54 protein-coding genes and 1 rRNA gene (1 of these 55 only partly in view) are annotated in these 56592 nt (G+C 68.8%); 35 read left to right on the top strand and 20 right to left on the bottom strand.

The features are described 5' to 3' along the window. Positions 1-2780, top strand: partial view of an excinuclease ABC subunit UvrA gene (gene uvrA, locus DMC64_RS20840; RefSeq protein ID WP_125682340.1) — the 3' portion only. It extends 76 nt beyond the left edge of the window; only the last 2780 of its 2856 coding nucleotides appear in the window; the start codon falls outside the window, past its left edge; its stop codon occupies positions 2778-2780. A gap of 24 nt (positions 2781-2804) precedes the next feature. Here the strand turns inward: uvrA and DMC64_RS20835 are convergent, their stop codons facing one another. Then, a complete protein-coding gene (locus DMC64_RS20835; protein ID WP_125734887.1) occupies positions 2805-3443 on the bottom strand; it encodes a fibronectin type III domain-containing protein in 639 nt (212 codons plus the stop codon). 260 nt (positions 3444-3703) lie between these two features. Here DMC64_RS20835 and DMC64_RS20830 point away from each other — a divergent pair, with 260 nt between their 5' ends. Genes DMC64_RS20830 through DMC64_RS20815 form a run of 4 tightly spaced genes read left to right on the top strand, consistent with a single transcriptional unit; the run spans position 3704 to position 6137 of the window. Beyond that, the gene (locus tag DMC64_RS20830) at positions 3704-4255 is read left to right on the top strand and encodes a sigma-70 family RNA polymerase sigma factor (protein ID WP_161791131.1); all 552 of its coding nucleotides are present in this window, start codon (positions 3704-3706) and stop codon (positions 4253-4255) included. Beyond that, positions 4252-4962, top strand: a complete 711-nt coding sequence (locus DMC64_RS20825) for an anti-sigma factor (RefSeq protein ID WP_037345579.1) — start codon at positions 4252-4254, stop codon at positions 4960-4962. The genes DMC64_RS20830 and DMC64_RS20825 overlap by 4 nt, the downstream gene beginning before the upstream one ends. Next, the gene (locus DMC64_RS20820; protein WP_037345581.1) at positions 4959-5423 is read left to right on the top strand and encodes an SRPBCC family protein; all 465 of its coding nucleotides are present in this window, start codon (positions 4959-4961) and stop codon (positions 5421-5423) included. The genes DMC64_RS20825 and DMC64_RS20820 overlap by 4 nt, the downstream gene beginning before the upstream one ends. A 9-nt stretch (positions 5424-5432) precedes the next feature. Next, entirely contained in the window at positions 5433-6137 is a 705-nt protein-coding gene (locus tag DMC64_RS20815) for a carbon-nitrogen hydrolase family protein (RefSeq protein WP_233629745.1), read from the top strand. Here DMC64_RS20815 and DMC64_RS20810 read toward each other — a convergent pair. Next, on the bottom strand, positions 6116-7525 hold the full coding sequence (locus DMC64_RS20810; RefSeq protein ID WP_125734886.1) for an MFS transporter: 1410 nt from the start codon (positions 7523-7525) through the stop codon (positions 6116-6118). The genes DMC64_RS20815 and DMC64_RS20810 overlap by 22 nt on opposite strands. Positions 7526-7620: 95 nt before the next feature. Between DMC64_RS20810 and DMC64_RS20805 the strand changes: the two genes are divergently transcribed. After that, positions 7621-8022: a helix-turn-helix domain-containing protein gene (locus DMC64_RS20805; RefSeq protein WP_125734885.1), complete on the top strand. Its 402-nt coding sequence runs from the start codon at positions 7621-7623 to the stop codon at positions 8020-8022. On the opposite strand, the gene DMC64_RS20800 is transcribed toward DMC64_RS20805, so the two are convergent. Next, on the bottom strand, positions 8012-8593 hold the full coding sequence (locus tag DMC64_RS20800; protein WP_125734884.1) for a DUF6000 family protein: 582 nt from the start codon (positions 8591-8593) through the stop codon (positions 8012-8014). The genes DMC64_RS20805 and DMC64_RS20800 overlap by 11 nt on opposite strands. A gap of 82 nt (positions 8594-8675) precedes the next feature. Then, on the bottom strand, positions 8676-9995 hold the full coding sequence (locus tag DMC64_RS20795; RefSeq protein WP_125735106.1) for a cation:dicarboxylate symporter family transporter: 1320 nt from the start codon (positions 9993-9995) through the stop codon (positions 8676-8678). 204 nt (positions 9996-10199) lie between these two features. On the opposite strand from DMC64_RS20795, the gene DMC64_RS20790 reads away from it, so the two are divergent. From DMC64_RS20790 to DMC64_RS20770, 5 genes are all read left to right on the top strand, one after another. Further along, a complete protein-coding gene (locus DMC64_RS20790; protein ID WP_125735105.1) occupies positions 10200-11804 on the top strand; it encodes a sensor histidine kinase in 1605 nt (534 codons plus the stop codon). Continuing rightward, positions 11801-12469 carry a response regulator gene (locus DMC64_RS20785; RefSeq protein ID WP_037345590.1) on the top strand — a complete coding sequence of 223 codons (669 nt, stop codon included), beginning with the start codon at positions 11801-11803 and terminating at the stop codon, positions 12467-12469. Before DMC64_RS20790 ends, DMC64_RS20785 begins: the two co-directional genes overlap by 4 nt. Positions 12470-12505: 36 nt before the next feature. Beyond that, positions 12506-12871 (top strand): MerR family transcriptional regulator, encoded by a 366-nt coding sequence (locus DMC64_RS20780; protein WP_125734883.1) that lies wholly within the window; start codon positions 12506-12508, stop codon positions 12869-12871. Between the two features lie 18 nt (positions 12872-12889). Then, a complete protein-coding gene (locus DMC64_RS20775) occupies positions 12890-13840 on the top strand; it encodes a zinc-binding dehydrogenase (RefSeq protein ID WP_125734882.1) in 951 nt (316 codons plus the stop codon). A gap of 153 nt (positions 13841-13993) precedes the next feature. Further along, positions 13994-14542 carry a snapalysin family zinc-dependent metalloprotease gene (locus tag DMC64_RS20770; protein ID WP_016335415.1) on the top strand — a complete coding sequence of 183 codons (549 nt, stop codon included), beginning with the start codon at positions 13994-13996 and terminating at the stop codon, positions 14540-14542. Between the two features lie 66 nt (positions 14543-14608). On the opposite strand, the gene DMC64_RS20765 is transcribed toward DMC64_RS20770, so the two are convergent. Continuing rightward, positions 14609-15841: a choice-of-anchor Q domain-containing protein gene (locus DMC64_RS20765; RefSeq protein WP_233629744.1), complete on the bottom strand. Its 1233-nt coding sequence runs from the start codon at positions 15839-15841 to the stop codon at positions 14609-14611. An 87-nt stretch (positions 15842-15928) separates the two neighbouring features. Between DMC64_RS20765 and DMC64_RS20760 the strand changes: the two genes are divergently transcribed. Beyond that, entirely contained in the window at positions 15929-17026 is a 1098-nt protein-coding gene (locus tag DMC64_RS20760) for a DUF5005 domain-containing protein (protein WP_125734881.1), read from the top strand. Here DMC64_RS20760 and DMC64_RS20755 read toward each other — a convergent pair. Genes DMC64_RS20755 through DMC64_RS20715 form a run of 9 tightly spaced genes read right to left on the bottom strand, consistent with a single transcriptional unit; the run spans position 17023 to position 27610 of the window. After that, on the bottom strand, positions 17023-17583 hold the full coding sequence (locus DMC64_RS20755; protein WP_125734880.1) for a hypothetical protein: 561 nt from the start codon (positions 17581-17583) through the stop codon (positions 17023-17025). The two genes, DMC64_RS20760 and DMC64_RS20755, sit on opposite strands and share 4 nt — an antisense overlap. Before the next feature lie 21 nt (positions 17584-17604). Next, positions 17605-19011 carry a beta-N-acetylhexosaminidase gene (locus DMC64_RS20750; protein ID WP_125734879.1) on the bottom strand — a complete coding sequence of 469 codons (1407 nt, stop codon included), beginning with the start codon at positions 19009-19011 and terminating at the stop codon, positions 17605-17607. A 1-nt stretch (position 19012) separates the two neighbouring features. Further along, positions 19013-19888 carry a carbohydrate ABC transporter permease gene (locus DMC64_RS20745; protein WP_038511456.1) on the bottom strand — a complete coding sequence of 292 codons (876 nt, stop codon included), beginning with the start codon at positions 19886-19888 and terminating at the stop codon, positions 19013-19015. Next, positions 19879-20838 carry a carbohydrate ABC transporter permease gene (locus DMC64_RS20740; protein WP_073849265.1) on the bottom strand — a complete coding sequence of 320 codons (960 nt, stop codon included), beginning with the start codon at positions 20836-20838 and terminating at the stop codon, positions 19879-19881. The genes DMC64_RS20745 and DMC64_RS20740 overlap by 10 nt, the downstream gene beginning before the upstream one ends. Beyond that, positions 20839-22122 (bottom strand): extracellular solute-binding protein, encoded by a 1284-nt coding sequence (locus DMC64_RS20735; RefSeq protein ID WP_125734878.1) that lies wholly within the window; start codon positions 22120-22122, stop codon positions 20839-20841. Between the two features lie 11 nt (positions 22123-22133). Continuing rightward, complete coding sequence (locus DMC64_RS20730) at positions 22134-23264, bottom strand: lactonase family protein (RefSeq protein WP_125734877.1); 1131 nt, start codon at positions 23262-23264, stop codon at positions 22134-22136. A 27-nt stretch (positions 23265-23291) separates the two neighbouring features. Next, the gene (locus tag DMC64_RS20725) at positions 23292-24680 is read right to left on the bottom strand and encodes a GntP family permease (protein WP_038511464.1); all 1389 of its coding nucleotides are present in this window, start codon (positions 24678-24680) and stop codon (positions 23292-23294) included. After that, a complete protein-coding gene (locus tag DMC64_RS20720; RefSeq protein WP_125734876.1) occupies positions 24677-26272 on the bottom strand; it encodes an amidohydrolase family protein in 1596 nt (531 codons plus the stop codon). Before DMC64_RS20720 ends, DMC64_RS20725 begins: the two co-directional genes overlap by 4 nt. A 33-nt stretch (positions 26273-26305) precedes the next feature. Then, positions 26306-27610, bottom strand: coding sequence for an amino acid deaminase (locus DMC64_RS20715; RefSeq protein ID WP_125734875.1), 1305 nt, complete (start codon positions 27608-27610; stop codon positions 26306-26308). A 150-nt stretch (positions 27611-27760) separates the two neighbouring features. Here DMC64_RS20715 and DMC64_RS20710 point away from each other — a divergent pair, with 150 nt between their 5' ends. From DMC64_RS20710 to DMC64_RS20700, 3 genes are read left to right on the top strand one after another with little or no spacing between them, the layout of a single operon-like run. Next, a complete protein-coding gene (locus DMC64_RS20710; protein ID WP_233629767.1) occupies positions 27761-28702 on the top strand; it encodes a sugar kinase in 942 nt (313 codons plus the stop codon). Beyond that, positions 28699-29463 carry an IclR family transcriptional regulator gene (locus tag DMC64_RS20705; protein ID WP_037345627.1) on the top strand — a complete coding sequence of 255 codons (765 nt, stop codon included), beginning with the start codon at positions 28699-28701 and terminating at the stop codon, positions 29461-29463. Before DMC64_RS20710 ends, DMC64_RS20705 begins: the two co-directional genes overlap by 4 nt. Next, positions 29460-29843, top strand: coding sequence for a RidA family protein (locus DMC64_RS20700; RefSeq protein ID WP_007028047.1), 384 nt, complete (start codon positions 29460-29462; stop codon positions 29841-29843). The genes DMC64_RS20705 and DMC64_RS20700 overlap by 4 nt, the downstream gene beginning before the upstream one ends. A 76-nt stretch (positions 29844-29919) precedes the next feature. On the opposite strand, the gene DMC64_RS20695 is transcribed toward DMC64_RS20700, so the two are convergent. From DMC64_RS20695 to DMC64_RS20685, 3 genes are all read right to left on the bottom strand, one after another. Then, on the bottom strand, positions 29920-30915 hold the full coding sequence (locus DMC64_RS20695) for a 1-aminocyclopropane-1-carboxylate deaminase (protein WP_125734873.1): 996 nt from the start codon (positions 30913-30915) through the stop codon (positions 29920-29922). Further along, positions 30912-31541, bottom strand: coding sequence for a GntR family transcriptional regulator (locus DMC64_RS20690; RefSeq protein WP_199755043.1), 630 nt, complete (start codon positions 31539-31541; stop codon positions 30912-30914). The genes DMC64_RS20695 and DMC64_RS20690 overlap by 4 nt, the downstream gene beginning before the upstream one ends. A gap of 134 nt (positions 31542-31675) precedes the next feature. Next, a complete protein-coding gene (locus DMC64_RS20685) occupies positions 31676-32035 on the bottom strand; it encodes a DUF1844 domain-containing protein (protein ID WP_005163289.1) in 360 nt (119 codons plus the stop codon). A 270-nt stretch (positions 32036-32305) separates the two neighbouring features. Here DMC64_RS20685 and infC point away from each other — a divergent pair, with 270 nt between their 5' ends. The 7 genes from infC to DMC64_RS20650 all read left to right on the top strand — a co-directional run bounded on the left by infC (position 32306) and on the right by DMC64_RS20650 (position 41759). Beyond that, the gene (gene infC, locus DMC64_RS20680; RefSeq protein ID WP_051071860.1) at positions 32306-32881 is read left to right on the top strand and encodes a translation initiation factor IF-3; all 576 of its coding nucleotides are present in this window, start codon (positions 32306-32308) and stop codon (positions 32879-32881) included. 70 nt (positions 32882-32951) lie between these two features. Continuing rightward, positions 32952-33146: a 50S ribosomal protein L35 gene (gene rpmI / locus DMC64_RS20675; protein WP_007028043.1), complete on the top strand. Its 195-nt coding sequence runs from the start codon at positions 32952-32954 to the stop codon at positions 33144-33146. A gap of 62 nt (positions 33147-33208) precedes the next feature. Beyond that, the gene (rplT, locus tag DMC64_RS20670; protein ID WP_005163284.1) at positions 33209-33586 is read left to right on the top strand and encodes a 50S ribosomal protein L20; all 378 of its coding nucleotides are present in this window, start codon (positions 33209-33211) and stop codon (positions 33584-33586) included. After that, positions 33583-34416, top strand: a complete 834-nt coding sequence (locus DMC64_RS20665; protein ID WP_125735103.1) for an RNA methyltransferase — start codon at positions 33583-33585, stop codon at positions 34414-34416. The genes rplT and DMC64_RS20665 overlap by 4 nt, the downstream gene beginning before the upstream one ends. A gap of 235 nt (positions 34417-34651) precedes the next feature. Beyond that, on the top strand, positions 34652-35716 hold the full coding sequence (pheS, locus tag DMC64_RS20660) for a phenylalanine--tRNA ligase subunit alpha (protein ID WP_037345633.1): 1065 nt from the start codon (positions 34652-34654) through the stop codon (positions 35714-35716). Further along, on the top strand, positions 35717-38284 hold the full coding sequence (gene pheT / locus DMC64_RS20655) for a phenylalanine--tRNA ligase subunit beta (protein ID WP_125734871.1): 2568 nt from the start codon (positions 35717-35719) through the stop codon (positions 38282-38284). A gap of 88 nt (positions 38285-38372) precedes the next feature. Further along, positions 38373-41759: a tetratricopeptide repeat protein gene (locus DMC64_RS20650; protein WP_125734870.1), complete on the top strand. Its 3387-nt coding sequence runs from the start codon at positions 38373-38375 to the stop codon at positions 41757-41759. On the opposite strand, the gene DMC64_RS20645 is transcribed toward DMC64_RS20650, so the two are convergent. Then, a complete protein-coding gene (locus tag DMC64_RS20645; RefSeq protein WP_125734869.1) occupies positions 41740-42432 on the bottom strand; it encodes a DNA alkylation repair protein in 693 nt (230 codons plus the stop codon). The genes DMC64_RS20650 and DMC64_RS20645 overlap by 20 nt on opposite strands. A gap of 185 nt (positions 42433-42617) precedes the next feature. Between DMC64_RS20645 and DMC64_RS20640 the strand changes: the two genes are divergently transcribed. Beyond that, complete coding sequence (locus DMC64_RS20640; protein ID WP_125734868.1) at positions 42618-44204, top strand: alpha/beta hydrolase; 1587 nt, start codon at positions 42618-42620, stop codon at positions 44202-44204. 69 nt (positions 44205-44273) lie between these two features. Here the strand turns inward: DMC64_RS20640 and DMC64_RS20635 are convergent, their stop codons facing one another. After that, complete coding sequence (locus DMC64_RS20635; RefSeq protein WP_037345641.1) at positions 44274-44723, bottom strand: DUF6294 family protein; 450 nt, start codon at positions 44721-44723, stop codon at positions 44274-44276. 206 nt (positions 44724-44929) lie between these two features. On the opposite strand from DMC64_RS20635, the gene DMC64_RS20630 reads away from it, so the two are divergent. Next, positions 44930-45424: a helix-turn-helix domain containing protein gene (locus DMC64_RS20630; RefSeq protein WP_125734867.1), complete on the top strand. Its 495-nt coding sequence runs from the start codon at positions 44930-44932 to the stop codon at positions 45422-45424. Between the two features lie 42 nt (positions 45425-45466). Here the strand turns inward: DMC64_RS20630 and DMC64_RS20625 are convergent, their stop codons facing one another. Next, on the bottom strand, positions 45467-46432 hold the full coding sequence (locus tag DMC64_RS20625; protein WP_125734866.1) for a YafY family protein: 966 nt from the start codon (positions 46430-46432) through the stop codon (positions 45467-45469). Positions 46433-46523: 91 nt separating this feature from the next. On the opposite strand from DMC64_RS20625, the gene argC reads away from it, so the two are divergent. From argC to DMC64_RS20570, 11 genes are all read left to right on the top strand, one after another. Further along, positions 46524-47552 carry an N-acetyl-gamma-glutamyl-phosphate reductase gene (gene argC, locus DMC64_RS20620; RefSeq protein ID WP_125734865.1) on the top strand — a complete coding sequence of 343 codons (1029 nt, stop codon included), beginning with the start codon at positions 46524-46526 and terminating at the stop codon, positions 47550-47552. Next, positions 47549-48709 (top strand): bifunctional glutamate N-acetyltransferase/amino-acid acetyltransferase ArgJ, encoded by a 1161-nt coding sequence (gene argJ / locus DMC64_RS20615; RefSeq protein WP_125734864.1) that lies wholly within the window; start codon positions 47549-47551, stop codon positions 48707-48709. Before argC ends, argJ begins: the two co-directional genes overlap by 4 nt. Beyond that, on the top strand, positions 48706-49626 hold the full coding sequence (gene argB, locus DMC64_RS20610) for an acetylglutamate kinase (protein WP_037345648.1): 921 nt from the start codon (positions 48706-48708) through the stop codon (positions 49624-49626). Before argJ ends, argB begins: the two co-directional genes overlap by 4 nt. Continuing rightward, positions 49623-50816 carry an acetylornithine transaminase gene (locus tag DMC64_RS20605; protein WP_038511509.1) on the top strand — a complete coding sequence of 398 codons (1194 nt, stop codon included), beginning with the start codon at positions 49623-49625 and terminating at the stop codon, positions 50814-50816. Before argB ends, DMC64_RS20605 begins: the two co-directional genes overlap by 4 nt. A gap of 16 nt (positions 50817-50832) precedes the next feature. Next, on the top strand, positions 50833-51759 hold the full coding sequence (gene argF / locus DMC64_RS20600) for an ornithine carbamoyltransferase (RefSeq protein WP_016335385.1): 927 nt from the start codon (positions 50833-50835) through the stop codon (positions 51757-51759). Then, positions 51756-52277 (top strand): arginine repressor, encoded by a 522-nt coding sequence (locus DMC64_RS20595; protein ID WP_016335384.1) that lies wholly within the window; start codon positions 51756-51758, stop codon positions 52275-52277. Before argF ends, DMC64_RS20595 begins: the two co-directional genes overlap by 4 nt. Further along, positions 52267-52620, top strand: a complete 354-nt coding sequence (locus DMC64_RS20590) for an argininosuccinate synthase domain-containing protein (protein WP_125734863.1) — start codon at positions 52267-52269, stop codon at positions 52618-52620. The genes DMC64_RS20595 and DMC64_RS20590 overlap by 11 nt, the downstream gene beginning before the upstream one ends. Positions 52621-52647: 27 nt before the next feature. Continuing rightward, entirely contained in the window at positions 52648-54063 is a 1416-nt protein-coding gene (argH, locus tag DMC64_RS20585; RefSeq protein ID WP_016335382.1) for an argininosuccinate lyase, read from the top strand. 168 nt (positions 54064-54231) lie between these two features. Beyond that, on the top strand, positions 54232-54867 hold the full coding sequence (locus DMC64_RS20580; protein WP_199755042.1) for a DNA-3-methyladenine glycosylase: 636 nt from the start codon (positions 54232-54234) through the stop codon (positions 54865-54867). Between the two features lie 32 nt (positions 54868-54899). Next, positions 54900-56174 carry a tyrosine--tRNA ligase gene (gene tyrS / locus DMC64_RS20575; RefSeq protein WP_037345658.1) on the top strand — a complete coding sequence of 425 codons (1275 nt, stop codon included), beginning with the start codon at positions 54900-54902 and terminating at the stop codon, positions 56172-56174. 352 nt (positions 56175-56526) lie between these two features. Then, positions 56527-56592 (top strand): 16S ribosomal RNA (locus tag DMC64_RS20570); the annotation flags it as partial.

The following is a 56592-nucleotide window of genomic DNA, read 5'->3' as shown; positions in this document are numbered from 1 at the left end:
GCCTGATCGTGTTCACCGGTCTGTCCGGGTCCGGGAAGTCGAGCCTCGCCTTCGACACCATCTTCGCCGAAGGCCAGCGCCGCTACGTCGAGTCGCTGTCGGCGTACGCGCGCCAGTTCCTCGGCCAGATGGACAAGCCGGACGTCGACTTCATCGAGGGCCTTTCGCCCGCGGTGTCGATCGACCAGAAGTCCACCTCGCGCAACCCGCGTTCGACCGTCGGCACCATCACCGAGGTCTACGACTACCTGCGCCTGCTCTACGCCCGCGCCGGCAAGGCGCACTGCCCGCAGTGCGGCGAGGCGATCAGCAAGCAGACCCCGCAGCAGATCGTCGACCAGGTGCTCGCGATGGAGGAGGGCACCCGCTTCCAGGTGCTCGCGCCGGTCGTGCGCGGGCGCAAGGGGGAGTACCTCGACCTCTTCGAGAACCTGCAGCAGCAGGGCTACGCGCGTGTCGTGGTGGACGGGACGATCCACCCGCTCACCGACCCGCCGAAGCTGAAGAAGCAGGAAAAGCACCAGATCGCCGTCATCATCGACAGGCTTTCGGTGAAGACGAGCTCACGGCAGCGCCTCACCGACTCGGTCGAGACGGCGCTCCGGCTGGCCGACGGCCTGATCGAGCTGGAGTTCGTGGACCTGCCGGAGAACGATCCGCATCGCGTACGCGGTTTCTCCGAGAACCTGGCCTGTCCCAACGGCCACCCGCTGGCGATCGAAGACCTCGAGCCGCGGTCGTTCTCGTTCAACGCCCCGTACGGCGCCTGCCCCGACTGCACCGGTATCGGCGTCCGCAAGGAGGTCGACCCGGAGCTCGTGGTCCCGGACGACGAGCTGTCCCTCGGCGAGGGCGCCATCGCGCCGTGGGCGGGCGGCCAGAGCGCGGACTACTTCATCCGCCTGCTCGAATCGCTGTCCGAGACCATCGGCTTCCGGATGGACACGCCGTGGCGCAAACTGCCGGCGAAGGTGCAGAAGGCCGTCCTGCACGGCGTCGACGAGCAGGTCCACGTCCGCTACAAGAACCGCTACGGCCGCCAGCGTTCGTACTACGCGAGCTTCGAGGGTGTCATCCCGTTCCTCGAGCGGCGCCAGGAGCAGACCGAGTCCGAGTACATGCGCGAGCGGTACGAGGGCTACATGCGCGAAGTGCCGTGCCCGGCCTGTCAGGGCACGCGGCTCAAGCCGGAGATCCTCGCCGTCACCCTGGAGCACAAGACCCAGGGCGACCGGTCGATCGCCGAGGTCTGCGCCCTCTCGATCGCCGAGGCGTCGCAGTTCCTGGACGAGCTGGAGCTCGGCAAACGCGAGCAGGTCATCGCCGGCGCGGTGCTCAAGGAGATCCAGGCGCGGCTGCGCTTCCTCCTCGACGTCGGCCTCAACTACCTCTCGCTCGACCGCGCCTCCGGGACGCTGTCCGGCGGCGAGGCGCAGCGCATCCGGCTCGCCACGCAGATCGGTTCCGGTCTGGTCGGCGTGCTGTACGTGCTGGACGAGCCGTCGATCGGGCTGCACCAGCGGGACAACCACCGCTTGATCGAGACGCTGGTCCGCCTGCGCGACCTGGGCAACACGCTGATCGTCGTCGAGCACGACGAGGACACCATCCGCTCCAGCGACTGGGTGGTCGACATCGGCCCGGGCGCCGGCGAGCACGGTGGCCACATCGTCCACAGTGGACCGTACAAGAAGATCCTGCGGAACAAGGAATCGATCACCGGCGCGTACCTTTCGGGCCGCACCAAGATCGAGGTCCCGGCCATCCGGCGCCCGATCGACAAGAAGCGTCAGCTGACCGTCGTCGGCGCGCGCGAGCACAACCTGCGCGGGCTCGACGTGTCGTTCCCGCTCGGCTGCCTCGTGTCGGTCACCGGTGTCTCGGGTTCCGGGAAGTCCACGCTGGTCAACGACATCCTCGCGACCGTGCTGGCGAACAAGCTCAACGGCGCGCGTCAGGTCCCCGGCCGGCACACCCGCGTGAACGGGCTGGCCAACGTGGACAAGCTGGTCCGCGTCGACCAGTCGCCGATCGGTCGCACCCCGCGGTCCAACCCGGCGACGTACACCGGCGTCTGGGACCACGTGCGCAAGCTGTTCGCCGCGACCACCGAGGCGAAGGTGCGCGGCTACCAGCAGGGCCGGTTCTCGTTCAACGTCAAGGGCGGCCGGTGCGAGGCCTGCGCCGGTGACGGCACGATCAAGATCGAGATGAACTTCCTGCCGGACGTCTACGTCCCGTGCGAGGTCTGCAAGGGCGACCGGTACAACCGCGAGACCCTCGAGGTGCACTACAAGGGCAAGACCGTCTCCGACGTGCTGAACATGCCGATCGAGGAAGCGGCCGAGTTCTTCGAGCCGATCAAGGCGATCCACCGGCACCTGGCCACCCTCGTCGACGTCGGTCTCGGCTACGTCCGGCTCGGGCAGCCCGCGCCGACCCTGTCCGGCGGTGAGGCGCAGCGCGTCAAGCTGGCCAGCGAGTTGCAGAAGCGGTCCACCGGCAAGACGGTCTACATCCTCGACGAGCCGACGACCGGTCTGCACTTCGAGGACATCAGCAAGCTGATCGGCGTGATCAACGGGCTGGTGGACAAGGGCAACACGGTGATCGTCATCGAGCACAACCTCGACGTCATCAAGACCTCGGACTGGATCATCGACATGGGTCCGGAGGGCGGTTCCGGCGGTGGCACCGTGATCGCGGAGGGCACTCCGGAGCACGTCGCCTCGGTTGAGGAGAGCTACACCGGTCAGTTCCTGAAGACCGTTCTCGCGTAGGGCTCGTGAGTGGCAAGGACGGTTCTAACCGTCCTTGCCACTCACGAGGTCCAGCACGGGCGAAGCGGGCCCGTAGTAGAAGGCGCGCAGCCGATACGAGGCGCCCTCTTCGCCCGGCATGGTGGCGAGCCCGGCCGACGTCGTCCCCGGATCGGACACCTCGATCGGCACGAACCCGTCCGCACCGGGTTTCTTGATCTCCACCAGGAAACCGTCCTCGTCACTGGAGCGATCGGCCCAGCTGAACCGCACCATCTCCTCCGGTGCGGGCTCGGCCTTGAACGACGCCGGGGCGGCCGATCGATCGCCGGCCCGCAGCGGCACGGCGGGGCCGGAAGCGGCGGGGGTCGCGGGCCCGGAAACCGTCACGGCGTCCGAAACGGCACCGTAGAACGGCCGGATCCGGTAGTAGAACCGCGTTTCCGGCATCAGGTCCGGATGCCGGAAGGTCGTCTGCCGCGGCGGCACGAACTGCAGGATCGTGTATTCGCCGCGCGGATCGGTCGTGTACTCGACGATCCGCCCCGCAGCGGCCGGGTCGTCGTCGGGCCAGCTCAGGTCGACGTTCACCGGATTCGTCAGCGTCGCGGTGAAACCGGGCTCCTCGCCACATCCCGACACGAAAGCGACCGCCAGCAGAACGGCCGCGAGTTTCCCTGGCACGCCGAGACCCTCCCGGGAATCAGGCGGCGGCGGAATCCGGAGGCGCCAGCATACGAGCGCCTCCGGTGATCGACAAGACCTCGGTTGAACCACTTCCGCCGGTCATCCGTGTGGGAGGCAAGAGGAGGCGGCCATGGAGAACCGAGGAGAGGCCGGTGCCGATGCACAGTTCGATCGCGGCGCGCGCCGAACGATCCACTCTGCCCCTGCGGGTTGCAGTACTGTCCTCGCCGACCCAGAAGACCGTCGGGAGGACGCGAGTGGCGATCGGAGGCTGGCGGCCCAAAAAGGCCAAAGGCGAGGACTTGGTCAGGCACTTGTACGCCGAACACGGGCGAAGCCTGCTGGCGTACGCGACAAGGCTGACCGGGGACCGCGCGGCCGCGGAGGACGTCGTGCAGGAGACCTTGGTCCGGGCCTGGAAACATGCCGAAGACCTGGAGAACGACGCGAAGGGATCGGTGCGGGGCTGGCTGCTCACGGTCGCCCGGAACATCATCACCGACCGCGCGCGGGCCAGGGCGGCCCGGCCACCGGAAGTGGCGGAGCCGGCGGAAGGCGTGCCCACCCCGGCGGTGGAGCGGGACCACGCGCAAGGCGTCGTGGACTCGATGGCCGTGCTCGGAGCCATGGACGGCCTGTCCACGGAACATCGTGAGGTACTGGTGGAGATCTATTACCGGGGCCGGACGGTGGCCGAAGCGGCGAAATCCCTGGGCGTGGCGCCGGGTACCGTTAAGTCGAGATCTTATTACGCGTTACGGGCGCTCAGAGCCGTGATGTCCGGACCCGGGAAGGAGGTAGCGCGATGAGTGCGGTGGGACACGACCAGGGCCAGCTCGCCGCCTACGTCCTCGGCGGCCTGACTCAGGCGGAAGCGGCCACGTTCGAAACACATTTGGCGAACTGCCCGACGTGCCGTCGTGAGGTGCGCGAGCTGTCGGAGCTGCGCCACCACCTCGACGAGGTGCCGCCGGAGGCGTTCCTCGACGGACCGCCCGACGGGGGAGATCTGCTGCTGCAGCGCACGCTGCGTCAAGTGCGCGAAGAAGAGGGCACTCAGGAGCGCAAACCGCGGCGGCTTCTCGCCGTCGCCGGTGCGGCCGTGCTGGTCGTGGTGGCGCTCGGCGCGGGTGTGCTGGTCGGACGGCAGACGTCGCCCGAACCGTCGACGGTGGCCTTGCCGGTGCCGACGGCGACCGCTCCGGTGCCCGGCACCCGCGACCTCGCGGCGACCAACCGGGACACGGGTGTGCAACTGGCGGTCCGGGTGGTTCCGGCCGCGGGCTGGGTGCGGCTGCACGCCAAGGCGACAGGTGTCCGCGAAGGCGAGAAGTGCGCGCTCATCGTGGTGACGAAGAGCGGAGAGCGGGTCAACGCCGGCAGCTGGCTCGTTTCGGAGAAGGGACAGCGTGAGGGCACCGGTGTCGACGGTTCCGCGTTGGTCGCCCCCGGCGACGTGGCCTCGGTCGACGTCGTGACGATGGACGGCCGGAACCTGGTGTCGGCGCAGGTATGACGGGTTCGCACACGGGTCGCGGAGGCGGTTGGTACCGCTTCCGCGACACGTGGGTGCTGCCCGCCTCGCCCAAGGCGGTCTTCGACGCGGTCGTCGACTTGGCCGCGTACCCGCTGTGGTGGCGCGACGTGCGTTCGGTCAGCCGGGTCGACGAGGACACCGCCGAACTCGTCTGCCGCTCCAGGCTGCCGTACGCGCTGACCGTGCGGATGCACCGAGACCGCCAGGACGAGCGCGAGGGACGGCTGCGGGTGCTGCTCAGCGGTGACCTCGAAGGGACGCTGGCCGGTGCCCTGATCGCGGTGGGAAGCGGTACGAGACTGGAGATCACGCAGGAGGTCGAGGCGCGGAAACCGTTGCTGCGCAAGCTCGATCGGGTCGCCAGGCCGGTCTTCCGGATCAACCACGCGCTCATGATGCGGCGGGGGCAACACGGTTTGCGGGGATATCTGGGGCGCTAGGCTCACGCCATGCGTGTCGCCACCGTGCAGCCGTTCACCGTCCCCGCCGACCTCGCCGCGAACATCACCGAACACGCCAGGCTCCTCCGGAGCGCGGACGCCGATCTCTGCGTGTTCCCCGAACTCTCCCTGACCGGTCTGGAATTCGAGGCGCTCGCCGCCGACCCGGGGCTCTGGCTGACTCCGGACGACCCACGCCTCGAACCGCTCCGGGAGGCTTGCCGGGCGAGCGCCGTCCACGCCGTCATCGGCCTGCCCCTGGTGGAGGACGGCCGCCGGCACATCGGTTCGCTCGTCCTCGGCCCCGGCGGGGAAACCGTTGCCACCTATGCGAAACGGAACCTGCACGACAGTGAGGACGAGCTCTTCGAACCGGGCACGCGGCAGGTGATCGTCGAGGTCGGCGGCAGGCGCCTCGGTCTGGCGATCTGCCTCGACGCCGCGAACCCGGACCACTCGCGGGAACTCGCCGAGGCGGGCGCCGACGTCTACGTCCTCAGCGCGCTCTTCAGCGAGGGCCAGGAAGACCGGTTGCTCGATCAGGTCGGCGTCGCGGCCGGATACGGGATGTGGGTGGTGCTTTCCCAGTACTCCGGCAAGACCGGCGGGATGGCCGCGTTCGGCGGCAGCGGGGTCTGGAGACCCGGAGGCGCCGCCGAGGTGCGTCTCGGCGGCGAGGTCTCCGAGTGGGCTTACGCGACGATCGCTTCCTGAACCTTCCGGGCGCGAAGGAGCACTGTCGCGGCGAAAACAGCGAGAGCGAGCAGCCCCGCGCTCAACGCATACGCGGCTCGATAGCCGCTAGTCAGCGCTTCGGGCATCGCGGCTCCCTCGGCCAGCAGTGATCCGGTGCGTGAGGCGGCGGTGGTCGCGAGCACGGCGGTCCCGATCGCCGCGCCGATCTGCTGCGTGGTGTTGATCAGCCCCGAGGCGACCCCGGCGTCGGCGGGGGAGACGTCGGACATCGCCTGCCCCATCAGTGCCGGCATCGCCGCGCCGAACCCGACGCCCATCAGCACGAGCGCGGGCAGGACGTCCGTCGCGTAGTTGCCTTCGGCCTGGACGGTGGCGAGGAAACCGAGCGCCAGCGCGACCAGCGAGAGCCCGCCGACGAGGACCGTCCGTGCCCCGAAGCGGTGGTTCAGCCGCTCGGCGAAGACCAGCGACATCACCGCGATCGAAAGCGGGGCGGGCAGGAACGCGAATCCGGTGCTCAACGCGTCGAGCCGGAGCACGCGCTGCAGGTAGAGCGCGGTGATGAACTGGAAGCCGAACAATCCGGCCACCATCAGGACCATCACCGTGTTCGCCCCGGACACCGCGCGGAGGCGGAAGATCCGCAGCGGCAGCAACGGCCGGCGTGCCTTCGCCTGCCGGAGCACGAACCCGGCGAGCAGGACCAGCGACACCGCGAGCAGGCCGAGCGTGCGGACGTCGGCCCAGGTGTACTCCTCGGCCTTGACGATCGTGTAGACCAGCAGCATCAGGCCTCCGGTGACCAGTCCGGCGCCGGTGACGTCCGTGCCGTCGCGCAGGCCGGGGCCTCGATCGTCCGCGAGCAGCCGGACGGCGAGCGCCAGTGCGATCGCGCCGATCGGGAGATTGACGAAGAACGTCCAGTGCCAGTCGAGCAGCTGGGTCAGCGTTCCGCCCGCGATGAGCCCGATCGACGATCCGGCGGCCTGGGTGAAGCTGTAGACGCCGATGGCCTTCGCCCGTGCCCGCGGTTCCGGGTAGAGCGTGGTGATCATGCCGAGTACGACGGCCGACGCCAGCGCGCCACCGGCGCCCTGCAGGAAGCGGAATCCGATGAGCTGCGCCTGGTCCTGTGCGATTCCGCAGAGCAGTGAGGCGAGCGTGAACAGGCCGAGCCCGGCGAGGAAGACCCGTTTCCGGCCGATCAGGTCGCCCAATCTGCCGGACAACAGGAGCAGCCCGGCGAAGGCGATCAGGTAGGCGTTGACGACCCAGGCCAGCGTCGAGGGCGTGAAGCCGAGGTCGTTCTGGATCGCGGGCAACGCGACGGCGACGATCGAACCGTCGAGGACGACCATCAGCGAGACGGCGCAGAGCACGGCCAGTGCGAGGGCGCGCTGAGACACAGATAACCCCTTTTTCCCAGGTGATGCCTTGGTGCATCACTTGTAACAGCGCCCATCTTGTGTGACTCTGTTCCTCGCCGGAAGGAGGCACTTTCATGTCCCAGGGGAACAGCGATGTGACCGCGCAGGCCAGGGTCGTCGATCCCGAAAAACTCGAGGTGTGCACCGTGCTCGAGGTGATCAACCGGATCAGCGGCAAGTGGGCGATCGGCATCCTGCTGGAGGCCACGCGCGGTCCCGTGCGGTTCACCGAGCTGGAGCGCTCGGTGGAGGGGATCAGCAGGCGGATGCTCACCCTGACGTTGCGGAACCTCGAACGCGACGGCCTGCTCGAGCGCACCGTGTATCCGACGGTGCCGCCGAAGGTGGAGTACGAGGCCACTGCGATGGCGAAGGAGCTGTACGCGTCGCTGAGCGGCCTGCTGAGCTGGGCCGAGCGTCACCGCGACTCGATCGCCGCGTCCCGTGTGGTCTACGACGAGAAGGTCAGCGCCTGACGTCCGCCGCGTGCACGGCGCGCTGGACGTGCGAGCACAGCATGGCGAAGTACATCTTGTGGAACGGCAGGTCCGTGCTGTTCTTCGCGGACCAGCTCTCCCAGAGCCCGCCCGGCCGCAGATAGCGTGACGTGTACGCGGTCGTGAGGTCGGAATCGATGTGGTGCAGGGCCGCGAGCGCCCATTCCTGGTCGTAGCGCAGATCCGGCCGCGCGAGGTAATGGTCCAAATAGGACACGAGGATCTCGGCGTCGGCGATCGTGCCGAACCGGGCGAGCGCGAAACAGTAGCCCTGCCCGGCGAAGACCAGCCCGCTTTCCAGGAACAGTTCCCGGATACGGCCGCGCCACGCGGTGCGGCGGTCGACGCCGATCAGCCAGGCCGCGGTGATCCGCGGCCGCCAGTCCGCCGCGAGCAGTTCGCCGAGTTCGTCGTCGGTGATGGTCCGCGCGTCCTCCACGAGGTCGCGCAGGAACCGCTCGCGTTCGGGGTCGGTCATCATCCCGTCGAAGTTGCCGTGCAGCAGCTTCGAGTACCGCGAGAGCACGTAGCGGTCGATGGCGTCCGGCATGCCGTTCAGCTTCCCAGAAAAGAGGAACCGCGGTGCGAGGACGGGGGCCCCTCGCACCGCGGTTCCGGTCGGTCGCCGGGCGCTACGCGTGCGCCACGGCCTTCTCCCTGTCGCCGTCGGGATCCTTCGGCGTGTCGGAATGGTCGTCGATCAGGGTGGCTTCGTCGAACGGAGCCTGGCCGCTGAAGACCCGGTTGGCCTGATCCCGGTCGAACTCCTTGGTCCACGTTCCGACCAGGACGGTCGCGACGGCGTTGCCCGCGAAGTTGGTCAGCGCGCGGGCCTCGGACATGAACCGGTCGATGCCGAGGATGAACCCGACGCCGTCGACCAGTTCCGGCCGGTGCGACTGGAGACCTCCCGCGAGGGTGGCGATCCCGGCACCGCTGACGCCCGCCGCGCCCTTCGACGCGATGATCATGAACAGCAGCAAGGAGATCTGCTCGCCGACGCCCAGCGGCTGGTCCTGCGCGCTGGCGATGAACAGCGTCGCCATCGTCAGGTAGATGGCCGTGCCGTCGAGGTTGAACGAGTAGCCGGTGGGCACGGTGATGCCGACCACCGGTTTGGACACCCCGAGGTGCTCCATCTTCGCGATCAGGCGGGGCAGCGCCGACTCGGACGACGACGTCGACAGGATCAGCAGGAACTCACGGCCGAGATAACGCAACAGCGTGAAGATGTTGATCCGCGCGCCGAGCCACAGGACCGTGCCGAGCACGCCGAACACGAACACCAGGCAGGTCAGGTAGAAGCCGATCATGATGACGGCGAGGCTGCGCAGCGCGCCCCAGCCGGTTTCGCCGACCACCGCGGCGATCGCGCCGAACGCGCCGACCGGGGCGGCCCACATGATCATGGCGAGGATCCGGAACACGAGCCGCTGGATGTGCTCGATGCCGCGGCGGATCGGCTCGCCCTTGGTGCCCAGTTTCTGCACGGCGAAGCCGGCGAGGAGCGCGACCAGGAGCGTCTGGAGCACCTGACCTTCGGTGAAGGCGGAACCGAAGCTGGTGGGGATGATGCCCATCAGGAAGTCGACGGTGCCTTCGCCGCCTTCGGCCTGCTTGTGCGCCTTCGCGGCGGCCGCGGGGTCGAGGTGCAGGCCCTCACCCGGGTGCAGGAGGTTGCCCACGACGAGGCCGATCGCGAGCGCGAACGTCGACATCATCAGGAAGTAGCCGAGCGACAGCAACCCGACCTTGCCGACCTTCGCGGCCTTCGCCACCGATCCGATGCCGAGCACGATGGTGCAGAAGATGATGGGGGAGATCATCATCTTGATCAGGTTGACGAAGCCCGTGCCGAGCGGCTTGAGCTCCTTGGCCAGACCCGGTGCGGCGAACCCGACGATGACGCCGAGGAGGACCGCCGCGATCACGGCCAGGTACAGGTAGTGCATCTTGTCGCGGCGTCGTGGCGCCGCTTCCGGCGTTGTAGGCACCTTTGCCTCCAGCTCAGGGGGTGTCCGTGGGATTGCCGGTCACTATCACCCGGGCTGGTGAGCTGGGTCACGGTTGTGTTCATTGAGTTCGCACGAGTGGTTTCCGGGGAATTCCGGCCGGGCGCGCCGCACGGCCCGGCGACGGTGTGCTGGTATGGGCGGGTGCCCTCGACGACGCGGATCCGGACCAGGCGCGGCAGTCTCGCCCGCCAGCTGCTGATTCTGCAGCTCGTGGTGCTTTTCGTGCTCGTCGCGGCCGGGGTGACCTTCGCGTACCTCGATTCGGTCAGGGCCACCGAAGACCGGGCGCGGGACAAGGTGACCGCGGTCGCCGAAGCGGTGGCGGACGCCCCCGGTGTTCTCGCCGCACTGTCCACATCGGAGCCGACCCGGACACTGCAGCCGTTCGCGCAGAGTGTCCGTGCGGACACGGATGTGGATTTCGTGACCATCATGGACAAGAACGGCATCCGCTACACGCACCCGAATCCGGCGCTGATCGGGCAGCCGTTCATCGGCAACATCGGCGAGGCGCAACGCGGCGGCAAGGTCGTCGAGACCTACGCCGGTTCGCTCGGCCCGTCCGAACGCGTCGTGGTCCCGGTGCGCGGCGCCGCCGGGCAGGTCGTCGCACTGGTGTCGGTCGGCATCACGGTCGAAGCGATCGACGCGGAACTGCGGGAACGCCTGTGGCCCTTGCTCGGGGTCGCGCTGGCGGTACTGGTGGTCGGCGGGATCGGCAGTTATCTCGTCAGTGCCCGGCTCCGGCGGCAGACCAGGGGGATCGCGCCGGAGGAACTGAGCAACCTGTTCGAGTACCACGAAGCCGTGCTGCATTCCGTGCGCGAAGGGCTGCTGCTCGTCGGCGGTGACGGGCGAGTGGTGCTGTGCAACGACGGAGCGCGGGCGCTGCTGGGCGTCGCCGAGGACGCCGTCGGCCGTGAACTGTCCGCATTGGACATTCCCGAAGACCTCGTCGAAGCGTTCACCTCGGGGGAGGAGCGCACCGACGAACTGCACCTCACCGAGGCCAGGGTGCTCGTGGTCAGCACGTCGCCGGTGCGCTCGCGCGGGAAGGCGATGGGCACCGTCGTGATCCTGCGCGACCACACGGAACTCCAGGCGCTGACCGGGGAACTCACCACGGTGCGCGGACTGGCCGAGGCGCTGCGGTCGCAGGCGCACGAAGCGGCGAACCGGCTCCACACCGTCGTTTCCCTGGTCGAGATCGGCCGCCCCGAACAGGCCGTCGAGTTCGCCACCGAAGAACTCGCGCTGGCGCAGGAACTCACCGACCGCGTGGTCGGCGCGGTCGCCGAACCCGTGCTCGCGGCGCTGCTGCTGGGCAAGGCGGCGGAGGCGAGCGAACGCGGCGTCGAGTTCACGATCACGCCCGACACCGTCATGGAGGACTCGGACACCGGCGTCCCGCCGCGGGATCTGGTGACCATCCTCGGGAATCTGATCGACAACGGCATCGACGCGGCGGCGGGCAACGCCGGCCATGGCGGACGACCCGGGGTCGAGGTGACCGTCCGTGCGGATGCCGACGGGTTGCTGCTGCGGGTCGCCGACACCGGGCCGGGCGTCGAGGACGTCGAAGAGGTGTTCCGGCGCGGATGGTCCACCAAACCCGAGGACGGGCACGGACTGGGCTTGGCACTGGTGGGTCAGGCGGTGCGGCGGCACGGTGGGACGATCGACGTCGGCCGCGACGAGGGCGCGGTGTTCACCGTTCGTCTGCCGCCGAAGGAGCCCGCGCGATGATCAAGGTGCTGGTCGTCGAGGACGAACCGGTGGCCGCCGACGCGCATCGGGTGTACGTGGAGCGGATGCCGGGCTTCACCGTGGCCGGGGTCGTGCACTCCGGCGGCGACGCCCTGCGGTTCTGCGAACGGGAACCGGTCGACCTGGTACTGCTGGACTTCTACCTCCCGGACACGCACGGCCTCGCCGTCTGCCGGTCACTGCGCGCGGCCGGTCTCCCGATCGACGTCATCGCCGTGACCTCGGCGCGGGATCTGGCGCTGGTGAAGGCCGCCGTGTCGGTCGGCGTGGTGCAGTACCTGCTGAAACCGTTCACTTTCGCCTCGCTGCGGGAAAAACTGGAGCGCTACGCGGAGTTCCACGGAGCTTCGGGCGAAGTCACCGGACAGGCCGAGATCGACCGCGCGCTCGGCACCCTGCGCACCACCGAGCGGCAGGCGCTGCCGAAGGGGATGAGCGGGCAGACCCTGGAGGCGATCACCGAAGTCCTCGCCTCGGCCGCCGACGGCCTCTCCGCCGGAGCGGCCGCGACCGCCATCGGCGCCTCCCGCGTCACCGCGCGCCGCTACCTCGAATACCTCGCCGACAACGGCCTCGCCCAGCGCGAGCCCCGTTACGGCCAGGTCGGGCGCCCCGAGGTCTGGTACAAGCCGAAAACCGTATAACGACCTATACCGCGGCTCGCGGGCTACCTTGGGATCGTGAAGATCGGCGAACTCGCGCGGAAGACCGGGGTCAGCGTCCGCGCGCTGCGCTACTACGAGGAAGAGGGCTTGATCAGCCCTGGCCGCGAAGGCAACGGCTACCGCGACTTCTGCGAAGGCTCGGTCGAGGCCGTCCTGCAGATCCGCGGGATGCTCGACGCCGGATTGCCGGTGCGGCTGATCCGTGAGGTCCTGCCGTACCTCGACGGACCGGACGAGGTCCGGCCGAAGGTGCCGTGCGAGTACATGATCGGCGAGGTCGCGCGGCAGCGGGAGGTGCTCGACCGCCGGATCGCGCTCATGACCCGCAATCGCGACGCCCTCGACGTGTACCTGCGCGACTTGACCCTGACACAAACGTGAGGGTTTTAGCGTGCGGCCATGACTTCGATGCGCGCGCTCAGACAGGACTCCGCGAACGGTCCTGAAGATCTCCACCTCGTCACCGATGCGCCTGTTCCGGTGCCGGGACCAGGCAAAATCCTCCTGAAGGTCACGGCGGCGGGCGTCAACTTCGCCGACGTCATGCAGACGCGGGGGACGTACGAGGGCGGTCCGGAAGCCCCGTACATCGCCGGGTTCGAGGCGGCCGGCGAGGTCGTGGCCGTAGGGGAAGGGGTGACCGCGCCCGCGGTCGGCGATCACGTCGTCGGGACCGGTGGCGGGGCGTTCGCCGAGTACATGGTCATGCCCGCGGCCGGCGCGGTCCCGGTGCCGTCGGGCTGGTCGGACGAGCAGGCGATCGGGCTGATCCTGAACTGGGTCACCGCGCTCGCCGCGCTCAAGCCGCTGGGACGGCTGGCCCCCGGTGAGACCGTGCTGGTGCAGGCGGCGGCGGGCGGGGTCGGCCAAGCCGCGGTCCGGCTGGCCAAGCACTACGGGGCGACCGTCATCGGCACCGCGTCACCGGGCAAACACGACGTGGTCCGGAGCCTCGGCGCCGATCGCGTCCTCGACTACGGGGCCGATCCGGGGACGGCCGACCTGGTGCTCGAATCGGTCGGCGGGGCGGCTTTCGCCACGAGTCTCGCCGCGGCCAAGCGGGTCACCGGGCGCGTCGTGGTCTACGGCGTCGCCGGGGGAGAGGCCGCGATCACCAACCGGGACTTGAACTTCCGGCAGCAGATCCATGTGATCGGGCTGCATCTCGGCGTCCTGATCGAGCACGCGCCCGCGATCTTCGCGGAGCTGATGGACGAACTGCGCGCCCTGATCGCCGCCGGCGTCTGCGTGCCGGGGACGCCGACCGCGTACGACCTCGCGGACGGGCCGAAGGTACTCGCGGAACTGGAGGCACGGGCGACGTCGGGAAAGCTGGTTCTACGGCCTTGAGCGGAGCATGATCGTATGCGGACATGCGCATGTCAATAGGTCGAAAGTGTTGGTAAATCACCAGCTGGCTGACGCGACGAAAGTCGGTGCCGAGTCGCGGCCGGGGCTCCTAAATTCACGAACCATTCCGTTGTCCTCACAAGGAGTGGGTCCATGGCAAGGAAGTTCTTCGTCTCCGCGTCCGTGAGCTTGGCGCTGCTGGCCGTCCCGGTCACCGCGGGCCAGGCCACGGCGGCGGTCCAGCCTGCTCAGAAGGCCGCGGCGGCGACCACGGTCTACTACGACGCCTCGGGAGCGCCCAGCTTCCGGGCCGCCATCCAGGCGGGTGTGGCGAACTGGAACAACTCGGTGTCGAACGTGAAGCTGCAGGAGAGCTCCTCGGGCGCCACCCTGCGCTACACCGAGGGCAACGACCCCTCGGGTTCGTACGCCGAGACCGACGGCCACGGCCGCGGCACGATCTTCATCGACTACACGCAGGCGCAGCAGTACAACCAGACGCGGATCGCCGCGCACGAGACCGGCCACGCGCTCGGCCTGCCGGACAACTACCAGGGCCCGTGCTCCGAACTGATGTCCGGCGGCGGCCCCGGCCCGTCCTGCACCAACGCGACCCCGAACGCCCAGGAGATCTCGCGGGTGAACTCGCTGTGGGCCAACGGGCTCGTCGCGGCGGGCGCCATCCAGCGCATCTACAACTGACGCTCGGAAGTCCGTGAAGGCCTCCTTCCCTACTTTCAAGGTAGGGAAGGAGGCCTTCACGGACTTCTACCCCTGGAACTCGTAGGCGCCCGCGTCCACCGCCGCGCCGGAGTACACGGGATTGCCGTCGACGTCGCGGTCGTCGTACTTCGTGGTGCCGAGGTCGATCGCCGGGCTGCCCGCTTGCAGGATCAGGTTCGTGGCCGAGGTGAACCTCGGATCCGCGACCTTGTCCGTCGCGCCCGGCGTGAACTGCCGGAGCCCGCCGAAGTACACGTTGTGGTCGGTCGCGGTGAAGGTCGCGTCCGCGTAGCCGACCTTGTACGCCGCCTGGACGACGTTCTGCGTCATCGTCAGCATCTGGTTCGTGCAGCCTCCGTAGCAGACGAAACCCTCCGCCTCGGCGTTCGGGAGCCGGAGCGAGTTGTTGCGGAACACCGTTCCGAGCACCGGCCCGTTGCCGTCCTCCGCGCCGCGCGTGATGATCCCGCCGCGTGTCTTGGCGCCGAAGACCGCGTTGTACTCGAAGACGTTGCCGGTCGAGACGCCGTCCGGGTCCTGCGCGTCGGTTCCGAGTTCGGTGAAGGTCTCGTTGTCCTCGGAGATGTTGTGGTGGATGACGTTCCGGGAGCCGTAGAAGATCTCGACCGCGGCGCCGTCGAGGCCGCCGAAGTCGTCGGCCTTCGCGATCGACCCGCTGATCCGGTTCCAGCCGATATCGGAGCCGTTGCCCTGGACCAGCACGGCGAACGCGCCGGAGTCGTCGTTGCCGCCCGGCGTCACCACGGTCATGTGGTTGTTGTCGACGAGGTCGTTCTGCGTGACCTCGGTGCCGTCCGCCGACGGTGCGATGTACACGCCCGCGCCGGCACCGGTGATCAGGTTCGACAACACCTTGTTGCGGTCGCCGGACACCTTCACCCCGGCCCACGAACAGCGTCCCGCGTCAGCGGCGACGCCGATCTGCAGGTCCTTCACCACGTTGTCGTCACCGGGAAGGTCGACACATGCTTCCGCGTTGCCCTTGACGATCGGCCGCGCGCCGGTGCCGTACGCGCCGACCGTGACGCCCGACCCCTTGACCGTGAGACCGCCGGACCAGTTCCCGCCGCGGCGCAGCAGGACGGTGTCGCCCGCCGCGAACGTCGTCGCCGAAACCTTGGCCAGGGATTTCCACGGTGTCTGCTGAGAAGTGCCGCTCGCGGTGTCACTGCCGGAGACCTGGTCGACGTAGTAAGTCTTCGAAGCGGCTTCGGCCGTCGTGAACCCGGTGCACGCGACGGCGGCGAGCACGGCCACGGAAGCAGTTTCCAGGACATGCGGCGGACCGTAACCACCTGCCGCACAAGGGTCGTACAAAGACCTCGGCGGCTTTAGCATGATCGGATGCGTCGGGCGTCGCGGATTCTCGTACCGGCCGCGCTGCTGTTCAGCGCCATGGTGGCGAGCAGCGGGATCGCGTCCGCGCCACCCCCACCGGTGGTTTCCGTCGCCGGGCTGAACGAACTCTGGAACGCATACGGCGATCAAGGCGGGCACTGGACCGGCGGGGATCGCACGGTGTCGGTCCCGCTACCGGACGGCCGCACGGCGTGGCTGTTCTCGGACACGTTCCTCGGCACGGTGAACCCCGACCACAGCCGCCCGCGGGACAGCCCGATCGCGCGCAACACCCTGGTCGTCCAGCGGCCCGACGGCTCGCTGGGGGAGACGCTGCACGGCGGCACCGCCGACGACCCGGAGGCGCTGATCGGTCTCGCGGGTTCGGACGAGCACTACTGGGTCGGCGACGGTGCGGTCCAGGGCGACGTCCTGCGGGTGCTCTACAACCGGTACAAGACGACGGGGTCCGGCGGACTCGACTTCCGGAGCACCGGGACGTCCCTGGCGACCTTCCGGCTGCCCGCGCTGACGCCGACGGAGCTGCTGGTGATCCCGGTGAGCGACAAGGTCGCGTGGGGATCGGAGCTGCTCGAAGACGGCGGATACACCTATATCTACGGTGCCGAGCAAGGTCACCTCCGGCTCGCCAGGGTGCCTGTCGGTGGCCTTCGCGGACCTTGGCAGTTCTGGACCGGTGTCGGCTGGTCGCCCCACGAGGAGGACTCCGTCCGGATGCTGCCCGGCGTCGGGACGGCGTTCTCGGTGACCCGCGTCGGCGGTGAATACGTGCTGATCACCATGGACACCAGTCCCGGTTTCAGCCCGGCGATGCTCGCCTACACCGCAGGTTCGCCGACAGGCCCGTTCAGCGCTCCGGTCGTTCTGTATCGGGCACCCGAAGCGAGCGACCGGCGGATCGTCTACGACGCGACCGCGCATCCGCAGCTGAGCCGTCCCGGGAAGCTCACGGTGTCGTACAACGTGAACTCGCTCGACCACGGCGACAACATCGCGGATGTGCGGATCTACCGGCCGCGGTTCGTGGAGGTCGATTGGCCGCCTCGGCCGAACTGGCCTCGTGAGTGGCGAGGACGGTTCTAACCGTCCTCGCCACTCACGAGTGCCTGCCGGACGGTGTCACCGGTGAGCTGGTTCAGCTGCGTCATGGTCCGGTCCAGCTGCTCCGCCAGCCGCGGGATGGTGCTCGACGGGAGATAGGCCTCGGCACCGGCGTCGAGGAGCCGCCGGACCGGGCCTTCGTACTTGACGCCGAGTTCGGCGTCCTCGATCTCCGTGATCACGATCCGCGCCTTCGGGTACAGCGCGCGGAAGTTGCCGATCAGTTGCGGGCTGGCGGGCGGTACCAGCAGCACGTCGACGGTCGGAGGCGCCGAGTGCAGGTCCAGGACGAGGTACCCGGGGCCGAGCCGCTCGGACAACGCGTCCCGCGCCGACGCCGACAGCTTCATGGCGGTGGCCACGACCGTGATGTCCTCGGACTCCGCGGACGAGAAGGATTCCGGACGGGAAACGCCGGAAATCGTCCCGATCGTCTCGCCGTTCCTGGTGATGGTCACCTCCTCGCCGGGGCGGAGGGTGTCGATGAGGGCGACGAGTTCTTCAGGAAGCTGGGAGGCCTCGACCCACTGATCACTCATCACCCCATCATGGCCCGACTTCTAGCGAGGCCGCCCGGGGACTCCGGGCCGGGTCTGCCACGGGTGCGGTCCGTCGAGCGGCCGGTATTCGACGCCCAGCGCGTCCAGTCGCGGCAGATGGTGGTCCCGCAGCCGCGGCAGGAACTCCGCGTAATCCCGTCCGTCCGGATCGCTCCACGCCACCTCGGCGAAAGCGCACAGGCGCGGGAAGGCGACGTAGTCCACCCGCCGCACGGTGTCGAGGTGCTCCGACCACACCTGCGCCTGCGCGCCGAGGATCGCCTTCCCCTCGGGGTAATCGGCGGGCACCGGCTCGTAGCCGTAGAAGCTCTCCAGCGTCCTCAGGTAGCCGACGGGGATCGGTTCGTCGGGGTGGTCGGATTGCCGGTGGTCCAGGTACACGTGGTCCTCCGGGCACATGACGACGTCGTGCCCGGCGGCCGCCGCGCGGGCACCGGCCGCCTCGCTCTGCCACGAGCCGATGACCATCGGCGGCAGATCGCCCGCTTCGAGCACCTCGTCCCAGCCGAGCGGGCGACGTCCTCGATCGACGAGGTGCCGCGCGATCTCGCGGACGAATCGGCCGTGCTCCTCGGTCGCACCGGGCACCTCGTCGCCGCCGAGCGCGATGACCTCGGACGGGAAGATGTCCAGCACGTGGTCGAAGACGCGTTTGAAGAAGTCCACTGTGGACTCCTTGGTGTTCAGCAAGGACGTGCTGATACCCCAGCTCGTCCAGACCTCCCACGGTTCGTCGGTCTCCGGCCCGAGTTCGGGATAGGCGGCGATCGCGGCCCTGGCGTGGCCGGGGATGTCGACCTCCGGGACGACCGTCACCGAACGCGCGGCGGCGTACGCGACGATCTCGCGGAGATCGTCGGTCGAGTAGAACCCGCCGTGCGGCCGTCCGTCACGCTCCGGCCCGTCGTGCCGTCCGACCATCGACGACTTCCGCCAGCCGCCGACCTCGGTCAGCCTGGGGAACTCGGGGATCTCGATCCGCCAGCCCTGGTCGTCGGTCAGGTGCAGGTTGAGCACGTTGAGCTTGTGCGCGGCGATCAGGTCGACGAACCGCAGCACCTCGGCCTTGGTGCGGAAATGCCTTGCCACGTCCAGTAAACAGCCGCGCCAGCCGAAGCGCGGATGGTCGGTCACCACGCCGCACGGGATAGTCGCTTGTCCACTGTGGATGGAGGCGGCCCGGAACGCGTCCGGCCCGATGAGCTGCCGCAGGGTCTGGCGGCCGTAGAACTCGCCCGCCGCGTCGGCCGCGTGCAGGGTCACTCCGGACGGGTCGATCTCCAGCCGGTAACCCTCGGCAGGCAACGTGGCATCTCGACGGACGTCCACTTCGGACGGTACGGAACAGTGTCCCGGCAAGGGTTCCACCGAGGCGGGACGGGGGAGCAGAGTTTCGAAGCCAGGCATGTCAACCCTTCACCGCGCCGCCCATGACGGACACGAGTCGTCGTTGCACGAGGATGAAGAACACCAGCACCGGGATGGTCATCAGGGTCGAGCCCGCCATCACCGCGCCCCAGTCGGTGTCCTCCGGTTTGAAGAACACCAGGATCGCCAGCGGGAGCGTCTGGTTCTCGGTGTTGGAGATGATGAACGTCTTCGCGAACAGGAAGTCGTTCCACGCGTGGATGAACGCCAGCACGCTGATCGCCACCAGCCCGGGCGCCACCAGCGGGAAGAGGATCTGCCAGGTGAACCGCATGCGGCTCGCCCCGTCGATCTTCGACGCCTCTTCCAGCTCCTGCGGCACCGCGGCGACGAAACCGCGCAGCATCCAGATCGCGAACGGCAGGCTGAACGCCAGGTGCACCAGGATCAGCGAGCCGAGATGGTTGGTGCCGAACGCCGGCGCGACGTCGCCGACCGACCGCATCAGGAAGAACAGCGGAATGGTCAGCGCCTCGACCGGCACCATCTGCGCCACCAGCACCATCACCAGCAGCACGGTCCGGCCCTTGAAGTTGAACCGCGTCAGCGCGACCGCCGAGAGGAACGAGAGCAGCAGCGACAACGCCACCACCACGACGGCCACGATCACGCTGTTCAGGAAGAACAGCGCGAAACCCTCACCGCTGAGCACCCGTTCGAAATGCTCCAGGGTCGGCGTGAGCGTCCAGGGCCGGGGGTTTTCCGCCTGGATCTGTCCGGTGGGCTTGAACGCCGAAAGAACCATCCAGTACACGGGGAACGCGACCATCCCGGCGATCACCACGCAGATGATCTCCGCGATCAGCCTGCCCGGGCGTTTGACCCGGCGCGTCTTCGGAGCCGTCGTCACACCCATCCCGCGCTCCGGCGTTGCGACCGGACGTACAACCCGGTGATGGACAGCAGCAGCAAGGTCATCACGACTCCGAGCGCCGCGCCGAGACCGTATTCCTGTCCGGCGAAGGCCTGTTGATAGGCGAAGACGTTGAGCACGAGGTTGCGCCCGGCCACGCCGCCGCCGTTGGTCATCACGTAGATCTGGGTGAAGATCTTGAAGTCCCAGATGATCGACTGGATCGTGGCGATGGTCAGCAGCGGCCGCACCATCGGCAGCGTGATCGACCACGTGGTGCGCCAGGTCGACGCGCCGTCGAGGTACGCGGCCTCGATGACCTCTTCCGGCACGCCCTTGAGCCCCGCGTACATCGTCACCATGACGAACGGGAACGAGCACCAGATGACCTCGGCGGCTACCAGCCCGAACGTGCTGTAGGTGTCGAAGGTCCAGGAATGGTTCGCCATCCCGGTGAACCCGAGGCCCGACAGCACCTCGTTCACCAGGCCGAAGTCCGCGTCGAACAGGAACAGCCAGACGTACGAGCCCGCCATGGCCGGCGTCGCCCACGCGGCCAGCGCCGCCAGGAACAGCGGAACACGCGCCCAGGCGCGGACCCGGGTCGCCAGCACGGCGAGCCCGGTCCCGAGGGCGAGGCTGCCGACGACGCAGACCGCGGTGAACCCGAGGGTCTTGGCCAGCACCTCCCAGAACTGGAGGTTCTCCAGCAGTTCGACGTAGTTGCCGAAACCGAGGAACACCAGCGGCGCGTTGCCGACCGCCTGCGGCTGGCCGTAGTCGTAGAACGAGATCAGGACGAGCTGGTAGATCGGGTACACCAGCATCGCGAGCAGCAGGATGCCACCGGGAGCCAGGTAGAGCAGGGCGGCCCGCCCGTCCCGGCGACGGCGGGGCGACCGCCGTGCCGGGACGGCCGGAGCCGTGGTGCGGGGGATTTCTTGCGTGACCACTTAGCCGAACGCCTTGTTCATCTCGGCGGCCGCGGCGGTCAGCGCGGTGGCCGGGTCCTTGCCGCCGGTCGCGATCTGCTGGATCGCGGTGGGCAGCACGTTCTGCGCGTCGATCTTCGACCACGCCGCGGTGGCGGGGACGAACTTCGTGCCCGCGGTGAGCGTGTCGACGAACGGCTTGACCGACGGGTCGCTCGCGGCGAGCTTCTGCTGGACACTGCCGAGCGTGGGCAGGTTGCCCATCGCGACGTACATCTTCTCCTGGTACTTGGCGCCACCGAGCAGCTCGGTGAACTCGACCGCGAGGCTCTTGCGCTTGGACGCGTTGAACACGCCGAGCAGGTTGCCGCCCGCGAACGCCGGGGCGATCTTGCCCGCCTCGGTACCCGGGAGCGGGATGATCGCGTACTTGCCCTTCACCTGACCGGCCTCGACGGCCTTGCGGTTGAAGTCACCGCCGATCGACATCCCGGCCTTGCCACCGGCGAACGCCGTGATGCTCTGCGTCCCGGTGAGGTTGGCGCACTGTTCGGGCGGGCAGATGTCCGCCTTGAGCAGGTTCGCGTACGCGGTCACGCCCGCCTTGGCCTGCTCCGAGTCCACAGTGGACTTCCACTTGCCGCCGTCCTGCTCGGCGATCTCACCGCCGTGCGCCCACAGGAACGGCAGCATCGCGTAGGTGTACTTGCCGCCGACGGAGATGCCGTACATCTCCGGCTTCTTGGCGCGGATCGTCTTCGCGGTCTCGGTCAGTTCCGCCAGTGTCGTCGGCGGCTTGAGGCCGAGTTCGGCGAAGATGTCCGTCCGGTAGTACAACGCGCGGATGCCGGTGAACCAGGGGAGCCCGTAGGTCTTGCCGCCGGACTTCGCGGTCTCCAGTACCGCGGGCAGGATGTCGGCGCCTTCCTTCCACGACGACAGATCGCCGGTCAGGTCGGCCAGCGCGCCCGTGGCGGCGTAGCTGGAGACGTCGGTGTTGCCGAACTCGGCGACGTCCGGCGCGCTGGCCGGATCGTTGAAGGCGCCGGAGAACTTGTCAGCACGGCCCTCCACCGGGATCCACTGGACGTCGACCTCGACACCCGAATGCGCCGCCTTGAACTCGGCGATCGCCTCCTTGACGGCGGCCTCCTTGGGCGCGCGGTTGGCCTCGTCGAACAGCCAGACGCGGACCGTGCCGGTCTTCTCGTCACCGCCGCCCGCGGCCGGGGTGTTCTGGGCCGGCGCGCAGGCCGCGACGAGGCCGACCGCCGCGAGGCCCGCGATGAGGACGCGAGTTCTCATGGGTTTTCTCCTTATGCGAAAAAGACGGAATTGACTTGGGGGAGCGCCAGTTTCCCGGCGACGGCCCCCGGAAGACCGGTGCCGGGATCGCGCGGCAGCCAGCTGAGCGTGCCGGACTTGTCGCTCGAGACGTAGAACCAGCGCTCGGTCGGGTCGAGGGTGAAGTGGCGCGGGTACACGCCGCCGACGGGCGCGTTGTTCAGCAGCTTCAAGGACTTCCCGTCCTCGCTGACGCCGAACGACGCGATCGTGTCGGAGCCGCGCACGGAGGCGTACACGAACTTCCCGTCCTTGGACGTGGTGATCTCGCCCGGGTACTGCGCGCCGGGAGTGCCCGCCGGAACGGCCGGGACAACCTGCCCGGCGGTCAGTTTCCCGGTGGCCGGGTTCCACGCCGCGACGGTGACCTCGGCCCGCAGTTCGCCGAGGATGTACGCGTACTTGCCGTTCGGGTGGAACGCCAGATGCCGCGGTCCGGCGCCGGACGGGAGCTTCAGCTGCTGGTTCAGCTTGAGTTTCCCGGTGGAGACGTCGAGTTTGTAGACGTAGACCGAATCCGCGCCGAGGTCGACCGCGAGCACCCACTTGCCGGTGGGGTCGTTGACCACCTGATGCGCGTGCGCGTCGCGTTCGGCGCCCTTGTGCTGCGCCAGATCGACGACGTCGCCGAGCTTCCCGCCCGCGAGGATCGGGAGGACGACGACACTGCCGCTGCTGTAGTTCGCGGCCAGCACGTACTTCTGGCTCGAGTGGACGCTCAGGTGGGTCGGGTGCTGCCCCTTGGCCGATTTCTTGTTGAGCAGCTTGGGTTTGGTCGGATCGGCCAGGCTGAACGCGGAGATCTGGCCGTTCTCGTCCTCATTGGTCACGTAGAGCGTCTTGCGGTCGGCGCTGATGTCGAACCAGGAAGCGTTGCTCACTCCCGGAATCGTCCGGTCGACGACCACGGCGTTCGTGGCCGCGTCCCGGTGAGCGACATCGAGCCCGTGCCCGGAACTGGTGTAGCTGCTGACGTAGATGGCCCCGGTTCCCTTCGGTCCGCAGGTTTGTTCGGAAGCGTTCGCGAGGTGGGAACCGAGAACGGTGGTGAGTCCAGCCGCTCCGACGGCGCCGAGGAACGTGCGTCGATCGAGTCCGGTCATCGTGATCTCTCCCAGCTGTCAGGTGGTTTAAACCACTGCCATGAGCAATGCTGCCACGCCGAAACCGGAAACGGAAAGGACGGTTTCCAATACGGTCCAGGTTTTCAGGGTCTGCGGCACGGTCATGTTGAAGTACCGCGAGATGATCCAGAAACCACCGTCGTTCACGTGGGAGGCGATGATCGAACCCGCCGAGATCGCGACGACCAGCAGCGCGAGCTGCATTTGCGAGTAGCCCAGCGTCGCCACCGTCGGCGCGACGATACCGCTCGTGGTCACGATCGCGACCGTCGCCGAGCCCTGTGCGATACGCATTCCGCAGCTGATGACGTACGCCGCCAGGATGACCGGGAGACCGGCGTTGTCCAGCGAACCCGCGACGGCCTTGCCGATCCCGGTGGCGGACAGCACGGCGCCGAAGAACGCGCCCGCGCCGACCACCAGCAGGATCATCGCGACCGGGCGCAGCGACTTCGCCGAAAGCTCGCTCAAATCCTTGCCCGTCAAACCGCGGCGCAGCCCCAGCAGCCAGGACGCGAGCAGCACCGAGACCGTCAGCGCGACCGCCGGGGTACCGATGAACGCGGCGACACCGGCGGCGGGGGAGGCCTTGGGAAGCCAGATGCTGCCGAAGGTTCCGGCGAGGATCAGCACCAGCGGGACCGCGATGATCCCCAGCACCAGCCCGAGCGACGGCGGGTTCGTCTCCTTTTCGCCTTCTTCCTCCGCGACCAGGAATTCCGCGGGAACGGGCACGTCGATCCGCTTGCCGATCCAGGTCGAATACAGCACACCGCCGACGAGGAACGCGGGGATACCGCAGACCAGGCCCATCAGGATGATCCAGCCGAGTTCCACGTGCAGCAGACCGGCCGCGGCCACCGGGCCGGGGTGTGGCGGGAGGAACGCGTGGGTGATGGAAAGCCCGGCGAGCAACGGCAACGCGTACAGCACGAGCGAACGGCCGCCCTGTTTGGCGGCGACGTACACCAGCGGCGCCAGCACGAAGATGCCGATGTCGAAGAAGACCGGGATGCCGAAGACGAAACCCGCGAGACCCATCGCCAACGGGGCCCGCTTCTCACCGATGGCGCGCAGCAGCGCGCTGGTGAGCACCTTCGCCCCGCCCGAACGCTCCAAAATGGACCCGAGGATCGTGCCGAGCCCGATGATCGCGGCGATATGGCCGAGGATCCCGCCGAAACCCTTCTCCAGCAGGGAATCCGAGGCCTTCTGCGCGGAGCCGACGATCTGGACGACCGGCAGGCCCGCGGCCAGCGCGGTCAGCAGGCCGACCACGATCAGCGCGATGAAGGGCTCGAGTTTGACCTTGATGATGAGGAACAACAACACCGCGATCGAGACGGCGGCGAGGGTCAGGAGACCTCCCGTCGAATGTTGGAGCCAGTCGATCATCGGGCACTCCCGGGGTTCCGCAGTGAATGGCCGGCGAGGGCGCCGGTCGGTTGACCATCGTCGATGGCGGCGACACCGTTGACGAAGACATAGGGGATTCCGGCGGCCTGCTGCCGCGGCTCGTCGAACGTGGCGGTGTCGGCGACGGTTTCCGGGTCGAACAGCACGAGGTCCGCCGCGTATCCGGCGCGGACGAGCCCCCGATCGGTCAGGCGCAGGCGCTGTGCCGCGCGGCCGGTGAGGTGGGCGACGCATTCGGCGAGTTCGAGGACGCCGAGTTCGCGGACGTAACGCGCGAGGTAACGCGGGAACGTGCCCCAGGCGCGGGGATGCGGCCGCGCGCCGACGAGCAGCCCGTCGCTGCCGCCGGTGTGCGTGCGATGCCGCATGATCGCCTGGACGTTCTCCTCGTGCCCGACGTGCATCAGGCAGGACGTCCCGAGCTTTTCCGAGAGCAGGACGTCGAAGTACAGCTCCGCGGCCGGTTTCCCCGCCCGCTGCGCCGAAGCGGCGACCGAATGCCCGACGAGGTGCGAGTTCTCGTCGCGGCGGACACCGTTGATCTCGATGGCCTCCCAGTCGATCGGCACCCCGTGGGCGCCGTCGGAACCGGTCTCCTCGATCTCGGCACGGATCCGCTCGCGGGTGTCCACATCGGACAAACGGGCCAGCGTGGCGTCGAGCCCGCCTTCGGTCGCCCAGCTCGGCAGCAGCGCCGAAAGGTACGTGGCGCCGGGGAGATAGGGATAGGTGTCCAGCGTGATGTCGCAGCCGTCGTCGAGCGCCTGGTCGAGCAGCTCCAACAGGTTCGACGCCTTGCCCTTGTTCACCGAGAAGTTCATCGTGGCGTGCGCGAGGTGCAGCGGGCAACCGGAGCGGCGGGAGACGTCGACCATCTCGCCGAACGCCTCCAGCGCGCCCTTGCCGTAGCTGCGGTGGTGCGGGCTGTAGAAGCCGCCGTTCTCCCCGACGACCCGGCACAGCTCGACCAGCTCTTCGGTGGTCGCGTACATGCCCGGCGTGTAGGTGAGCCCGGACGACATGCCCATCGCGCCCTCGGCCAGCCCGGTCGCGATGAGTTCCTTCATCGCGTTCATCTCGGCTTCGGTGGCGGGCCGGTCTTCCCAGCCGACGGTGAGCATGCGGACGGTGCCCTGCGGCACCAGGTAGGCCGCGTTGACCGCGACCCCGGCGTCGAGCCGGTCGAGGTACTCGCCGACGGAACGCCAGTTCCAGTCGAACCCGGCCGGATCGTCGTTCCAGCCGGCGAGCTGCTGGCGCAGCGCGGCGAGGACGTCGTCGTTCACCGGAGCGTAGGAGAGCCCGTCCTGTCCGAGGACCTCGGTCGTGACGCCCTGGGAGAGCTTCGCGAGGTGATCGGGGTTGGCGAGCAACTGGAGGTCGGAATGGGAATGCATGTCGATGAACCCGGGCGCGAGCACGAGTCCTTCGGCGTCGATGGTGCGGCGGCCCGCGAGCGAGCCGGGTTCGGCGACACTGGCGATACGGCCGTCGGAGATGCCCACGTCGTGCCTGGTGAGCGGATCTCCGGTGCCGTCGGCGACCAGTGCCGAGCGGACGACGATGTCCATGGTGATTCTTCCTCTGCGGCGGTGGAGGACGGATCAGAAGTGGGTGCGGACGAAATCGAGCACGGTCTCGCCGTCGGGGCCGACGACCGGGATCAGGGGCCACTTGTCGAAGACGGTGCAGGGATGGGACAGACCGAGGGCGATCCAGTCCCCGACTTCGACCGGTGACGACGCGGGCAGGGTGAGAAAGGCGTGCTGGTCGTTCATCTTCTGGATGGAATGACCTTCGAGTGCGGACGCCTGCCCGTCGCCCTTGCGGATGAGGCGCGGTTCGGGCATGCCCTCGTCGAACGAGGCGTCCCGTTTGCCGATGGTGAGCAGCGCGAGTTCGTCCGTCGGCTTCGACGTCACCTGTGCCCAGGCGCGCAACGCGGAGCGGAACGACGCGACACCGCCGATCCGCGGGTGTTCGCCCAGCGGCGAGATCACCCGGTAGAAGCCGTCGTCGTGGGTCACGTAGGCGCCGCTGCGCAGGATCGGCAGGACGTCCAGGCCGCCCCAGTCCTTGGTGAGCTCGTCGGCGACGCGATCGAAGTACGCGCTGCCGCCACCGGTGACGATGATCTGGCCGGCGTCGTCGAGCAGGCCCTTGGCGTGGAAGGCGAACACGAGTTCGCGCAGACCGTCCACATAGGAGCTGATCAGCTGGAGCGACTTTTCGTCCGTGTGGTGGGAAAGCGCGCCTTCGTAGCCGCCGGATCCGCGCAGCCGGAGAGCCGGGCTGGCGTGCGCGGCCTCGGCGACGGCGAGCGCGGTCTCGGTGTCGCGGACACCGGTGCGGCCGCCCTCGGCGCCGAGTTCGACGAGCACGTCGACCTTGCGGCGGGCCCCGCGCAGGGCTTCGGTCATGAGCTCGACACCGCGGACCGAGTCGACCCAGCAGACGAACTCGAAGTCGTCGTCGGCGTCCAGTTCGGCGGCCAGCCACTTCAGACCGGAGGGATCGAGCAGCTGGTTCGCCAGCAGGATGCGGGAAACGCCGAACGCGCGGTATATCCGCAGGTGGCCGGCGTTCGCGCAGGTGATGCCCCACGAGCCGTGCTTCAGCTGCCGCTCGAACAGCTGCGGCGCCATCGTCGTCTTGCCGTGCGGGGCCAGCGCGACCCCGCGTTCGGCGCACCAGGCCGCCATCGTGCGCAGGTTGTGCTCGACGGCCTCTTCGTCGAGGACGACGAACGGGCCGAGAAAGCCGTCTTCGAACAGCTTCGCGCCGCGGGCGGCGGCCTCGCCGATCGTGAGACCGGACAGCGAGGGCGCGACCGAGCGGAAGCGCCAGTCGACGCGCTCCTCCCGGACGGCCGCGACCGCGGCGGAATCGATGGTGCCGGCTTGGAACATGAGGTTCACCTCGGTTGCGTATGTTGCAACGGACGTTGCGCATATTGCGTGGGATAGGTGTAGCATCCGGTCCGCTGGAGGTCAACGGCATGACGACTAGGAGACGTGAAGGTGACAAGCGCGCCCGACGTGTTGTGCATCGGGGAGTCGATGGCCTTGTTCGTGCCGGCCGAACCCGGGCCGCCCGACGAGGTACGTAAGTGGGTGCGAAGCATCGGAGGCGCCGAATCGAACGTCGCCTGTCATCTCCCGGCGCTGGGGATCACCAGCGCGTGGGTGAGCGCCGTGGGCGACGATCCGTTCGGCCGCGCGCTGGTGCGCGAGATCGGTGCGGCCGGGGTGGACGTGAGCGCGGTCGTGGTCGACCCGACGCGGCCGACCGGGCTCTACGTCAAGGAGAGCGGCGCGGACGGCAGCCCCGTGCGCTATTACCGGAAAGGCTCGGCCGCGTCCGGAATGGACGCGGGATTGCTGGGGAAACTCGATCTCGACGGGGTGCGGGTCGTCCACCTGTCCGGGATCACGCCCGCGCTGTCGGACGGCTGCCTCGACCTGGTGCGGGCGCTGATGGAACGACCGCGTGGGGACACGCTGGTGTCGTTCGACGTGAACTTCCGGCCCGCGCTGTGGACCGGGCGCGACCCGTCGGTGCTGGCCGGGCTGGCCGCCCGCGCCGACATCGTGCTGGCGGGCGAGGACGAGGCCGAACGGGTGTGGGGGACCGGTGACCCGGAACGGCTGCGCGCCGCGGTGCCGGGGCCGAAAACGCTGGTCGTCAAGCACGGGGCACGCGGGGTGACGTTGGTCGAGGGCGACGGGCCACCGCTGTTCTCGCCCGCGCTCCAGGTCGACGTCGTGGAACCGGTCGGCGCCGGTGACGCCTTCGCGGCCGGATTCCTCGCGGCCACCCTGCGCGGCGACGACCCCGCGACCCGGCTGCGACGTGGCCATCTGCAGGCCGCGGCCACCCTGCTGACCCACGACGACGTGGGCACGCCGCTGCCCGGATCCGTCGTCGAAGCACTCCTCGGTGCGGATGAGGCAGCATGGGCGGCGGCCAAGCTGACGGACAAGGGAGTGGTGGGCGGATGAGCCAGAGCCTGGACAGGGCGCTCACGCTGCTGGGCGGCCTCGCCCGCGAGCCGAAGACACTCGACCAGCTCGCCGAGGAGATCGGCGTGCACAAGTCGACCGTGCTGCGGCTGCTGCGCACCCTGGAGGCACATCACTTCGTCCGCCGGGAAGGGCAGCGGTACTACCGGCTGGGCAGCGCGCTCTTCGACCTCGCGCAGCAGGCGCTGGAGGATCGCGACGTCCGCCGCACCGCGCAATCGGCGCTCGCCGGGCTCAACGCGCGCACCGGCCACACCGTGCACCTCGCGTCCTATGAGGACGGAGAGGTCGTCTACATCGACAAGTTCGAGGGCAGGCATTCGGTGCGGATGTACTCCCGCATCGGGAAACGCGCGCCGCTGCACTGCACCGCCGTCGGCAAGGTGCTCGTCGCGGCGATGACGCCGGAGAAGCAGGCGGACGTGGTGTCGAGGATCGACTTCTTCGTCCGCACGCCGAACACGATCACCACGCCCGAGGCCTACGAGAAGGAACTCGCGCTCGTCGCCGACCGCGGCTACGCGGTGGACAACGCCGAGCACGAGGACTTCATCCACTGCGTCGCCGCGCCCGTCCGCGGTCCGGGCGGCGTGGTACTCGCGGCCGCGTCGGTGTCGGTGCCGAAGGTGCTGCTCGACTACGACGGCCTGATGGCGCTCGTGCCGGAGCTGGTCGCCGCCACCGAAGAAGCTTCCGTCCACAGTGGATGGACGGGGAACCGAAAGGGGAAGTTGGAATGAGCAAGACCGCGATCAGCACGGAGAACGCGCCGAAGCCGGTGGCCGCGTTCTCGCAGGCGGTCCGCAAGGGCAACATCCTGCAGGTGGCCGGCCAGGTCGCCTTCGACCCGGCCACCGGCGCCATCGTCGGCGAGACCGTCGGCGAGCAGACCGAGCAGACCTTCAAGAACATCGAAGCGGTGCTCGAGGCCGCCGGTTCGAGCCTGGCCGACGCGCTGATGGTGCGTGTCTACCTGACCGACGTCGACCACTTCGGCGCGTTCAACGAGGTCTACAACAAGCTGATCGGCGAGGCGCCGCACCCGGCCCGCACCACCGTGTACGTCGGCCTGCCCGCCGGCCTGCTGGTGGAGATCGACGTCCTGGCCGTCACGGACTGACCCTCGCGCGTGTGTCATGAAAGACCCTTTCCTGACGTTTTTCGTCAGGAAAGGGTCTTTCATGACACTTCGGGAGCTAGAGGACGCTCGTGTACCCGTTGAGGGCGGGCTGCCCGCCCAGATGCGCGAAGAGCACGTTCGAGTCCCGCGAGATCTCGCCGCGCGAAACGAGGTCGATCAGCCCCGCCATGGACTTGCCCTCGTACACCGGGTCGGTGAGCACCCCCTCCAGCCGCGCCAGCGTCCGGATCGCGTCCAAAGTGGACTCGTCCGGGATACCGTAGATCCTGGCGTGATAGCGCTCGTCCAGTTCGACGTCGCGGATCTCGCCCGCGCCGATCAGCTCCGCGGTCGCCCGGGCGATACGGGTGATCTGGTCACGCGTCTCCGCCGGTTTCGCCGAGCCGTCGATGCCGAGGATCCGCCGCGGCTTCCCGGAAAGCGCGGCCCCGGCGACCATCCCCGCCTGCGTGCTGCCGGTGACCGAGCAGACGACCACCGTGTCGAAGAAGACGCCGAGTTCGGCCTCCTGCGCTTCGAGCTCGACGATCCAGTTCGCGAAGCCGAGTCCGCCGAGCCGGTGGTCCGAACCGCCGGCCGGGATCGCGTACGGCTTCCCGCCGTCGGCCTCGATCTCCTTGACCGCGTTTTCCCAGCTCTCCTTGAAGCCGACGCCGAATCCGGCCTCGACCATCCGGATGTCCGCGCCGAGGATGCGCGAGAGCTGGATGTTGCCGACCTTGTCGTACATCGGGTCGTTCCAGTCGACCCAGCTCTCCTGCACCAGCACGGCCTTGAGCCCGGCCCGCGCGGCGGCCGCGGCGACCTGGCGGGTGTGGTTCGACTGCACGCCGCCGATCGAGATCAGCGTGTCCGCGCCCTGGGCCAGCGCGTCGGCGACCAGGTATTCGAGCTTCCGCGTCTTGTTGCCGCCGAACGCGATCCCGGAGTTGACGTCCTCGCGTTTCGCCCAGACCTTCGCGCCGCCGAGATGAGCGGTGAGCCGTTCGAGCGGGTGGACGGGGGAGGGGCCGAACAGCAGCGGATAGCGGGGGAAGTCGGCGAGGGTCATGGCGTCTCCAGGAGGTCTTCGAGCTCGGTCCAGATGGTTGCGGTGATGGCGCAGGCCGCGTCGACGTCGCCTGCTTCGATGGCGTCGGCCAGCTCCGCGTGGCGCTGGACCGACCGGTGGGCGGGCAGGGAGCCGAAGCGGGCGTATTCGAGACGTCGCAACAGCGGGGTGTAGCGGGCCAGCGTCGCGGCGATCGCCCGGTTGCGCGCGGCGGCCACCGGGACGTCGTGGAGTTCGTCGTCGGCGGCGATCGCGGCCGCGATGTCCCCGGCGGCGATCGCGTCGGCGAACCGGGTGTTGGCCGCCCGCATCGCGGCGACCTCCGCCGGTCCCATCCGCGGCGCGCCCGCCCGGACGGCGAACTCGTGCAGCGCGCGCACGAGCTGCAGGGCGTCACGGACGTCGTCGGGGACGAACCCCGCCACCCGCGTGTAGCTCTGTGGCTTCGACTCGACGAGACCGTCCTCGATCAGCCGCAGCAGGGCCTGGCGCACCGGCGCGCGGGAAAGCCCCAGCTGCTCGGCCAGGTCGCCGTCGCGCAGGTTCGTGCCCGGCGGCAGCGTGCCGTCGATGATCGCCCGCCGGATGCTCTCGTAAGCCTCGTCCCTCAGGAGGGACCTCGGCACCTTCGCTAACCCACTCACATCTGAAATGTTAATTGGCGGTGCGCCGGTTTGGTAGCCCGGATGTCATGAAAGGGCCGTTCCTGACGAAAAACGTCCTGAACGGCCCTTTCATGACACTTGAGGATCGGGAGGGACTAGTAGACCGGTCCCGTGTACTTCTCGCCCGGGCCCTGCCCGGGCGCGTCCGGCACGGCCGAAGCCTCGCGGAACGCCTTCTGCAGCGACTGCAGGCCGTCGCGCAACGGGCCGGCGTGCAGGCCGAGGTACTCTGCCGAAGCGGTGACCAGCCCGGCGAGAGCGGTGATCAGGCGACGGGCCTCGTCGAGGTCGCGGTGCGGTGAGCTGGCCGGGTCCTCGTCCGCGAGGCCGAGACGTTCGGCGCCGGCGGAGAGCAGCATGACGGCCGCCCTGCTGATCACCTCGACGCTCGGGATGTCCTCCAGGTCGCGGACGTCCGGGGAATACGGGGGTTGCTGAACGGGTTCATCTGACACGTCTGGTACCCTTCCACGAGCGACCAGCCCCCGAGCGATCGGGGGCGGCAAGTGGAGCCCCGCTCCCACCCGTGTCACCGCCGCAACATCAGGTGTCCGGGTCCGGTCTCGCCGAAGACGATTTCGGGCGTCGGAGGCGGTGCGTTCGGTTCTGGAGACTGAACGCGATCGGAATGAGTGGGCCTCGCGTACCTCACGGTACCGGGGCCTTCGGCATGTGGGCACCAGGTCGAAACGGTAGAAGAATTTACCTCGGACCAAGGAGGCCCCATCAGCTCCGAGACACGCATCAACGACCGAATCCGGGTTCCGGAGGTCCGCCTCGTCGGACCTGCCGGTGAACAGGTCGGCATCGTCCGGATCGAAGATGCGCTGCGGCTGGCACAGGAGAACGATCTCGATCTCGTCGAGGTCGCTCCGCAGGCACGCCCGCCCGTATGCAAGCTCATGGACTTCGGCAAGTTCAAGTACGAGAGCGCGCAGAAGGCCCGCGAGTCCCGCCGCAACCAGCAGCTCACCGTCATCAAAGAGCAGAAGCTGCGGCCGAAGATCGATCAGCACGACTACGAGACCAAGAAGGGTCACGTGTCGCGCTTCCTGGCGGCAGGCAACAAGGTCAAGGTCACGATCATGTTCCGCGGTCGCGAGCAGTCCCGGCCGGAACTCGGTTTCCGGCTGCTGCAGAAGCTCGCCGACGAGGTGACCGAGCTCGGGTTCGTCGAGTCGTCGCCGAAGCAGGACGGTCGCAACATGATCATGGTGTTGGCCCCGCACAAGAACGTGAAGCCGCAGAAGGCCGCGAAGGCAGCCAAGGACGAGTCGTCCGAGCCGCCCGCCGACGCGTAGCGCCGACCAGCACATGTCAGCGGCACACCGGGGAACACCGGTGTGCCGCCGCACGAAAGAGGACAACGTAATGCCGAAGATGAAGACGCACAGCGGGACGTCCAAGCGTGTCCGCGTCACGGGCTCGGGCAAGCTGCGCCGCCAGAAGGCCGGTCGTCGCCACCTGATGGAGAAGAAGTCCAACAGGCTCACCCGTCGCCTCGAAGGCACGACCGAGATCGCCAAGAACGACGTCGGCCGCGTCAAGCGCCTTCTCGGCCGCTGACACCCCCGCACTTGTAAACCCCGGGCGCGCCCGCCGCGCCCCCAGATCGACAGGATGGACCAGTGGCACGCGTCAAGAGGGCGGTCAACGCCCAGAAGAAGCGTCGCGCGACTCTCGAGCTCGCCAGCGGCTACCGCGGCCAGCGTTCGCGGCTGTACCGCAAGGCGAAGGAGCAGACGCTTCACTCGCTGAACTACGCCTACCGGGACCGTCGTGCCCGCAAGGGTGACTTCCGCCAGCTGTGGATCACCCGTATCAACGCCGCGGCCCGCGCCAACGGCGTGACCTACAACCGGTTCATCCAGGGCCTCAAGGCCGCGGGTGTCGAGGTCGACCGCAAGATCCTCGCGGACCTCGCCGTCAACGACGCCGCCGCGTTCACCGCGCTGGCCGAGCTGGCCAAGGCGAACGTGAACACCGAAGAGAAGAAGTCGGCCTGACCGGCCACAGCGCTCTTCCGCAACCCGGGGCGGCTCCGTTCACCGAACGGACGCCCCGGGTTGTTGCTGCGCGCAAGCTCACCCGCCGGGCCGAGCGGGAGAAGACCGGCCGGTTCCTCGCCGAGGGCGCGAACGCCGTCGAGGCCGCTCTCGAAAACGGCGGCAAGGTGTACGAGCTGTTCGTGACCGAACGCGCCGCCGCGCAGCACGAGCGGCTGCTCGCCGTCGCGCGTGAGGCGGGCGTCCCCGTCTCGCCGATCACCGATCGTGCCGCCGACGGATTGTCCGAGACCGTGACACCGCAAGGCATCGTCGCGGTCTGCGCGCTCGTCGACCGTCCACAGGAGACCGTCCTGAAGCCGGGCGCGAAGCTCGTCGTCGTCCTCGTCGACGTCGCCGACCCCGGCAACGCGGGAACCGTGATCCGGGTCGCGGACGCCGCCGGCGCCGACGCGGTCGTCCTCGCCGGGGACAGCGTCGACCCGCACAACGGTAAATGCGTGCGCGCGGCCGCCGGCAGCCTGTTCCACCCCGCCATCACCCGGATCCGGGACGTCGACGCGGCCTTGAAGGCCTGCTCCGCCGCCGGACTCCGCACCCTCGGCGCGCACGGTTACGCCGACACCGAACTCGATCAGGTGACCTTCGACGAGCCCACGGCGTGGGTGTTCGGCAACGAGGCGCACGGCCTGCCGCCTGAGGTCCTGGAAACGGTCGACCTCGCGGTGAAGATCCCGATGTACGGCCGCGCCGAGAGCCTGAACCTCGCCACGGCCGCGGCCGTCTGTGTCTACACAAATGCGATGGCTTCCCGGGCCGCGGCCACGTAGAGTCGCGGGCATCACGCCGTCGCACCACGACACCAAGGGAGCTCTCATGGAACGCAGTGTTCGTTCCAGCACCTTGTTTACGGCGTAGAGCGCGTTTTCGCACTCCCGAGTGACGGTGTGCCCAGCCCGAGGGTGATCGGGGGCCGCCGTTCGCTGTCCCATAGAATTCAGCAGCTGCTAAACCCATGTGTGCGCTCGCGTGCACCGGACCAGTCCCAGCGGACGCCGAGGAGTTATGTCCGAAGCCAACGACAAGCAGGACCCCCAGGCGGGGGCGCTCGCGCCGGAAACGTTGACGGCCGCCGTCAAACAGGCCGAGACGGATTTCGCGGCCGCGGCGGATCTCGACGCGCTGGCCGCGGTCAAACCCGCCCACCTCGGGGACCAGTCTCCGCTGCTGCTCGCCCGCCGCGAGATCGGCGCCCTGCCGAAGCAGGAGAAGGCCGAGGCAGGCAAGCGGGTCAACGAAGCGCGCCAGGGCATCCAGTCCGCTTTCGACGCCCGCCGCGCGGTGCTCCAGGCGGAACGTGACGAGCGGGTGCTCCGCGAGGAGGCCGTCGACGTCACGCTGCCGTGGGACCGCGTGCCCCGCGGCGCCCGGCACCCGATCGCGACCCTCTCGGAGCGGATCGCCGACGCGTTCGTCGCGATGGGCTACGAGGTCGCCGACGGCCCGGAGCTCGAAGCCGAGTGGTTCAACTTCGACGCGCTGAACTTCGGCAAGGACCACCCCGCGCGCCAGCTGCAGGACACGTTCTACCTCGGCGAGGAGGACTCCGGCCTGGTGCTGCGGACGCACACCTCGCCGGTGCAGGCCCGCACGCTGCTGCACCGCGACCTGCCCGTGTACGTCGTCTGCCCCGGCCGCACCTACCGGACCGACGAACTCGACGCCACGCACACGCCGGTGTTCTCGCAGGTCGAAGGGCTCGCGGTGGACAAGGGCCTGACGATGGCGCACCTCAAGGGCACCCTCGACGCCTTCGCCCGCGCGATGTTCGGCGGGACCTCGAAGACGCGCCTGCGTCCGCACTTCTTCCCGTTCACCGAGCCGTCGGCCGAGGTCGACGTCTGGTTCGAGGAGAAGAAGGGCGGCCCCGGCTGGGTCGAATGGGGCGGCTGCGGCATGGTCAACCCCAACGTCTTGCGTGCCTGCGGCGTCGATCCCGAGGTCTACTCGGGCTTCGCCTTCGGCATGGGTATCGAGCGCACCCTGCAGTTCCGCAACGGAATTCCGGACATGCGCGACATGGTGGAGGGCGACATCAGGTTCACCCTGCCCTTCGGAACGGAGGCCTGAGTGAAGGTCCCAGCCAGCTGGCTGATCGAACACCTCGACGTCGACGAAGAGGTCACGGCCCAGGATCTGGCCGACGCCTTCGTGCGGATCGGCATCGAGGTCGACGACGTCCGGAAACTCGAACCGGTCACCGGCCCGCTCGTGGTCGGCCGCGTCGCCGAGATCGAGGAGCTCACCGAGTTCAAGAAGCCGGTCCGGTTCTGCCGGGTCGACGTCGGCGAGTCGGAGGACGAGGACGCCGACAAGCCGGACGAGAACCTCGACGACGAGGACGACGACGAAGGTCCCTTCGAGGACGAAGGCCCCACGGGGATCAAGACCCGCGGGATCATCTGCGGTGCCACGAACTTCGCCGAGGGCGACCTGGTCGTCGTCGCGCTGCCCGGCACCGTGCTGCCCGGTGGTTTCGAGATCGGTTCGCGCAAGACCTACGGCCGCCTCAGCGACGGCATGATCTGCTCCGCGAGCGAACTCGGCATCGGCGACGACCACTCCGGCATCCTGGTGCTGCCGCCGAGCACGGCCAGCCCCGGCGAAGACGCGACCAAGCTGCTCGGCCTCGACGACACCGTCCTCGAGGTCACGCCGACCCCGGACCGCGGGTACACGCTGTCGGTCCGCGGCCTGGCCCGCGAGCTGTCCAACGCGCTCGACGTCCCGTTCGGCGACCCGGCGTCCATCGAGGTCCCCGAGGCCGAGAGCGACGTCTGGCCGGTGCACCTCGAAGACACCGAGGGCTGCAAGCGGTTCGTCTTGCGCCGGGTCAAGAACCTCGACGCGACCGCGCCGACGCCGTGGTGGATGCGCCGCCGCCTGATGCTGGCGGGGATCCGGTCGATCTCGCTCGCCGTCGACGTGACCAACTACGTCATGCTCGAACTCGGGCATCCGCTGCACGCGTTCGCGACCGGTTCGGTCAAGGGCGATCTGGTGGTGCGCAAGGCGAAACCGGGCGAGAAACTGACCACTTTGGACGATGTCGAGCGCACGCTCGACGCGGACGACGTGGTGATCGCGGACGACAGCGGGGTCATCTCGCTGGCGGGTACGATGGGCGGCGCGTCGACCGAGATCACGCCGGAGAGCACCGACGTGCTGCTCGAAGCGGCGCACTGGGACCCGTCGTCGATCAGCCGGACGGCCCGCCGTCACAAGCTGTTCTCCGAGGCGGCCAAGCGGTTCGAGCGCTACACCGACCCGCAGTTGTGCGCGGTGGCCGTCGAGTTCGCGGCGCGCCTGCTGCGTCAGTACGGCGAGGGCTCGATCCTGCCCGGCCGCACCGACGAGGGCGGCGTCGAGCCGAACCCGCCGGTGACCATGCCGATCAGCCTGCCCGACCAAGTGGCCGGGGTGCGCTACGAGCGCGGTGTCACGGTCAAACGGCTTTCGCAGATCGGGTGCAAGGTCAACGTGGGCACGTCGGAGGACGGCACCGCACTGGTGACCGCGGTCCCGCCGAGCTGGCGTGGCGACCTCGTGCAGCCCGCCGACCTGGTGGAGGAGGTGCTCCGGCTGGAGGGCTACGACAGCATCCCGTCGGTGCTGCCCGACGCCCCGGCCGGCCGTGGGCTCACCGACACACAGCGTCGTCGCCGCTCGGTCGCGCGTGCTCTGGCGGAGAACGGCTACGTCGAGGTGCTGCCCTTCCCGTTCATCTCGGACACGGTCTGGGATTCGTTCGGGCTGCCCGAGGACGACGTCCGCCGCAGCACCGTCAAGGTCCGCAACCCGCTGGAGGCGGACAAGGACCGGATGGCGAGCACCTTGCTTCCGGGACTGCTGGAGATCTTGCAGCGCAATATTTCCCGTGGCTTCAAAGATGTCTCGCTGTTCCACATCGGGCAGGTCGTGCTGCCCGGGCCGAACCCGATCCCGATGCCTTCGCTCGGGGTCGACCGGCGCCCGACCGACGAGGAGCTCGCGGTGCTGGAGGCGGCCGTGCCGCCGCAGCCGCTGCACGTCGCCGTCGTGCTCGCCGGTCAGCGCGCTCGCGCCGGCTGGTGGGGCGAGGGTGAGCAGGCGAACTGGGCCGACGCGGTTCAGGCCGCCCGGCTGGTGGCGCAGGCCGCCGGTGTCGAGCTGACCACGGCCGCGGCGGATCAGCCGCCGTGGCACCCCGGCCGCTGCGCGCAGCTGCGGGTGGGGCAGTGGCCGGTCGGTTACGCCGGTGAGCTGCACCCGAAGGTCGTCGAGGCGCTCGGGCTGCCTCCGCGCACCGTCGCGATGGAGCTGGACCTGGACGCCATCCCGATCCCGGACGACCGTCCGGCGCCGCGGATCTCGGCGTACCCGCCGGTGCTGCTCGACGTCGCTCTTGTCGCCGACGCGGGTGTGCCGTCGGCGGATCTGGCCGAGGCGCTGCGCGAAGGCGCGGGCGAACTGCTCGAGGACATCACGCTGTTCGACTCCTACCAGGGCGAGCAGGTGGGCGAGGGCAAGCGTTCGGTGGCGTACAAGCTGCGGTTCCGTGCCGCGGACCGCACGCTGACCGTCGACGAGGCCACCAAGGCCCGCGACGCCGCCGTCGCGGTCGCCGGTGAACGCTTCGGCGCGAGCCTGCGGGCCTGACCCTGTAGTTCCGTGAAGGCCCCCTTCACTCGGCTCAGCCGAGGAAAGGGGGCCTTCACGCGCTTCAGGTGTGGCAAAGTGAGGACTTGTGTCACGTCCAGACGGCCGGTCCAGCATCCAAGACATCGCCCGCGCCAGGCTGAGCGACGGTTTCGTCGGCAGGGTCGGGGAACGCGAGGACTTCCGAAACAATCTGGGGTTGTCCGGCGACGACCGGCGCCGCCGGTATCTGTACTCGGTGCACGGTCTCGCGGGGGTCGGCAAGTCGTTCCTCCTCGACCAGCTTCGCGGTATCGCCGAGGAAGCGCGCGCCGCCGTCGGGTTCGCCGACGACCGGCAGCAGGATTTGCCCGCGACGTTGGTCAAACTGGCGAAGGACCTCGCTCGCGGCGGGTACGAGATGCGCCGCTTCGAGAAGCGCTACGAGTCCTATCTCAAGGCGAGGGAACGGCTTCACAGCGATCCGCAGGCTCCCGCCGCGGGCCGCGCCCTCGTGACGAAGACCGTGGTCAAGGCGGGTCTCGGTGTCGCGAAGACACTGCCAGGCGGAAGTATCGCCGCCGACGCGATCGACGCGGACGCGACGGCGAAACAGCTGGAGCAGCTCCAGGTCTACCTCGCGGCGAGGTTCAAGCGGAAGGCCGATGTCCAGCTGCTCCTCGAACCGGCGGAGGAGCTCACCAAACCGTTCGTCGAAGATCTGTGGCGTATTCCGGAGACGCGGCAGATCGCGCTGTTCTTCGACACCTTCGAGCGGACCGCGCCGGTGCTGGAGACCTGGCTGCTCGACCTGTTCGCCGGACTGTACGGCGATCTGCCGCAGAACCTGGTGCTCACCGTCGCCGGTCAGTTCCCGCTGGACGAGGCGAACTGGAACCGGCACGCGCCGCTGATGCGCGAGATCGAACTCCGGCCGTTCACCGAGCCGGAGGCACGGCGCCTGCTCGCCGAACACGGGATCACCGACGAACAGGTCATCGAGATCGTGCTGCGGCTGACCGACGGCCTGCCCGTCCTGGTCGCCATGCTGGCCCGCGGGAACCCCGTCGGAGCGGACGCCGTCGGCGATCCCAGCGATGACGCGGTCAAGCGATTCCTGCACTGGGTCCCGGAAAAGGCCAGGAAGGACATCGCCGCCACCGCGTCGCTGCCCCGTTTGCTCGACGAGGACGTCATCGGCGTGCTGACCGGGAAGGAGACCGCGGGGGAGACCTTCCGCTGGCTGCGGGAACTGCCGTTCGTCGGGCGCCGCGAGCTTCCGGTGCGCTACCACCCGGTGGTCCGCGGCCCGATGGTGCGGCTGGAACGCGGGCGTTCGCCCGCCGAGTTCGCCGAACGCCACCTTCGGCTCGCCGAGTACTACGAAGGCCGATGTGCCGAACTCGGCCTGAGCAGCCATCGCGACGCCTGGAGCGACGAGCGCTGGCAGAAGAGGAAGCTCGAACAGACCTATCACCGGCTCTGCGGCGCCCCGGCCGACGCGTTGCCGGACGCGCTGCTCGGCGCGGCCGAGATGATCACCACCGGTATCGCTCCCGCACGCGCTTGGGCACGCATGATGGAGCAGGCGGGTGTCGACGCGGACGCGCCTTCGGTACTGGGCTGGGGACAACGGCTGGCCGCCGCGATCGGCGACGGCGACGGCCCGAGGGAGATCCCGGTGCTCGACCTGCTCGCCGGCGCGGGTGAACTCGACGCTGCCCGGCTTTCGACGGTGATCCGGCGGCGCGCGTGGGCCCACGAAGGACAGGACGACATCGCCGCGGCGACACGCGACTTCGATCGGGCTCTCGATCTGAACCCCGCCGACCCCTACCCGTGGAGCGACCGGGGCAACCTGTTCCGCAACGAGGGTGACTGGGAACGGGCGTTGTCGGATCTGAACCGGGCGATCGAGCTCGATCCCGGTTACGCCTATTCGTGGCGTGGACGCGGTTCCGCCCGTGCCGAGCTCGGCGATCTCGACGGCGCGATGGCGGACCTCGACGAGGCCGTCCGCCTGCAGCCCGACCACACGTGGGCGTACTCCATCCGGAGCGAGGTGCATTTCAAACGCGGCGACGTCCGGAAGGCGATCGACGAGATCGACATCGCGATCCGGCTCGATCCCGACTACGCCTGGGCCGTCCACTACCGGGCCACGCTGTTCGCCGAGCTGGGAGACGACGAAGAAGCACTCGCCGGTCACCGCGCGGCCGCCGCCCTCCGCCCCAAAGACGTCTACTACCTGACCGAGCTGGCGTTGTTCCTGGAGCGGACCGAAGACGGGGATGCCGCGTCGGCGGCCTTCGACGCGATCGTCGCGGCGGATCCCGGCAGCGCCAGGGCCCACGCGATCCGGGCCGCCTTCCACCACCGCGCTGAGCGATACCGGCTCGCCGTGGACGGTTTCACCGCCGCGCTGCGGATCGACCCGGACTACGAGTGGGCGTACTACATGCGCGGCCAGGCGCATGACGAGCTGGACGATCGTGAGGCGGCGCTCGCCGATTACGAGCGTGCGATCGAACTCGCTCCCGAAGACGCCGAGAATCACCTGCAGCGAGGGATGATGCTCAGCCGGCTGAGGAGGAATCAAGAAGCGATCGAGTCCTTGAGCCGCGCGATCGAACTCGAACCCGGCAACGAATGGGCGCACACCTGGCGCGCCATGACCCATCAGCGCGCCCGCGACTTCGCGGAGGCTCTCGCCGACATCGACGTCGCGGTGGCGGCGAGCCCGGAGATGGCCTTCTTCCACACCACCCGGGGCGACATTCTCAGAGGTCTCGACCGTCACGACGAAGCCCGGGCCGCCCTGGACGAAGGGGTGCGTCTGGGGCAGGGCAGCGGATACGCCGCCTACCGGCGCGCTCGCCATCGCTTCCTCTTCGGTGATCTGGAAGGCGCGTTGGCCGACACGGAAAGCGCGCTGGAAGCAGGGCACGAAGAGAGCGCCCGCGCACTGCATGCGGACATCCGCTGCCGCGCAGGCGAATACCAGGAGGCCATCCGGGAGCTGCGCGAACTGGTCGCCTCGGATCCCGAGGACTCCGAATACCGCGAGAGCCTCGGGGAGGCCTTGTTGTTCGCGGGGGAGTTCGACGAGGCGGAGACGCTTCTGGCCCCGCTCGCGCCGGAATTCGGCTGGGCGCACAACCTCCTCACCCTCGTCTGGCTGAAGACCGGGAAGACCGAAGAAGCCCGCCAGGCGCTGAACGAAGGCCTCGACAAGGCTTCGTCCCGATCTGCTTCCGGCGACTTCGACTGGGACGCCCAGGTCCAACCGCTCTTCTACCTCCTCGTCCTCGGCCGTGAGGAAGAAGTGACCCGTGGCCTCGAGGCCCTGCTCGAAAAGGGCGCGCCACAGGAGACGCGCCTGGAGTTGCTGCGCGATCTCAAGGAGCTACGAGTGCTGGTGCCCGAACTCGGCGGGGTGATCGAGGGTCTCATCGCCCTCATCCCCAGGCCGGTGCTCACCCTCCCAGGTGCTTGAGCGCCTCCTTCCTGGACAGAGTGGACAGTGCCGGATGGGCGGCGACGAACGCGCGCACCCAATCCGGCTCGGTCTTCGCGTACTCGCGCAGGGCCCAGCCGATTCCTTTGCGCAGGAAGAAGTCCTTGTCGTCGATATTCGCCTCGACGGCACGGGTGAGCAGATCGGTGTCCGTTCCGCCCTTGGCCCCGATCTGGCAGATGACCGCGGTACGGCGGCGCCACCTGTCCTCGTCGTAGGCCCAGGTCAGCATCAGCGTGGTCACCGTCTCCGGTTCCGCGCGGAGGATCGGCCCGATCCGGCGGATGGCGACTTCGTCCACATAGTCCCACCACGCGCCCGTCACGATCATCTCCTCGTACAGGCCGAGCAGATCGACGTCCTGCCAACGGGTGTACGCGCGATGCCCGGAAAGGGCGATCGCCGCATAGCGCTCTTCCCGGAACTCGGCCTCCCGCCACAACGTGAGAATTGCCGTCGAAAAGCTCACACGATCGGGTAGCGGATTTTCGGCGTAGACCCGCTTCAGCAGGGCCGTCCGAGGCGGGGACGCCACACCGAGGAACGGCATTTCCGACTTCATGTACGCCCGCATCGACGGCGCTTTCCCCGGATCGGCCAGCGCGGCCAAACCGTTGCGAACCGCCGAAACCAGGCTTTTCACCTCGTCCATGCGTTCTCCTTTCCCCAGTGGGCGCCGCGAGCGTACGACAGGGGACCGACAAGACTGATATGCCCGGATCGGGGAGCGGATACCGACTAAAGAGGGATGGCGGTCAACGTGTCGGTCAGCGAGATTGAAGCCGGTTCTCGGTAGCTTCGGCCCGACCGGGTCGAACGCGGACGAAAAGGAACACAGTGAAGAAATTCGTTGCCGCCCTGGCGGTCGCGGGGATCGGCGTCGGCACCATGGCGCTCGCTCCCTCCGCCACGGCCGCCTCGGCGTCGGACTTCGATCCGAAGCCCATCTCCTGGGGAGCCTGTACGCGCCCGAGCCTGGTCAAGGCCGGCGCGGAATGCGGTTTCCTCGAGGTCCCGCTGGACTACGCGAAGCCGGGCGGGGAGAAGATCTCGATCGCCGTCTCGCGGGTGAAGCACAAGTCCGCCCAGTCGCAGGGCGTCATGATCGTCAACCCGGGTGGCCCCGGCGGTTCGGGCCTCGGGCTGTCGACGCTCGGCCGGGCCGTCCCCAAGAAGGCGGGTGAGGAGTACGACTGGATCGGCTTCGACCCGCGCGGCGTGGGGGAGAGCAAGCCGTCGCTGACCTGCGACGGCAACTACGCCTCCTACAACCGCCCGCAGTACGTGCCGACCACGCGCGCCATCGAGACGGCGTGGCGTGAGAAGGCGAAGGGTTACGCGAAGGCGTGCGCCAAGAACGGCGCGATCCTCGACCACATCAAGACCATCGATGTGGCGAAGGACGTCGACAGCCTGCGCAAGGCGCTGGGCGAGAAGCAGATCAACTACTACGGCTTCTCCTACGGCACCTACCTCGGGCAGGTCTACAGCACGCTGTTCCCGCAGAACGTGCGGCGGATGGTGTTCGACGGCACCGTCGACCCCCGCGACGTCTGGTACAAGGCGAACCTGAACCAGGACATCGCCTTCGACAAGAACATCAAGACCTACTTCGGCTGGCTCGCCAAGTACGACTCCGTCTACCACCTCGGCAACACCGCCGCCGCGGTCGAGAAGCTGTGGTACGCCGAGCAGAAGAAGCTGTACGACAAGCCCGCGGGCGGCGTCATCGGCGGTTCCGAGTGGACGGACATCTTCCTGCAGGCCGGTTACTACGTCTTCGGCTGGGAAGACATCGCGAACGCCTTCTCGGGCTGGGTGCACAAGGGTGACTGGCAGACCTTGAAGGGCCTGTACGACGACTCCAACCCGCCGGGTCAGGACAACGGCTACGCGGTGTACGCGGCCGTGCAGTGCACCGACGTGGCGTGGCCGCAGAGCTGGCCCCGCTGGAAGTTCGACAACTGGGTCACGCACTTCCGGGCTCCGTTCGAGACCTGGGGCAACGCCTGGTTCAACGCCCCGTGCCTCGACTGGCCCGCGAAGCCGGGCAAGCCGGTGGAGATCGACGGGAGCAAGGTCCCCGGCATCCTGCTGGTCAACGAGGAGAACGACGCCGCGACGCCGTACCCCGGCAGCCTCGAGGTCCGCAAGCGCTACCCGAACTCCAGCCTGATCAGCGCTCCGGGTGGCACGACGCACTCGGGCTCGCTGTCCGGTGTGTCCTGTGTGGACGACAAGATCGCGGATTACCTGCTGACCGGAAAGCTGCCCGTGCGCAAGCCGGGCAACGGTTCGGACGTGCAGTGCGCCGCGGTCCCGCAGCCGGTTCCGGCCGGTGCTTCCGCGGCCGCGAAGTCGGATGCGCCGTCTTCGGTCGCCGAAGTGAAGAAGGAGGCGCTGGCTCAGGCGCTGCCTTTCTGAGTGACTAAGGATGTCGCGATGCCCCGGTCCGGGTTTCCGGACCGGGGCATTTCTTCGCTCTCGCGCTTCTCAGCAGTGGCTCGTCATCCGCATGCTGTGGATGCGGTCGAAGAACCTGGCGTCGAACGATCCCTCGGCGAACCACCAGTGCCACACGTTCTTGACGGTGCCTTTGACGAACTTGGTGTCACCGCCGTGATGGATGGGCCCGAGGACGATGCCGTTGCTGTCCAAGATGTTCACCCACATCAGCCAAGCGTCGTTGCTGTCGCTGCTGACGATCGTCGCCTCGAACGAAGCGCTGCCGTCGCGCCTGAGAGTCCACTTCGCGTTGTCCATCGTGCAGTCCCCGGCCTGGATGCGACCCCAGGTGAACCAGCAGGAATTCGCTCCGGTGCAGGTGGCCAGTGTGGTGGTGGACGCCGTCGTCCCGGCCGAGGCCGGCGTGGCGAAGACGGTCCCGATCGCGAGCACGAGCATTGTCACGAAAAGCGCCATCCGACGTGCCTTGGTCGTCATTTTTCCTCCCCATCGTGGACGAACCGATGAGCAAAGCTAACCTGCGGATGATCGCGGTCGAGATCACTTAGGTGCGGCAACGGGGGTGGCCGATAGGGCCATGACCGGCCCCCTCGCGCCCGCGAATGCGATGAAAGTTCCGGTCACGCACCGAATCCCCTCGCCGCACCGGCGAATTGTCAGGCCCGCCCGTTACCGTCCCCGGCATGACCATCGTCGAAGAGCACCGGACCGAGATCCGGGTGCAGGACACCGTTTATCGCATCGAGGTCGCCGCCCGTGAGGGTGGCGGCGCGGCCGGGGAAGACCGCTGGGTGACCGTCATGGTCGGCGGAGCCGGACCGCTGGAGGAGCCTGTCGCCGAAGGCAGGCTCGATATCGACGCCGAAGCCGTACCGGCCTTGGCGACCGTCCTTTCCGACACCCTCCTGGCGTTCGCCGGACGGGGCACCGGCCGGAACGGCCGCCGAAGATCGGCGGACCGTCCCGCGCAACAGGGCCTGCCGTGGTCCGACGAGCTGGACGCGGAACTGGAAAGCCGTTGGCTCGCCGGGGAAAGTGTCGAGGAGATCGCGCGGCGGTTCGAGCGGACACCGGGCGGTATCCGTGCCCGGTTGCCCAGGGTCGGCTGTGACCCGGAGCGCCGGGGCGCGTATCTCCCCATCCCGCCGAGCCAACGAGAGGTGGCTGAACTCGACTGAACACCGGCGGTCGCGAGGGCCTTCGGTCTCTCGCGGCCGCCGTCAGTCCACTGTGGACCCGGCTCCGCGTTCCGCCCGCGCGGCCATCTTCCGGAGGTGCCCGATCAGTTCCGGCGGCTCGTGCACGGTGAATTCGCAGCCGAGCCCGAGGAGCCGGAACGCGAGCCAGTCCAGGGTGTCCGTGCCCGCGTGGAAAACGCAGGTCTCGTCGTCCAGCGATTCCAGTTCGCCGAACCCCTCGCCGATCGCGGGGGCGACCCGGCCGATCGGCGCGTGCAGGGTCACGCGTGCGCTGTAAGTGGGAAGGAGGCTGTACATCTTGTCGGTGACATAGGCCGCCACGTCCTCCGCGGGTGGCTGTCTCGGAGTGGCCCGGCCGCCGGTCGCCCTCGGCTCCGAGACCCGGTCCGCGCGGAAGATCCGCCAGTTGTCCCGGTCGAGGTCGTAGCCGAGCAGGTACCAGCGGCGTCCGGCGGAGACGAGCCGGTGCGGTTCGACGTGCCGCCGGGATTCGGTCCCGTCGCTGGTGCGGTAGGTGAACCGGGTCCGCTCGGTGTTGGCGATCGCGCCCGCGAAGACGGTGAGATGTTCCGGATCCACCGCGGGACCCGTGCCGGGGAGCGGCACGGTCGCGGCGCCCAGCGCGCCGACGCGATAACGCAGCCGCGAAGGCAGCACCTGCTCGAGTTTGGCGAGCGCCCGCACCGAAGACTCCTCGATACCCGAGATCGCCTGCCCGGCGGCGCCGCGGAGACCGACCGCGATCGCGACGGCCTCCTCGTCGTCGAGCAGCAGCGGTGGCATCGCCGTGCCGGCGCCCAGCCGGTAGCCGCCCTCGGAGCCTCGCGACGCCTCGACGGGGTAACCGAGCTCACGCAGCCGGTCGATGTCGCGCCGGATGGTCCGCGGGCTGACCTCCAGCCGTTCGGCGAGCTCGCTGCCAGGCCACTCGCGCGGGGTCTGCAGGAGCGACAGCAGGCTGAGCAGCCGGGCGGGCGTGTCGGTCATGCGGTCAAGGATGCCTCGTACGGAGTGCCGTATCGGGTGAGCCACACGACTTTGTTTGATTGAACTTGCATGGGAGTGCATAATCATGCGTATGACGGTGAAGATCGCGGTGGCCGGAGCCAGCGGGTACGCGGGCGGCGAACTCCTGCGCCTGCTGCTGACCCATCCCGAAATCCAGATCGGCGCGCTCACCGCGGCCAGCTCCGCGGGGACGCCACTCGTCCAGCATCAGCCGCACCTCGCCCCGCTGGCGGACAGGGTCCTGCTGGAGACGACCCCGGAGACCCTGGCCGGACACGACGTCGTCTTCCTCGCCCTGCCCCACGGTCACTCCGGCGCCATCGCCGCGCAACTGGGCCCGGACGTCCTGGTGGTCGACCTCGGCGCGGACCACCGCCTCTCGGACGCGGCCGACTGGCAGCGCTGGTACGGCGGAGACCACGCCGGGCAGTGGCCGTACGGGCTTCCCGAGCTCCCCGGAGCACGCGAACGTCTCGCCGGGACCAAACGCATCGCGGTCCCCGGCTGCTTCCCGACCGGCGGTTCGATCGCCCTCGCCCCGGCGCTCGCCGCGGGCCTGGTCGAGCCGGAGATCAACGTCGTCGCCGTCACCGGGACCTCGGGCGCGGGCAAGAGCCTGAAGCCGAACCTCCTCGGTTCGGAGGTGATGGGCTCGGCCACGGCGTACGGCGTCGGTGGCGCCCATCGGCACACTCCCGAGTTCGCGCAGAACCTGTCCGCGGTCGCGGGCGAGCGGGTCAAGGTCTCGTTCACCCCGGTGCTGGCCCCGATGCCGCGCGGGATCCTCACCACCGCGAGCGCCGCCCTCAAGACCGATCTGGACGCCGAAGACGCCCGCGAGGTCTACGAAAAGGCGTACGCCACCGAGCCGTTCGTCCAGCTGCTGCCCGAGGGCCGGTGGCCGTCTTCGGCTTCGGTCGTCGGCTCGAACAACGTCCAGCTGCAGGTCACCGTCGACGCCGACACCCGGCGCCTGATCGTGGTCGCGGCCATCGACAACCTGACCAAGGGCACCGCGGGCGGCGCCGTCCAGTCGATGAACATCGCCCTCGGCCTCCCCGAAACCACCGGACTACCGACCGTAGGAGTCGCTCCGTGACCGTCACCCAGCCGAAGGGATTCCGTGCCGCGGGCGTCGCCGCCGGGATCAAGGCCGAGGGCAAGCTCGACCTCGCGCTCGTCGTCAACGACGGGCCGCTGCAGGTCGCGGCCGGTGTCTTCACGCGCAACGTGATCAAGGCCGCGCCCGTCCTGTGGTCGCAGGAAGTGCTCAAGCAGCAGCGGCTCAAGGCCGTCGTCCTCAACTCCGGCGGCGCGAACGCCGCCACCGGCCCCGGCGGTTTCCAGGACACCCACCAGACCGCCGAGAAGGTCGCGGGACTCTTCGAAGCCGGCGCGATCGAGGTCGCGGTCTGCTCGACCGGCCTGATCGGCGAGCGGCTGCCGATGGACGCGCTGCTCTCCGGGGTGGACACCGCCTTCGGGCGGCTCGGCACCGGAGACGAGGCCGACCTCGCCGCCGCCACCGCGGTCATGACCACCGACACCAAGCCGAAGCAGGCGGCCGCGAAGCACGAAAGCGGCTGGAGTGTCGGCGGGTTCGCCAAGGGCGCGGGCATGCTCGCGCCGAACCTCGCGACGATGCTCTCCGTCCTCACCACCGACGCGGTCGTCACGCCCGAAGTCCTGGACAAGGCCCTGCGTGCCGCCACCGGAGTGACCTTCGACCGGCTCGACGTCGACGGCGGGACTTCCACCAACGACACGGTGCTCGTCCTCGCGTCCGGTGCCAGCGGTGTCGAGCCGACCGAGGCCGAACTGACCGAGCTCCTCACCGCCGTCAGCCTCGACCTCGTCCTGCAACTGCGCGCGGACTCCGAGGGCGCGACCAAGTACGTCGACGTCACGGTCGCCGGCGCGGCGAGCGAGGCCGACGCCATCGCCGTCGGCCGGACGATCGCCGAGGACAATCTGGTCAAGACCGCCCTGTTCGGTTCCGACCCGAACTGGGGCCGCATCGCCATGGCGCTGGGCCGCGTGCCGGCGGAGATCGACCCGGAGAAGGTCTCCATCGCGATCAACGGCGTCACCCTCTTCGCCAAGGGCACCACCGCGGCGGACCGCTCCGAGGCGGACCTTTCGGGCCGGGACATCCAGATCGTCGTCGACCTCGGCCTCGGCGAAGGCGGGGCGACGATCTACACGACCGACCTCTCGCACGCGTACGTCGAAGAGAACAGCGCGTATTCGTCATGAGCCCTTCCGAATCCACCGTCCCCGCGGACGAGCGGCTCGCGACGGCCGCCGAGAAGGCCGCGATCCTCATCGAGGCCTTGCCCTGGCTGCAGCGTTTCCACGGCGCCACCGTCGTGGTGAAGTACGGCGGCAACGCCATGATCGACGAGAGCCTCAAGCAGGCCTTCGCCGAGGACATGGTCTTCCTGCGCACAGTGGGGCTGCGTCCGGTGGTGGTGCACGGCGGCGGGCCGCAGATCACCGCGATGCTCACCCGGCTCGGCGTCGAAGGCGAGTTCAAGGGCGGCCTGCGCGTCACCACACCCGAGACGATGGACATCGTCCGCATGGTGCTGACCGGCCAGGTCAGCCGCGAACTGGTCGGCCTGATCAACGCGCACGGTCCGTACGCGGTCGGCATCTCCGGCGAGGACGCGCGGCTGTTCACCGCCGAGCGCAAACAGGCCACTGTGGACGGTGTGCCGGTCGACATCGGGCTCGTCGGCGAGGTCTCCGAGGTCAACCCGGACGCCGTGCTCGACATCGTCAACGCGGGCCGGATCCCGGTGGTCTCCACCGTGGCCCCGGACGTCGACGGCGTCGTGCACAACATCAACGCCGACACCGCCGCCGGTGCGCTGGCCGCGGCGCTCGGCGCGGAAAAGCTCGTCGTGCTAACGGATGTCGAAGGCCTTTACGCCAACTGGCCGGACCGCGGTTCGCTGGTCGACCGGATCCGGGTGGACCGCCTCGAAACCCTGCTTCCCGGCCTCGCCAGCGGCATGATCCCGAAGATGGAGGCCTGTGTGCGCGCCATCCGCGGCGGCGTCCGCCGCGCGCACGTGATCGACGGCCGCATCGCCCATTCGGTGTTGCTGGAGGTCTTCACCTCCCGCGGCATCGGTACCATGGTCTTCCCCGAAACGGAGCTCCCGTGACCACGTACAAGTCCAATGTCGACGGCCAGGAGCACTGGAAGTCTTCCCTCATGGACAACTACGGCACCCCGGCGCTGACCCTGGTCCGCGGTGAGGGGGCGAAGGTCTGGGACGCCGACGGCAAGCCGTACGTCGACCTGCTGGGCGGTATCGCGGTCAACGCGCTCGGCCACGCCCACCCCGCCGTGGTCGCCGCCGTCACCGAGCAGATCGCGAAACTCGGCCACACCTCGAACCTCTACGTGAACCCGGTCGCCGTCGAACTGGCCGAAACCCTCCTGGACGTCGCCGGCCTGTCCGGCAACGCGAAGGTGCTGTTCGTCAACTCCGGCGCGGAGGCCAACGAGGCCGCGCTGAAGATCAGCAGGCTCACCGGGCGGACCAAGGTCGTCGCGTGCGAGGGCGCCTTCCACGGCCGCACCATGGGCGCGCTGACATTGACCGGGCAGCCGTCGAAGCGCGACGCGTTCGAGCCGCTGGTTCCCGGCGTCACCCACGTTCCCTACGGTGACATCGACGCGCTTCGCGCCGCGGTGGACACCGAGACGGCGGCGGTGTTCCTCGAGCCGATCCTCGGGGAGGCGGGTGTCGTCCCGGCGCCGGACGGCTACCTCCAGGCCGCGCGGGAGATCACCAAGGCGACCGGGACCCTGCTGGTCCTCGACGAGGTGCAGACCGGCATCGGTCGCACCGGCGCGTGGTTCGCCTTCCAGCACGCCGGCATCGTCCCGGACGTCATCACCCTGGCCAAGGGGCTCGGCGGCGGGCTGCCGATCGGCGCGGTCATCGGCGTCGGCGAGGCGGGGGAGCTGGTGAAACCGGGCCAGCACGGCACCACCTTCGGCGGTAACCCGGTCTGCTGCGCCGCCGGGCTCGCCGTGCTCAAGACCATCGCCAAGGACAACCTGAACGACCACGTTTCCGCACTGGGCAAGGACATCGCCTCGCGCGTGGAGGAGCTCGGCCACCCGCTGGTGTCCGGGGTCCGCGGGGCCGGGCTGCTGCTCGGCATCGCCTTGCGCGAACCGGTCTCGGCGAAGGTCGCCAAGGCCGCGCAGGACGCGGGGTACCTGGTCAACCCCATCGCCCCGGACACCATCCGGCTGGCACCGCCGCTGATCCTGAGCGCCGACGAGGCCGCGGGATTCCTCGAAGCCCTTCCCGGGGCGCTCGATTCCACCACCACCTAGGACAGAGACGACACGCATGCTCCGCAACTTCCTCCGTGACGACGATCTCAGCCCGGCCGAACAGGCCGAGATCCTGGACCTCGCCGACCAGCTGAAGGCCGAGCCCTTGAGCTCCCGCGCGCTGGAGGGCAAGTCCGTCGCGGCGATCTTCGAGAAGAACTCCACCCGGACCAGGTTCTCCTTCGAGGTGGGCATCGCCCAGCTCGGCGGCAATCCGGTCATCGTCGACGGCCGCTCCATGCAGCTCGGCCGCGAAGAGACCATCGAAGACACCTCGCGCGTGCTTTCGCGGTACCTCGACGCGATCGTCTGGCGGACCTTCGCCCAGAAGCGCATCGACGCGATGGCCTCGGCGGCGAGCATCCCGGTGATCAACGCGCTCACCGACGAGTTCCACCCGTGCCAGGTGCTCACCGACCTGATGACCATCCGCGAACGTAAGGGCAAGCTCGCCGGGCTCACCCTGGTGTACCTCGGCGACGGCGCCAACAACATGGCGCATTCGCTGCTGCTGGGCGGGACAACGGCCGGGATGCACGTCCGCGTCGTCTCGCCGGAGGGTTTCCAGCCGGATCAGCAGGTCATGCTCGACGCCAAGCACCGGTCGACGGAGACCGGCGGCAGCACCACGGTCTTCACCGATCCGTACGCCGCCGTCGAAGGCGCGGACGTCGTCGTCACCGACACCTGGACCTCCATGGGCCAGGAGAACGACGGTCTCGACCGGGTCGGCCCGTTCCGTGAGCTGCAGGTCAACTCCGCGCTGATGCGCCGCGCCGCGGACGAGGCGATCGTGCTGCACTGCCTGCCCGCGCACCGCGGCTGGGAGATCACCGACGAGGTCATCGACGGGCCGGCGAGCGCGGTCTGGGACGAGGCCGAGAACCGGCTGCATGCCCAGAAAGCGCTGCTGGTGTGGCTCATGGACGAGAAGCGACGATGACCGGCAGCAGGGTCACCCGGCAGGCCCGGATCACCGAACTCGTGTCCTCGATGGCCATCCGCAGCCAGACGGAGCTCGCGAAGCTCCTGGCCGCGGAAGGTATCGACGTCACGCAGGCGACGCTGTCCCGCGACCTCGACGAACTGGGCGCGGTGAAGCTCCGAGGTGCCGATTCCGGCGCACCGGTGTATGTCATTCCGGAGGACGGCAGCCCGGTACGCGGCGTGCAGGGCGGTACGTCCCGGCTTTCGCGGCTGCTCGCCGAACTGCTCGTTTCGGCGGACTCGTCGGGGAATTTGACGGTGCTGCGCACCCCGCCGGGGGCGGCGCAGTTCCTGGCCAGCGCCATCGACAGGGCGGCGCTGGAGGAGGTCGTCGGCTCGATCGCCGGCGACGACACGGTCGCGGTGATCGCGAGGGAACCGTTGTCCGGCAAGGATCTGGCCGAGCGTTTCATGGCGCTGGCCCGACGGTCGTCCACAGTGGACGGCGGTGAGGAGACCGAGGGTGACGCCTGACGGGTTCACGTTCCCGGACGAGGAGGAGAAACTGGTCATCACCTTCGACGAAGGTGTACCGGTGGCCATCGACGGGGAGACCGTGACACTGCTGGAGGCCTTCCAGCAGCTGAACCGCCGTATCGGCGCCTTCGGGCTCACAGGACGCGAGATCTACGAGGGGCCCGGCGCGCTCGCGCTGGTCACCGCGCACGAGGAACTGCAAAAGGTCAGCACCGGGCGCGTGTCCGGCGAGGTCCGGCTGGTCCTGCACCGCGGCAACGCGGTCGTGAACTCCGCGCGCGACGAGCGCGCGCTGTACGACTTCACCACAGGCGCTACCTTCGACCGGTCAGTCGCCTGAAGAGAACCAAGGAATTCGAGGAGTGTTGTGAGCGGGAATGAGCAGCCGGTGCAGCTGTGGGGCGGCCGGTTCGCCAGCGGACCGGCCGAGGCGATGGCGGCGCTGAGCGCGTCGACCCATTTCGACTGGCGGCTGGCGCCGTACGACATCGCCGGATCGCGGGCCCACGCCCGGGTGCTGCGGAAGGCGGGGCTGCTCACCGAAGACGAGCTGACCGGCATGCTCGCCGCGCTGGACACCCTCGCGCAGGACGTGGCCTCGGGCGCGTTCACCCCGACCGTCGCCGACGAGGACGTCCACACCGCGCTCGAACGCGGTCTCCTGGAGCGGGCCGGCACCGAACTCGGCGGCAAGCTCCGGGCGGGCCGTTCGCGCAACGACCAGGTCGCGACGCTGTTCCGGATGTGGCTGCGCGACGCCGCCCGCCGCGTGGTCGCGGGCACCCTCGGCGTCGTCGACGCACTCGTCTCGCAGGCGAAGCGGCACCCGGACGCGATCCTCCCGGGCCGCACCCACCTGCAGCACGCCCAGCCCGTCCTGCTGGCGCACCACCTGCTCGCACACGGCCAGTCGCTGCTGCGCGACGTCACCCGCTTGCGTGACTGGGACGCTCGCACCGCCGAGTCGCCCTATGGCTCCGGCGCGCTGGCGGGATCCTCGCTCGGCCTCGACCCGGAGGCCGTCGCCGAGGAGCTGGGCTTCGACACCAGCGTCGAGAACTCGATCGACGGCACCGCCTCGCGGGACTTCGTCGCCGAGTTCGCCTTCGACGTCGCGATGCTCGCGGTCAACCTGTCCAGGATCGCCGAAGAGGTGATCATCTGGAACACCGCCGAGTTCGGCTACGTCACCCTCGACGACGCCTGGGCGACCGGCAGTTCGATCATGCCGCAGAAGAAGAACCCCGACGTCGCCGAGCTGACCCGCGGCAAGGCCGGACGGCTCATCGGCAACCTGACCGGGCTCCTCGCGACGCTCAAGGCGCAGCCGCTCGCGTACAACCGTGACCTGCAGGAAGACAAGGAACCGGTCTTCGACTCCGTCGAGCAGCTGGAACTGCTGTTCCCGGCGATCGCGGGCATGCTCGAGACGCTGACCTTCCACACCGACCGGCTCGCCGAACTGGCGCCCGCCGGCTTCACCCTCGCCACGGACATCGCCGAATGGCTGGTCCGGCAGGGCGTGCCGTTCCGCGTCGCGCACGAAGCGGCGGGGGAGAGCGTCCGCGTCGCCGAGGCCCGCGGCGTCGGCCTGGACGAGCTGACCGACGAAGAGTTCGAAAAGATCAACCCGGCGCTGACGCCGGCCGTGCGCGAGGTCCTGACCGTCGAAGGTTCCGTGAGCTCGCGCAACGCTCGGGGCGGCACCGCTCCGGAGCGCGTCGCCGAACAGCGGGATCGTCTGGTCGCGCGGGTCGCCGAACACCGCGCCTGGCTCGGCTGAACAACCCCCAAAGCGCGTGAAGGCCCCCTTCCCTCGACTCAGCCGAGGGAAGGGGGCCTTCACGCGCATCAGGGAGCCTGATCGGCCTCGTTCGTCTCGCCCGGGGCCCGCTCCGCGCGGCCGGTTAAGGTCGGCCTGGGAGAACGCGACGTTAGGGGAGTGCGGAACGTGGAGACCGGCAGACAGTTCACCCGGCGCGAGCTGGCGCTGGATCCGGTGGAGCTGTCCACGCTCCTGCTCGGCGCGGTGATCGAGGCGAGCGGTCCCGACGGCACGGTCGCGGTCCGGCTGGTGGAGGTCGAGGCCTATCGAGGGCTCGACGACCCCGCGTCGCACTGCTATCGCGGCAAGACCCCGCGCAACGCGGTCATGTGGGGACCCGCGGGTCATCTGTACGTCTACTTCGTCTACGGCATGCACTTCTGCGCGAACGTCGTCGGCACCGAAGACGGGCAGCCGGGCGCAGTGCTCCTGCGTGCCGGGGAGGTGGTGTCCGGTGCGGACATCGCCAGGGCGCGCAGGCCGTCCGCGCGCGGCAACGGCGAACTCGCCAAAGGCCCGGCGATCCTCACCTCGGTGCTCGGCATCGACCGCGCCGAGAACGGCGTCGACCTGACCGATCCCGCGTCACCCGTCCGGCTGTTCACCGGCGAACGGGTCCCCGAAGCCGACATCCGCACCGGGCCGCGCGTCGGGGTCGCGATGGCGATGGACACGCCGTGGCGGTTCTGGATCGACGGATCACCCGCGGTCTCCACCTACCGCCGCGGTGGCAAGCGACGGGCGGCCGCCCCCGGCCGATAGTCGGTTGACCTGGTGCGGGAGGATCTACAGGCGTGAGCGAGCACATCCTTGACGAGCTGACCTGGCGCGGCCTGATCGCGCAATCCACCGACCTCGAAGCACTGCGGCGAGACCTCGACCAAGGACCCCTCACGCTCTATTGCGGATTCGACCCGACCGCGCCCAGCCTGCACGCCGGCAACCTGGTGCCGCTGCTGATGCTCTCGCGTTTCCAGCGCGCCGGGCACCGGCCGATCGTGCTGGCGGGCGTCGCCACGGGCATGATCGGCGACCCGCGTGACACCGGTGAACGCACGCTGAACACGCTGGACACCGTCGCCGCGTGGGCGGACCGGATCCGCGGGCAGCTGGAGCGGTTCGTCGACTTCGACGACTCGCCGACCGGCGCGGTCATCGAGAACAACCTGAACTGGACCGGCAAGCAGACCGTCGTCGAGTTCCTGCGCGACGTCGGCAAGCACTTCCCGGTCAACACCATGCTGAACCGCGAGACGGTGAAACGCCGCCTCGAAGCCGACGGCATGTCCTACACCGAGTTCAGCTACCTGCTGCTGCAGTCGCAGGACTACCTGCACCTGTACCGGGAGTACGGCTGCAAGCTGCAGATCGGCGGCTCGGACCAGTGGGGCAACCTCGTCGGCGGCGTCGACCTGATCCGCCGGACCGACGGTGGCCACACGCACGCGTTGACCGCGCCGCTGGTCACCGACACCGAAGGGCGCAAGTTCGGCAAGTCCACCGGTGGCGGCAGCGTCTGGCTGGACCCGGAGATGACGTCCCCGTACGCGTGGTTCCAGTACTTCGTGAACGTCGCCGACTCCGACGTCATCCGCTACCTGCGGATGTTCTCCTTCCTCGGGCAGGAGGAGATCGCGGCACTGGCCGAGGACACCGAGCAGCGTCCGCACCTGCGGTCCGCGCAGCGGAAGCTGGCCGAGGACTTCACCACCCTGGTGCACGGTGAAGAGGCGACCCGCCAGGTCATCGCCGCGAGCCAGGCGCTGTTCGGCAGGGGAGAGCTGCGTGAGCTCGACTCGTCCACCCTCGACGCCGCCATGGCCGAGGTGCCGAACGGCAAGGTCGACCCGAACGGCGAGTCGACCATCGTCGACCTGCTGATCGCGGCCGGGCTCGTCGACAGCAAGGGCGCCGCGCGTCGCACCGTCAAGGAAGGCGGCGCGTACGTCAACAACACGAAGATCGTCGACGAGGAGTGGAAGCCGTCCTCGGACGACGCTCTGCACGGCCGCTGGCTGGTGGTCCGCAAGGGCAAGCGCAACGTCGCCGGCGTGCGCGTCGGGGGCTGATCGTCGCCCGGGCCCGAAACAGGGGCTCTGACCTGCGGAAACGCGGTTAAGGTACCCCCCTGTTTTGGGCCCTTTCGGGGCGTGTAAAGTTCTCCAAGTCGCCAGGGAAACCGGGCGGCCGACCGGGACACGAACCAAGCTCTCGCCTCAGGCGATTGAGTGGGTGTCCCACCAAAAACTGCTAGGAATGACTGCTTCGGATAAGGCCGCTGTGATGGTGGTGCGATTCGGGGTGTGTTGCTTGAGAACTCAACAGTGTGCTAGTGAACTAAGCCAGTAGAGCTTATGTATTGAAACCTCGTAAGAGGTTCCTTTGAGAGCAAGTATTTATTTGCCTCGATCAAATTTGACATTGTTGGAGAGTTTGATCCTGGCTCAGGACGAACGCTGGCGGCGTGCTTAACACATGCAAGTCGAA

The sequence above is a fragment of the Amycolatopsis sp. WAC 04197 genome (genome assembly GCF_003947475.1).
GTDB lineage: Bacteria > Actinomycetota > Actinomycetes > Mycobacteriales > Pseudonocardiaceae > Amycolatopsis > Amycolatopsis japonica.
The sequence above is the reverse complement of the archived record's forward strand: the minus strand, read 5'-3'. Positions and strand labels throughout refer to the sequence as shown.

What these genes read in the sequence shown, in the direction of transcription:
- DMC64_RS20795 (WP_125735106.1), bottom strand. Translation starts at nt 9,995, where the DNA reads ATGCACTACCTGTACCTGGCCGTGATCGCGGCGGTCCTCCTCGGCGTC.
- DMC64_RS20700 (WP_007028047.1), top strand. Translation starts at nt 29,460, where the DNA reads ATGAGCAAGACCGCGATCAGCACGGAGAACGCGCCGAAGCCGGTGGCC.
- rpmI (WP_007028043.1), top strand. Translation starts at nt 32,952, where the DNA reads ATGCCGAAGATGAAGACGCACAGCGGGACGTCCAAGCGTGTCCGCGTC.
- DMC64_RS20635 (WP_037345641.1), bottom strand. Translation starts at nt 44,723, where the DNA reads ATGACGACCAAGGCACGTCGGATGGCGCTTTTCGTGACAATGCTCGTG.
- DMC64_RS20725 (WP_038511464.1), bottom strand. Translation starts at nt 24,680, where the DNA reads ATGATCGACTGGCTCCAACATTCGACGGGAGGTCTCCTGACCCTCGCC.
- DMC64_RS20745 (WP_038511456.1), bottom strand. Translation starts at nt 19,888, where the DNA reads ATGGGTGTGACGACGGCTCCGAAGACGCGCCGGGTCAAACGCCCGGGC.
- DMC64_RS20770 (WP_016335415.1), top strand. Translation starts at nt 13,994, where the DNA reads ATGGCAAGGAAGTTCTTCGTCTCCGCGTCCGTGAGCTTGGCGCTGCTG.
- DMC64_RS20805 (WP_125734885.1), top strand. Translation starts at nt 7,621, where the DNA reads ATGTCCCAGGGGAACAGCGATGTGACCGCGCAGGCCAGGGTCGTCGAT.
- DMC64_RS20625 (WP_125734866.1), bottom strand. Translation starts at nt 46,432, where the DNA reads ATGACCGACACGCCCGCCCGGCTGCTCAGCCTGCTGTCGCTCCTGCAG.
- DMC64_RS20785 (WP_037345590.1), top strand. Translation starts at nt 11,801, where the DNA reads ATGATCAAGGTGCTGGTCGTCGAGGACGAACCGGTGGCCGCCGACGCG.
- pheS (WP_037345633.1), top strand. Translation starts at nt 34,652, where the DNA reads ATGTCCGAAGCCAACGACAAGCAGGACCCCCAGGCGGGGGCGCTCGCG.
- DMC64_RS20775 (WP_125734882.1), top strand. Translation starts at nt 12,890, where the DNA reads ATGACTTCGATGCGCGCGCTCAGACAGGACTCCGCGAACGGTCCTGAA.
- DMC64_RS20730 (WP_125734877.1), bottom strand. Translation starts at nt 23,264, where the DNA reads ATGACCGGACTCGATCGACGCACGTTCCTCGGCGCCGTCGGAGCGGCT.
- DMC64_RS20820 (WP_037345581.1), top strand. Translation starts at nt 4,959, where the DNA reads ATGACGGGTTCGCACACGGGTCGCGGAGGCGGTTGGTACCGCTTCCGC.
- DMC64_RS20720 (WP_125734876.1), bottom strand. Translation starts at nt 26,272, where the DNA reads ATGGACATCGTCGTCCGCTCGGCACTGGTCGCCGACGGCACCGGAGAT.
- DMC64_RS20705 (WP_037345627.1), top strand. Translation starts at nt 28,699, where the DNA reads ATGAGCCAGAGCCTGGACAGGGCGCTCACGCTGCTGGGCGGCCTCGCC.
- DMC64_RS20710 (WP_233629767.1), top strand. Translation starts at nt 27,761, where the DNA reads ATGGCCTTGTTCGTGCCGGCCGAACCCGGGCCGCCCGACGAGGTACGT.
- DMC64_RS20755 (WP_125734880.1), bottom strand. Translation starts at nt 17,583, where the DNA reads ATGAGTGATCAGTGGGTCGAGGCCTCCCAGCTTCCTGAAGAACTCGTC.
- DMC64_RS20760 (WP_125734881.1), top strand. Translation starts at nt 15,929, where the DNA reads ATGCGTCGGGCGTCGCGGATTCTCGTACCGGCCGCGCTGCTGTTCAGC.
- DMC64_RS20645 (WP_125734869.1), bottom strand. Translation starts at nt 42,432, where the DNA reads ATGGACGAGGTGAAAAGCCTGGTTTCGGCGGTTCGCAACGGTTTGGCC.
- DMC64_RS20595 (WP_016335384.1), top strand. Translation starts at nt 51,756, where the DNA reads ATGACCGGCAGCAGGGTCACCCGGCAGGCCCGGATCACCGAACTCGTG.
- DMC64_RS20800 (WP_125734884.1), bottom strand. Translation starts at nt 8,593, where the DNA reads ATGCCGGACGCCATCGACCGCTACGTGCTCTCGCGGTACTCGAAGCTG.
- argC (WP_125734865.1), top strand. Translation starts at nt 46,524, where the DNA reads ATGACGGTGAAGATCGCGGTGGCCGGAGCCAGCGGGTACGCGGGCGGC.
- argF (WP_016335385.1), top strand. Translation starts at nt 50,833, where the DNA reads ATGCTCCGCAACTTCCTCCGTGACGACGATCTCAGCCCGGCCGAACAG.
- DMC64_RS20630 (WP_125734867.1), top strand. Translation starts at nt 44,930, where the DNA reads ATGACCATCGTCGAAGAGCACCGGACCGAGATCCGGGTGCAGGACACC.
- DMC64_RS20695 (WP_125734873.1), bottom strand. Translation starts at nt 30,915, where the DNA reads ATGACCCTCGCCGACTTCCCCCGCTATCCGCTGCTGTTCGGCCCCTCC.
- DMC64_RS20750 (WP_125734879.1), bottom strand. Translation starts at nt 19,011, where the DNA reads ATGCCTGGCTTCGAAACTCTGCTCCCCCGTCCCGCCTCGGTGGAACCC.
- DMC64_RS20815 (WP_233629745.1), top strand. Translation starts at nt 5,433, where the DNA reads ATGCGTGTCGCCACCGTGCAGCCGTTCACCGTCCCCGCCGACCTCGCC.
- DMC64_RS20715 (WP_125734875.1), bottom strand. Translation starts at nt 27,610, where the DNA reads ATGTTCCAAGCCGGCACCATCGATTCCGCCGCGGTCGCGGCCGTCCGG.
- DMC64_RS20735 (WP_125734878.1), bottom strand. Translation starts at nt 22,122, where the DNA reads ATGAGAACTCGCGTCCTCATCGCGGGCCTCGCGGCGGTCGGCCTCGTC.
- argB (WP_037345648.1), top strand. Translation starts at nt 48,706, where the DNA reads ATGAGCCCTTCCGAATCCACCGTCCCCGCGGACGAGCGGCTCGCGACG.
- DMC64_RS20825 (WP_037345579.1), top strand. Translation starts at nt 4,252, where the DNA reads ATGAGTGCGGTGGGACACGACCAGGGCCAGCTCGCCGCCTACGTCCTC.